Here is a 57671-nt window from a genome sequence, read left to right on the forward strand (position 1 = left end):
GCCTCGCGGGCGAGGCGCTCGACGAAGGCCTCGTCGTTCAGGTCTCCGGGAACGTAGAGGTCCGCGGGTTGCGCGCTGTCGATCTGCTCCTTGCGGCCGGTGAGCAGCAAGCGGGCTCCCTCGCTGCGGAACTGGGAACACACCGCCTGCCCGATTCCGCTGGTGGCACCGGTCACCAGGGCACTGACTTTCTCAAGCCTCATGTCAGACACTCCTTCATGGGGTACGTTAATTGGTTTGCGAGCTTCGGTGGGGAATTCCCGTGGCGGACCGGTCAGTTGAGGAATCCGCGGGCGTCCACCGGCCACCGCTCCAGGGACGTGCCCGTGCTGTCGGTGACGATGTACTCCTCGAAATTGACCACAACCGGGCAGACGTGGTTGGGGACCACCGGAAGTACGGTGCCGACAGCGGGCCGGAAGTCTCCGGCCGGCAGGGGGAGGAATCCGTGGTATTCGTTGAGCTTGGAGAGAATAGCCGACGTGCCGGGGACGGCCCCGTAGCCAATCTCCGGGCTGCCTTCCCGGCTTATTGCTTTGGTGCCTACATCGAGAATGACCTGGTCAGGAACCCAGTCGCTGACCACTGTGCCGGCGACGAACAGCGCGATTTGGTCCTCCGTGCAGGCACCAAGCCGGGTGTTGTTGAGGTCATTGAACACGTACTCACCGGGCCGAATCTCGGTGATCACGCTACTGGTGGAGAACTCCACTGTTGGCGTGGATCCAGCGCTGACTACCTCCGCTGTGATGCCTGCCGCGCTGAGGCTGCGCACAGCGGTGGTGAGCGCGGCGTCCTGGTCCTGCGCAGCCAGTTTGCGGGTCTCAGGACCGGCGCTGCCGTGACCTGGATAAGTAAAGACACCTACCGGCAGCAGACCGCGCTTGCGGGCGGCAAGTGCTAGGTCGCAAGCGGCTTCCGCCGGTGCACCGGAACGACGGGCACCGCAATCGACCTCGATTACGACCTGCAGCCGATCGGCGTCGTCCCCCATCGCATCGGCGAGAGCATTGATCGCGGCGAAGTTGTCGACGCCGACCCGCAGACGGGTGGTCTCGGCAAGCCTGCGGATCCGCGGCCCCTTCGTCCCAGAGGGCCAAATCGGGTAGGCGATGAAGATGTCCTCGAACCCGGCCGCGGCGAAGACCTCTGCCTCGCCCACATTGCCTGCGGTGATTCCGACCGCCCCCGCCTTGACCTGCCGGCGGCCGATCTCGACACATTTGTGCGTCTTGACATGCGGCCTGACGTCGAGGCCTTGCTGGGCCGCGAAGGCCTGCATGCGGTCGATGTTGTCCTGCATCACGTCGGCAAGGATGATCGGGGCCGGGGTGTCGACTCGCTCGACGAGAGCGTCCAGTGCTCGCTGAAGCCGGTTCACGCTGTACTCCTCATGATTCTGTGTATGAATGATCGAGGGTAGCGACGCTGGCTTCCTCGAAATGCTGATTGTTCGGGACCCGCATGCGCGGGTCCCGAACAATCTGCGGGTCCCTAGACGGCCGTGACGACCATCTGGATTTCTACCGGGGTGTTGAGGGGCAGTCCGGCGGCACCGATCGCGGTGCGGGCATGCCGTCCGTTTTCGCCCAGGACCTCGATGAGCAGTTCACTGGCCGCGTTGGCGACCTGAGACTGCAAAGCGAAGTCCGGCGGGCTGGCAACAAATACGAGCATCTGCACGATCCGGACCCGGTCCAGATCGCCCACAGCCTGTAGGCAGCGGCGAGGCAGTTGAGCGCGGCGTGGCGCGCGAGCTCCTTCGCCACTTCCAGCTCCACATCGTTGCCGACGATGCCCTGGCCCAGCAGCACGCCGTCCTTGAAAGGCAGTTGTCCCGAGATATAGATGCTCTCGCCCACTGCCCGGTGGTGAACAAAGTAGGCGTTGCCGTCGAGCTCGGGCAGTTCCAAGCCGAGGGCCTGGAGCCGTTCTGAAGCTGTATCGCCCTTTACGGTTTGAGGTAGTGGCAGGCTCACGATCTAATTGTCCGCTTAGGAGGCGTCAGGACGCGGCAGGCCGAAGAGGACCGGGAGGTCCGAGATGTCGGTGATGCGCTCGTAGCCGAGCCAGTATTCGTCGTGCTCGAAGCCGCGGTCGACGTAGACCTTGTTTTCGATGCCCATGATGGCTGCCGGGCGGTGGTCGTACATCGGGCTGGCAGAGACGTGCACGATCTCGTCCGGGGTCACGCCGAGCTTTTCGAACATGTACTCAAACGCTCCGAGGCGCGGCTTGTACATGCCCATCTGCTCGGCGGTGATCATGACCTCGAACGGGGCCTTAAGGTTCGCCGCAAGCTGCTCGGCAACCGCGGTGTCGCTGTTGGTGATGATGACCAGCGGGACGGCCTCCGCGAGGCGGTTCAGCGCCGCGGTGACTCCGGGGTAGGGGCCAAACGAGGGGATCCGGTCGTAGACCTCGCGTGCCTCGTCGGCGCGGAACTCGATGCCGACCTTGCGCGAAGCGCGCTCCATGGAGTCGTTGACGATCTGGTGGAAGGGCTTGTACGCGCCCGTGCACTCGTCGATCCGGTACGCCTTGCAGATCCGCAGGTACTCATCGGCGACCTCCGCGGGCAGGCGCTCGCCCAGGACGTCACGCATCAAGTCGTTGATCGCGAACTTGATGAGCGTTCCGTTCATGTCGAACGTGGCGAACTTCGGCTTGGTTTCGAATTCGAATGCCATTTGATCCTCCTAAGTTGACCTCTCGTCGATTGTCGACAAGATCGTGTTGATACTCGACGATACTTCTTCCGACCACAGAAAGTCAACGAAATGTTCTACAGTAGGACATGTCGGGCCTTAAGGCGCTGAACGCATTGAAGAGGGCGCTCAGCGCGTGAACCCTGGCCTGACCGGCGCGGCTTGATCCCATGGGGTGTCCGGGCTTGGTCAGCAGCGTCGGGTCGGCTTTGGACCGGCTGTAGTCGAAGGCCCGCTCCAGTGCCGGGAAGTATTCCAGCAGCCGGGCTTGCAAACGGTTGTTGTGAGAGCAGCCGCTTTCCGTCGGCGTCGATCACAACACAGCGATGATGGGCTTTGCCAGCGTCAATACCGGCCCATACGTGCACCAAGAACAGCCTCCAGTCTGCTGAATGGGTAGTGCCCAGCAGATAACCGCGCCGTCGTGTCCTTATCCGGCGATCATGTCGCGTCTCTCAATCAGCGGTCCGGTCATCGCGGGGTGACGAGCGGCCAATCCTACGAAGCCGTCACGAAACCGTCCGGCACAGCAACCAAAGCCATGCCCGCCTCCCCTGGGTAGCCACGACCCTGCAACGGCCGCGGAACTGAGCCCGGTAACAACATAAGGAACCATTCCTCAAGCGGCTGTGAATTGTGTCCAATCGGGGAAGGGGTCCACGGGCAGTGGGTCCGCACGCAGTGGAACACCAAGCAGTGGTGGGTCAAGGCCCTCGTTGTCCGGTTCCTCGAGACCGTCTGGCCAGTCGAGGTGGTCGAGTCTCTCAAGGTAGTTTGGCAAGTGGGGTGGCTCCCAGTCCTGTTGTTCGCTGGGATAGTGCCGCCCCGCCTGTGAAATCCAGCCGGGCGGGCTGTCACGCGTCGCGTTGACCGGCCTCCAGAGCGTCGTGTGTTTCAGGCGGTGGTGTTTCGGGCAGGGCTGACCCAGGTTGGCGATCCCGGTGCCGCCGCCTTCGGACCAGGCCAGCAGATGATCCGCTTCGTTATCCAGGGACTGATTGTTGCAGCCGGGAAAGGGACATTTCCCGTCTCTGAGCCGGAGCCATTGGCGCATCGGTTTCGTCAGCCGGTAACTGGTGCGTCCGATCTCCAGTGGTGCCCCGTCGCGGGGATCGGTCAGCACCCGCAGGAACGACGTCGCCCCATCTGCAACCAGCCTTCGGGCTATCGACGCCGGAACCGGGCCATACCCGTCCAGTACGGCCGGTTCCTCTCCGGCATCAAGCAGCGAGAACACCGGAACTGTGACCAGCACCTGCGCCGACGGCGACAGGATCCCTTCCGCCAACCCGCCGGCCACACTCTTCGCTTCACCGTATAACAGCCAGCCAGCGGCGACGTCCGCGCGCAGTTGCATCAAAGTCCGTGACTCCGCCGGGCCCTTCAGAGCACGGGCCGCATCTGTGCTGCGGTTCCAGATGCCCGCCGCGGTGTCCGCGGGCAGATACGCCGACAACCAGGCCATTCCGTCCCGGTCCGGGACATACTCGACCCGCCGGTCCTTCACGCTCCTGCGGTGCCTGGTTTCGATGCTCACCGGATGATGCCGTTCCCGCCAGGCACGCGCCCTGGCCCGGAACCTGCCCGGCACCAACTCCCCTGCCAGGCAGCCAGGCCCACGCCGGGCAGCGCCCAGCCTGACAGCGTCCACATCGGACCACTCCGGGTCGGACTGCTCCGGGACGCAGGCTTCCAGGAAGTGGGTTTCCAAGGCCGTTGCGGCCGCAGGTTCCAGGTTGGCTGTTTCATCACACAGGATCCGGGCGTGCTGCCAGGAAATGCTCCCGGAGCTCAATGTGGACAGCGTCAACGGCCGAGCGGTGGTCAGGGTTCGGGCGTCGCCCAGCAAGGCCGCGGCGCTGCGTTCACTCACCGTCAAAACGCAGGCGACCTCAGCGGTCACGGCGATCTCCTGGGCCGTGCGCTCCTGCGGGGAACTGGCCGGTCCCGCCAAGGCCTCGGCAGCGGCGGCGTACCCAGCCGCGAAATGAACCTTCAAGGCCGCCAGCTGGGCCTCCATCCTGCCCACCTCCGCCAAACCGTCCAAACACGCGTCCGCCGTACCCCGCAGAGGATCCTGGTGCAAAAGAGGAGCAGCAGTGGCCAAGGCCACGCCTCCGGTCACGTCCCCGTCCACCTCGCCGGTCCCGCGGCGGACAACAACAGCCAACGCAGCGACAGAGGCTTCGATGCCCTCCAACGACTCCACCACCGCCCTGTCATCCATACAGAGAGCATGACATCGGGCACCGACAAAAAAGCACGCAGTGAAAAAACGCTGCGACGAGGAGCGTCAACGTTCGGCAACGCCGACTCCTCCCGGGCATAGGTGGTTAGCGCCGCCGCGCCATAACCTAACGCCCCCGTAACCCAACTAAGCGAGGCGATAACTTGTTTGGCATGAGGACATAATCGCAGGTCAGGTACTACTTGGCGGCAGCCTTCACAGCGGCATTGAAGGATTTCAGGCGGCTGATTTCCACTTCCACCGGATCCACCACAAGGTTCCCGGCTACCTGCGTAACTGCCGCGTTGAGGCGCCTCCGCGCTGCGGCCATCCGGGCGTGCGCAACCCCCGCTGTGATGAACTTGGCGGTGACCGCAAGGAGTATGCCCAGCACTGCGCCTCCGGCAATCATGAGCGTGGGAACAGGCCAGCCCTCCACACGGGGCACCTCCGGGACCGGCAACTGCAGGTAACCGAGGACGGCGAGCAGACCCAGCCACCCCAGTCCGCCTGCGGCCGTCAGCAGCGACAGCCACTGGAGCACGTTGAAGACACCCCACCACCAGGACTTCCGTCCGGCTCTGAGGTCAGTCCCGGCGATGGCTTGGTCGAGGGCGTCCGGGAGCCGGTCCCTCCCCGTCCGGGCAGCATTCCGGATGGACGCCCGCCAAGGGCCTGGTGCGCCGTCGCTCGCGGCGTCGGCAAATTCACGGACCGCGGCGTCTGTCCTGGCCCGTTCAGGTGCGCCGGCCGCAGGCAGGGAGGTCCTGTTCACCTCGGGGTTGGCGGCGCGCCGCAGGTTCAGGCGCCGCAGCGGATCCGGCCTGAACCGGACGAGCCACCGCGTTACCGGCCAGCCGGTCCTCCGGATGGATTCCTGCCTGTAGGAGCGTCCCACAGCATCGACCACGAGCGGAACGTTGGCCGCGATGGCCAGCTCCTCCGCCAGCCGCGCCTTCGATCCGCTTTTCACGCCTGCTGCCTCTCCTGCCCCGGACGCCTCCGACAGCCGGGCCGAGGCCTTGGAGACATCGGCGGAGAGCCGCAGGGACAGGGCTGCCCTCCGGTCTACGACCTGGCGGATTGCTGCGCGGACGTTGTCCACTCCGGCGCCGGTCAGGGCTGAAGCGGCCACAACCTGCACTTTCCCGAGGCCGTCCCGGGCGAGGATTTCCTTGAGCGACTCAAGCACGAGCGGTAGGTCAGCTTCGGGAAGCCTGTCGATCTGGTTCAGCACTACGAGCGTGACGGCGCCGTGTGAAGCCAGCGGGGCCAGAAAATCATTATGAACGGCGGCGTCGGCGTACTTCTGCGGATCCAGCACCCAGACGAGGACGTCCACCATTCCCACGAGCCGCTGCACCGTATCGCGGTTTGCGGTCCTCGTCGAATCGAAGTCCGGCAGGTCGAGCAGGATGAGGCCGCTGGATTCGTCGGCGAAGCCCGGCACGGGCTGGCCATGATGGCGCTGGCGAACCTCCAGCCAGTCGAGCAGGGCTTCGCTGCCGTCCACTCCCCAGACACTCGCCAGCGGTTCCGATGTTGTGGGCCGGCGGGCCGCCGCCGTCGCGATCTCAGCCCCGTTGACGGCGTTGAACAGGGTCGACTTGCCGCTTCCGGTGGCCCCAAAGAAGCCCACCACGGTGTGGTCCGCCGAGAGGGACCGCCGCGAGCTCGCCCGTTCCAGCACGTGGAGGACTTCATCGAGCGCGTCGTCCGGAAGGACGCCCTCTGCCAGCTCACGGGCATTGTTCAGCGCCTCTAGACGACTCTGCAGCTGGGTCTCTTCCTTGACCAGGCCGTGGCGGCTCATGCGGCGTCCGCCAGCCGGGCCAGCAGCCGGGCATGGCCGGCAAGCACTTCGGCTGACGGTCCCTGATCAAACGCCAGCCGTTCCAGGAAGCGCTCCTGTTCACCCTGCAGCAGCCTCTGGCAGCGGGCATGGAGGTCTTCACGGGCAGTCCGGGCCAGCCGGCGCACGGCGTCCTCGCCGAAGAAGGCCTCAAGCAGTCTTTGGCCGACGACGGCCGTGCCGCCTGCGATGCCGACTTCCAGGCCCGTCAGGCCCGCAGTCATGGAGAACACCACCACCATCAGGGCAGCTCCGAGGCCGTTGATGCCAAAGGAGAGCCATCTCGCCTGCGTCCGCTTGCCTTGCCCCTCGGTCCGGATCAGTTCCATCAGGCTCCCCTGCCAGGCCCGGATTTCCGCGGCGACGTCGTCTCCAAACCCCGGCGTGGTTCCCGAGAGATCGTCCGTGCCGAGCAGCTGGCGGCCGGCCGGGTCCGAGCGCCAGCGCCGGTCCGCATCCTCGGCAGCGTTGGCCGCTTCATCGACGATGACCGCCTGCAGCCCCGTTTCGATCGCGGTTTCCACTTTGACCGCGGGGGCGGGTTCGCCGCGGAAGAACGCGCCCATACGGTCCCGGAACAGGCCGATGTTCTGTTCGACGCTTCTGAAGAACTCGCCCGTGCCCACAAAATCCTGCCAGCGGGCCAGTACCTCTCCGCGCAGCAGTGCTCCGTCCTGGGTGGCATTGAGGATCCGGTCCAGCGCGTCCCGGTACGCGCCACGGACGTCGTCGCCGAGGACTCCTGCCGCCCGCGCCTGTTCGCTTGCGGCCTCCGACGCCAGCTGTACCCGCTGGCCCAGTGCCCTCACGGTGCCATTGAGCGTGCGCCGGGCGATGTCTGCCCGGCCGGCGGCGTCCGCGGCTAGGCTCCCCAGCCAGGCCTTGAGCGGCTGGACGGCGGCGGCGGGAAGCATGCCGAGCTCGTTGAGGGAAACTTCCGGAACGATAAACAGTCCAGCCTCCCCGAGCCCCTCGCGCGCCAGCATGGCACGCAGGTCTTCGCTGACTTCGGCTTCCGCCGCCGGAGGGACCCGGTCGAGCACCACGGCGACCATGATGTCCCGGGACGCAGCGTTCAGCAGCAGCTTCCAGGGAACAGCATCCGCGTAGCGGTTGGCTGTGGTGACGAAAACCCACAGGTCGGCTGCCGCCAGCAGTTGGCCGGCCAGCTTGCGGTTGTCATCCGAAATGGAATCGACATCGGGGGCGTCAAGGAGGGCGACGCCCTGCGGCACGGCGGGGTCCGCTACCAGGACCAGCGAAGAGACGGCGGCTTCGTCCGGGGCGGGGCGGGCCTGGCTGGCCGGGACCTCGGCCGGTACGACGACACCCCGGATGCGGCTGAGGCTCGGCAGGACGCGCTGGTCCTCAAACCAGGCGGCGTCCGCCGGATGGTGCAGGAGTATCGGCTGTCGGGTGGTGGGGCGGATTGCTCCTGCCCGTGTCACCGGATGGCCTACGAGGGCGTTGACTAGCGTCGATTTGCCCGCCCCGGTGGAACCGCCGACGACGGCCAGCAGCGGGGCGTCCAGGCTGCGGTACCGCGGGAGGATGTAGTCATCGAGCTGGGACACAGAACTGCGGATCTCCAGCCTGGTTTGTTCCGCGCCGGGCAGGGCCAGCGGCAACGACACGGAAGCCAGATCGCGGTGCACGGCCTCAAGCAGCGCGACAGCCCCGGCCGACTGCTCGGGGGAGGACTGTTGCCGGCCGCTGGGCACTGTGTTGTCGGAAGACGGTGCCCGCTCATTGGATGAGGTCACAGCTTCATCATGCCAGTTCAGGCGATTCTGCGGGCCAGCCACTGCTGGGGAAGGCGCCCGGCGGATTAAACACAGCAGGCTCCGGGCATAAGCCCGGAGCCTGCTGTCTTGTGACCCCAGCGGGATTCGAACCCGCGTTACCGCCGTGAGAGGGCGGCGTACTAGGCCGCTATACGATGGGGCCGCGTACTTTTCCGATCAGCATCTCTGCCATTCGGGCTAAGTGATTGTTTCATACACTTAGCTGCTGTTCCAAATCGGTAATTCTCTTTGGAACTTCCGAAAATCTGCGGGAATTCCGCGGATAATTCAGAGCTGGGATACCAGGACTCGAACCTAGAATGACGGTACCAGAAACCGTAGTGTTGCCAATTACACCATATCCCAAAGGCACTTTCGGGCCGGTCTCACAGGATCAATCCTGCGCTCCGAGCGCCTCAGCACGAGTAATTACTTTACCCGAGAGGCTGGTCCTGCACAAATCGGCAGCGGCGTCATCGCGTGTTAGGTGCGTCACCCCTCGCACAGTGTCCTCGCCACGGGAAGAAATTCGTGTCAGGATGCGGCATGAGTACGGTGAGCGATATCGGCAGGATCATCGACACGGCCCGCGAAGAGATGATTTTCATCGGGCCCGATCACCCCTACTACCCTTTGCTGGCGGGTCTGGTCGCCGCTGTCCGGGATGCCTGGCAGCAGGGTTATGACCATTGCCGCAGCGGCGGGTCCGGCGCGAACCCCTATGGCTGGACCAACAGTCATTGACGGGGACACCAAGTGAGGGGCAGGGAGACGCAATGACAGTGGCGGGCACGCCCCGCTCATCCGGCCACGTGGTGCTGTTGGGCGATTCGATTTTCGACAACAAGGCGTACGTGGGCGAAGACCCGGACGTCATCACGCAACTCCGCCAGGAACTCCCGCCCGGGTGGCAGGCCACCCTGCTGGCTCTCGACGGCGACGTGATGGCCGATGTGGACCGGCAGCTGCGCCTCCTGCCAGAGGACGCTACGCATCTTGTGGTCAGCGTCGGCGGCAATGACGCCCTGGGTTTCGCCGACATCCTGCAAATGCCCGCCGGAGATGTCACAGCTGCGCTGAACATTCTCGCCGCTGTCCAGGATGACTTCGCTGCCGGCTATCAGGCCATGGCAAAGGCAGTTGCCTCGACCGGCCTGCCGTCCGCTGTGTGCACTATCTACGACACCCCATCCAACGGACCGGCCTACAGGACGATCAAAACAGCCCTTGCGATTTTCAATGACTGCATCACGCGGGCCGCTTTCTCCCTGGGCATCTCCCTGATCGACCTGCGCCTTCTGTGCAGCGAGGACAGCGACTATGCGAACCCCATCGAACCGTCTTCGCTGGGCGGGGCAAAAATCGCACGGGCCATCGCCCTCATGGCCATGCAAGGCCATCAGCCCGGCAGAACCACCGTCATCGCCGACCATACACAGCTGAAAGGCACATGATGTTCATCCTCTTCGGCCTCAGCACCAAAGTCAGGGAACTGCCCTCGCGGGCTGCGACCTGCCAACAGTGCGGGGCCTTCGCCCAGCACTATCTGGAGGAGCGTGCCACCAGATTCACGCTGTTCTTCATTCCCGTCTTTACAACGTCCCGGTCATATCAGATCACCTGCTCAAACTGCGGTCGCCGCTCCAAAATCAGCGGCCGGCAAAAGAACGCCCTGGTCCGCTAGGAACGCTACGGCCCGAGGCATCAAGGTTCCGCAGCCGCCGGGCCGGCCAGCGCCCGCTACGGCTGGACCAGCAGTTCGAGCAGCGTTCCGACCTCATGTCCCTTGTAGTCCGGAGCTGACTCCCCCGTCCGGTTCAGCCAGACGCCCACCAGGCCGGCCGCCGTCGAGCCTTCTGCGTCGAGCAGGAGGTTGTCGCCGATATAGAGGGTGCTGTCCGGGGAACTGCCCAGCAAGCGCACGCCTTCCAGGTAGATGGCAGGATCGGGCTTCGGCACTCCAACCGTGTCAGTGCCCACGAGCCTGCGGATCCGTTCCAGCCCGGCGCTGTCGAGCTTGGCACGCTGGTAATCATGCACGTTGTTGCTCACGGCGCCGTAGGGTATGCCGGCGTCATCCAAGGCATCCAGCAGCGGCAGAACGTCCTCGAACGCCCGGACGTAGCTCGGCTGCAGGCGGGCATAGGAAGTGAGCCAGCTGTGCGCTTCTTCGCCCTCGCCGAGGTCGACGCCGAAATGCCCCAGTGCCGCACGCCCCCGAAGCAGCCGCTGTTCGTTGAAGGTCAGTTCGCCCGCCAGGTAGCGGTCATAATAATGCGTGGTTTCGTGCGTGAAGATCCTGCCGAACCTCTCCCACCCGGCCTGGTCCAGGCCCGGCAGGAGATGTTCACTGACGTCGCGCAGGGCCGTGGTCATGGAGAAGGCCAGGTCGACCAGCGTGTCGTCAATATCGAAAAGGACCCCACCCACCGCGCCGAAGCGGCGGTCGAGAACGACGCCGGCTTCCACGCCCGCCTGCCCCTGCATCAGCCGCGGAAGGCGCGCAGCCGCGCCAGTGACGAGTCCTTGCCCAGGATCACCATGGATTCGAACAGCGGGGGCGAGATCCGGCGGCCGGAGACTGCGGTGCGGACTGGGCCGAACGCCAGCCTCGGCTTGATGCCAAGGTCTTCCACCAGGGCCTCCTTCAGGGCGGTCTGGATGTTCTCTGCGCTCCAGTCCTCGATGGGCTCGAGCGCGGCCAGCGCGGCGTCGAGCACCTCGTCCAGGTTCTGCGGAAGCCCCTTGCGTGCGTCGTCAGCGATGTCGATGGCGTCGTCGTTCTTGAACAGGAAGGCGAGCATTTCCGGTGCCTCACCCAGCAGGGAGATGCGCTCCTGGATCAGCGGGGCCGCCTCGGCGAGGATCTCCTCCTGGCGCGGGGTCAAGCTGTCCCCCACAAACCCTGCAGCCTGGAGGTACGGGACCAGCCGGCCACGGAAATCCTCCGGATCGAGCATGCGGATGTGGGTGCCGTTGATGGCTTCGGCCTTCTTGATGTCGAAGCGGGCCGGGTTAGCCAGGACGTCCTTGACGTCGAAGTTTTCAATCAGCTGGTCCACGGTGAAAATGTCTTCATCGGCGGAGAGGCTCCAGCCCAGCAGCGAGAGGTAGTTGAGCAGCCCCTCGCGGATGAAACCGCGGTCACGGAGCAGGAACAGGTTGGACTGCGGATCACGCTTGGACAGCTTCTTGTTGCCTTCGCCCATGACGTACGGAAGGTGGCCGAAAACGGGCATGTAGCTGGCCACGCCAATGTTCATCAGCGCACGGATCAGCACCACCTGCCGGGGCGTGGACGAGAGCAGGTCTTCGCCGCGCAGCACATGGGTGATGCCCATCAGGGCGTCGTCTACGGGGTTGACCAGCGTGTACAGCGGTGAGCCGTCCGCGCGGACGATGACGTAGTCCGGGATGCTGCCGGCCTTGAAAGTGATCTCGCCGCGCACCAGGTCGGTGAAGGTGACGTCCTCGTCGGGCATGCGAACGCGGAGCACGGGCTCGCGGCCTTCGGCCTTGAACGCCGCCACCTGCTCATCGGACAGGTCGCGGTCGAAGTTGTCATAGCCCAGCTTGGGGTCCCGACCGGCGGCCCGGTGGCGTGCCTCCACTTCCTCCGGCGAGGAGTAGCACTCGTAGGCGTAGCCGGCCTCGATGAGTTTGGTGACGACGTCCTTGTAGAGGTCCAGGCGCTGTGACTGGCGGTACGGCTCGTGCGGGCCGCCGACTTCCACGCCTTCTTCCCAGGTGATGCCGAGCCACTTCAGCGCCTCGAGCAGCTGCTGGTAGCTTTCTTCCGAGTCGCGCGCGGCGTCTGTGTCCTCAATGCGGAACACGAATGTGCCCTTGGTGTGCCGGGCGTGGGCCCAGTTGAAGAGGGCCGTGCGGATCAGGCCGACGTGCGGGGTGCCGGTGGGCGAAGGGCAGAACCGGACACGCACGGGAGTGTCGGCGGTGACTTCACGGAGGGCAGAGCTGGAGACGGCGTTCGACGCAGAAGGAGTAGTCATAGTGACTCCAACTTTACCGCCTGCATCACGGGGGAACTCGTCGGCAACTCCCCGGCTGGTTGCAGCGCCGAAAGCAGCGCAGCCGCCACGCCCAGGGCGTGGCGGCTGCCGGGAATGCCTGGCGAATCAGGCTAGCGGCGGACGATGGGGTTGGAAAGCCTGCCGATGCCCTCGATTTCGACTTCGAAGCGGTCCCCGGCCTGCACCAGATCAACGCCTGCCGGGGTGCCTGTCATGATGACGTCACCGGGCAGGAGGGTGAACGCGCTCGAGACGATGGAGACGAGTTCCCGGACGCCGCGGATCATTTGGTTGGTGCTGCCGTCCTGGCGGAGCTCGCCGTTGAGCCGGCCCTTGATGGACAGGTCCTCGGGGTCAAGCTCGGTCTCGATCCAGGGTCCGAGCGGCGCGGAGGTGTCGAACCCTTTGGCACGGGCCCACTGCAGATCGATTTTCTGGACGTCCCGGGCGGTGAGGTCGTTGCCGCACGTGTAACCGAAAATCACGTCGTCCGCGCGCTCCTCCGGAACGTCTTTGCAGATCCGCCCGATCACCACGCAGAGTTCAGCCTCGTAGGAGACTTCATCGGAGAACTCGGGAAGCACGACGGGATCGTTCGGACCCACCACGGAGGTGTTGGGCTTCAGGAACAGCAGGGGGTGCTGGGGCACTTCGTTGCCGAGTTCGCGGGCGTGTTCCGCGAAGTTGCGGCCCACGCCGATCACCTTGCTGCGGGGAATGATGGGTGCCAGCAGGCGGACGTCCTCCAGCTTGTGGCGGACGTGGGTGCGTTCCACACCGTTGAAGAAGGGGTCGCCGTTGATGACAGTGACTTCCTCACTGCCTGGCTCGCCTTCAACGACGCCGTAGAGGGGATCAGAATCAACTACAAACCGGGCAATACGCATGGCCCCAAGCCTACAGTCTCACCCGGGTGAGCCCGCCGCGCACCCAGGGGTTCCCGCGGTGGGTGCGCGTCAGAGCCGCTCGCGCAGGGAACGCAGGTACTCCAGCTGGGCTGCCACCGAATTCTCGGCCGCGCGCCGCACGGTCGGGTCGACGTCGGCATAGACGACATCGGTGACCTCCGCGATACCCGGTTCCCCGCCGAGCCCGGCGAGGGCAGCGCGGATCTGGGACAACCGGTCAAGCCGGTGGCTGCGGTAGGCCCGGACTACGGCGTCCAGAGCAGGCAGGACAGGCCCGTGGGCGGGAAGCACCGTGGCCGGCCCCAGCAGTTCCAGCCGGTCGAGGGAGGACAGGTAATCGTCGAGGCGGCCGTCCGGGTGGTCCAGCACCGTGGTTCCGCGGCCCAGGATGGTGTCGCCCGTGAGCACGGAACCGGCAGGGCCGTCGAGGGGCAGGTGGAAGCAGACCGAGTCGGAGGTGTGTCCCGGCGTGGCCAGGACCCGGATCTCGGTTCCGGCCACGGAGATGACCTCGCCGGGCTGCAGCGGCGCCCCTGCAGTGCAGTGAGCCGGGTCGGCGGCACGGACCGGGGCACCCGTCAGTTCGTGGAGGTGTGCCGCCCCTGCGGTGTGGTCACGATGGCGGTGGGTGATCAGGATCAGTTCCACGGTACGGGCTGCCAGCTCGTGCAGGTGCGCCTCGTCGAGCGGGCCAGGATCCACCACGGCAGCACCCGGATGGCCGGCCGCCGCTATGACGTACGAATTGGTGCCTTCCAGGCTCATCGGCCCGGGATTGGGCGCGAGGCGGAAGCGCGTCAGGGGGCTGCTGGCGGTCAATGCAGGGCTCGAGGGCTCAGACGTCACAAGTACATCTTTGCACCAGCGGCCGTTCAGACAAGCAGCAGGATGACGATGACCAGCGGCAGCGCGGCCTCGGCGACGCCATTGGCCCACAGCCGCCGTTCGGTGACCAGGAGCAGTAGGCCGAGGAAGACATGCCCGAGACAGGTGAAAAGGAGCAGCGCCCGGCCGGCGGCGCCGCTGCTCCCGAGCAAAAGGGCGCCTGTGATCGCTCCGACGCCCCACACCATGTTGTAGAACCCGAGGTTGAAGGTCCACAGCCTTACCGTCTGAACGTCCTCGGGAGCCACCAGGAACAAGTTAATGCCCGACGGCGGCCCCCACACAAAGTGGGGACCGCCGTCGTTCGCGTTGTTTGTCGGGCGGACGGACCGGCTCAGGCCAGCCTGGTGAGCCAGCCGTGTGTGTCCGGGACCGTGCCCGTCTGGATTCCCAGAAGGTGCTCACGGATGGCCATGGTGGTTTCGCCGGCTTTGGCATCCTCGGAGCCGATGAATTCAGTCTCGTCCTTGAGGACGCCGATGGGCGTGATCACGGCTGCAGTCCCGCAGGCGAAGACCTCGGTGATGTCTCCGGAGGCCACGCCGTCGCGCCATTCATCCAGCGTGATCTTGCGCTCGCTCACATCCCGGCCCATGTCCTTCGCCACCTGGATGACGGACATCCGGGTAACGCCTTCAAGGATGGTGCCCGTCAGCGCCGGGGTGACAAGCGAGCCGTCCTTCATCACGAAGAAGACGTTCATGCCGCCAAGTTCCTCAACCGCGTTGTCGTTGAACTGGTCCAGGAACAGCACCTGCTTGCAGCCGTTCGCCTCTGCCTCCTGCTGCGCGATCAGGGACGCCGCGTAGTTTCCGCCGCACTTTGCGGCACCTGTGCCGCCGCGGCCTGCCCGGGCGTACTGGCGCGAGATCCAGATGGAGACGGGCCTGAGCTCGCCGCCAAAGTAGTTGCCGGCCGGGGAGGCGATGACCCTGAAGGACACCTCCCGGGCTGCCCGAACGCCCAGGAACGCCTCGGTGGCAATCATGAACGGACGGAGGTAGAGGGCTTCGCCGTCGCCCGAGGGGACCCATTCCTTGTCCGCTGCCACGAGTTCGCGGACGGCACCGAGGAAGTACTCTGCGGGAAGCTCCGGCAGGGCAAGACGGCGGGCCGACTGGTTCAGGCGTGCCGCGTTGGCCTCCGGGCGGAAGGCCCAGATGGTGCCGTCGGCATGCCGGTATGCCTTCAACCCTTCGAAGATCTCCTGGCCGTAGTGCAGCACGGCTGCGGACGGGTCCAGGGTGATAGGCCCATAGGCCTCAATCCGGGCATCGTGCCAGCCGCCGTTTCCGTGTTCGTCGACCCTGTAGTCAACGATCGCAGTGTGGTCGGTGAAGTAGTTGCCAAATCCCGGGTTTGCCAGGATGGCTGCACGCTCTTCAGCAGACTTCGGGGTTGCCGAGGGATGCTGGGTGAATTCGACGCCATGGGCAGTCTGAGTCATGGTTCCTCCACGGTCGGCTGCCTGGCATGTGAACGTGGTTCAGCATCGGACCACGGCAGCATATTGGTGATTCAGGTCAAGCTTACGCCTGAAGGACGGGCCTAAACGGCAGCGGCGATGGCGTCCCCGATGGCGCTGGTGCTGCGCACTTCACCGTCGCGGCTCTCGACGTCGGCCACGACGGCGGCTTCGATCTTTCGTGCCGCGGCGGAATAGCCGAGATGCTCCAGCAGGAGAGCCGCCGACAGGATGGCCGCCGTGGGGTCCGCCTTCTGCTGCCCGGCGATGTCCGGTGCAGAACCGTGAACGGGCTCGAACATGGAGGGCGCCGTGCGATCCATGTTGATGTTGCCGGAGGCGGCGAGACCGATGCCGCCTGTGATGGCTGCGGCAAGGTCCGTGATGATGTCGCCGAAGAGGTTGTCGGTGACGATCACATCGAATCGCCCGGGGTCCGTGACCATGAAAATGGTGGCGGCGTCGATGTGCAGGTAGTCATGGCTGACCTCGGGAAATTCCTGGGCCACGGCCTCGACCGTGCGCTTCCACAGGTGACCCGCGTACACCAGGACGTTGTGCTTGTGGACCAGCGTCAGTTTCTTGCGCGGGCGCTCGTTGGCACGCCGGAAAGCGTCGCGAACGACCCGTTCCACGCCGTGGGCGGTGTTCAGCGAAACCTCCGTGGCCACTTCATGGGGTGTTCCGCCCCGCAGCGTGCCGCCGTTGCCCACATAGGGGCCTTCCGTACCTTCGCGGACAACGACGAAGTCGATGTTTCCCGGGTTGGACAACGGGCTGCCCACGCTGCCGTAAAGCCTGGAGGGCCGCAGGTTCACGAAGTGGTCCAGGCTGAAGCGCAGCTTGAGCAGCATCTCGCGTTCGATGATGCCCGACGGGATCCGGGTATCTCCGGGGGCTGCACCTACGGCTCCGAACAGGATGGCGTCGCGGGTCCGCAGATCCGCCAGCACCTCATCGGGGAGGGTCTCGCCCGTCTCGAGCCAGTGCTGCGCGCCCAGCTTGTAGTGGGTCTGTTCGAGAGTGACACCCTCGGCCGCGACCACCTTTTCGAGGACCTTGAGGGCTTCGGCGGTGACCTCGGGGCCAATGCCGTCGCCGGGGATGACAGCGAGATTGATCGTTGATGCGCTCATGGTTTTCAGAGTAGCCAAGCGATCCACATTCTGGTCAAACCGTCTCATTATTCAGACGGAGGAGATTGCGGCAGGCTTACTTGGACGGCACCGGTGACGCGACCACGGCCACGTTCTTGCCCCAGAGGTCTTGGGTAAAGCAACTGACCAGCACGAGGCGGTTAGGCACAACAGACCAGATGGGACTGTCCTTCAGGGAGGACTTCGTATAAGTCGTGACTGAGTCCACCTTGTAGCTGAGCTTTGCCTTGGCAGTGACGACGGTGAGTATATCCCCCGGGACTGCGGCTGAGCTGAGGTGGTTAAAGGGCGCGTCCTGGCCTTCCCAGCTGTGGCCGATGACGTAGGTCGTGTTTACGGAGCCGACGCCGGGCTGGCCGAACGGTGTGAGCCAGTACCCGTCCATGGTCTCCGGTGGCACGATGGACCTGCTGTCCATATCGCCGCTGCCCGGTTTCAGGGGGTGCACTGCTATGTCCATGCCGGCAGCAGGATAGATGATGCGCTGCGGAGGTGCGGCGGTAATAACCAGCGGCTTCGCGGCCGCAGACGGCCTCGGGGCCGCAGCTTTTGCAGGAGCAGCAGCCTTGCCCGCGGCGGGAGATGTTGCAGGGGCGGCAGGTACCTCGCCCGGCGCCCCCGTCTCCGGGAACTGCGTCGTGGGCGCGGCAGGTGAATACCTGGCGGCCGGCGGGTTCACAGCGGCAGCGGGTGACAGGCCGCTGCCGCCAACGCCATAGATGAGCCAGGCAGTCAGGATCCCCAGACAGCAAAATGACAACACAAGCAGGTCCACGTAGCTGAGCAGCAGCCTTCGGCTGCCCCCACGCTCCGCCTCCCTATTCTGTCGATGGCTGCCCATGGCTCCTCCTTATGGCGGGAATCGGAAAGGAGGGTGCCACGTCCCAGCCACGTGGCACCCTCAAACCGCTACCGTTCAGCTGCCAAGCTTCCTGGCCCGGGCCCCACCCCGCCCCAGGACTACGGCGGACAGGCCCGTAAAGAGGGCTGTCAGGGCGGCCAGCCAAGCAGGAATCCCGCTCTCGGTTCCCCCGCCGGCAGCCGTCTGCACGTTGTAGCCCGCATTGGTCGCAGGAGCTGCAACAGGTACCGCCGCAACCGGCGCCGCCGCTGCAGGAGCAGCCACTGCCGGCTTCGCCACCGGCTTTGCCGCAGGCTTGACCACCGGCTTCACTACAGGCTTGACCACTGGAGCCTCGGGTACCACAACCGCCGGCGGTGCAACCACCGGGGGTGCCACAACCGGGGGTGCCACAACAGGAGGTGCCACAACAGGGGGTGCCACAACAGGAGGCTGCTCCTCCGCGGGTGGCTCCTCGGCCGGCGGTTCCTCGGCGGGCGGCTCCTCGTACGGCGGTTCCTCCTCGTTGTCTGGGTAGCAGTCCCCCTGATGGCCGACGCCGTTGCCGTTGCCACCACCGTTACCGCCGCTGTTCCCGTTCCCGTTTCCGCCGTCGCCGCCGTTGCCGTTCTCGTGACCTTCCTCATTGACGTCGATCTCGATGATCGGGTTCGTCTCTGAGCCGGTGTGGTGGCAGACTTCGACCTGCCCGTCGCCCGGCGTGGCGATGGCCGGGAGTGTGGTGCCCAGGAGTCCAAGACCCACAAGCCCCACTGCCGCGATAGTTCGTCTCATTTCATGTCCCTCCATACCGTGATCAAACTGACCGGACCGTTCGCGGCATTTCCGTCTCACCCGAACCACTGTCTGAAGGTCAAACCGTGGAATAGAGATGCTGGATACTCCCAATGACGCCGTCAGTCTGCTTGCAATCTCAGGGTAGGATGCGGTGCCGCGGCAGTCCCGAGTAGCCAGTACGCCTTATTCGGGGGCCTTCTACTTGGTGGCGTCGGTCCTCGCGCCCGTTTGTACCTGCCACCACTTGGTTACGCGCGGCGCCGGTATGGGTACAAAGAAAAAGGCCCCCGCGCCCTGGATGAAACCGGGCGCGGGGGCGCCGGCAGCGACCGCCGCCGGAAAAACAGGGTCAGCCTTCGGCCGGCTCCTCATACTTCGGGAAGACCGGAGCCGGTGCGGGCAGGCTGGTGCCGGGCACGATCGGCACGGGGATCGCAGCGAACTGCCGTGCGCCGCCTTCCGGCTGGCCCAGTGCAGCGAGAAGCGTGGCCATGGCGCCCGGCATGACAGGCTGCGCCAGGATTGCCACGACCCGCAGCACTTCCAGCGTCACGTACAGTACCGTCTGCATGCGTTCGACGTCGGTCTTCCGCAGGACCCACGGGGCCTGTTCGGCAAAGTATGCGTTGGTGTCGCCCAGCACGCCCCAGATCGCTTCGAGGGCGCGGCTGAATTCCTGCTTGTCGAAGGCCGCACGGGCCTGGCCAAGCAGGGCGTTCGCCTGGGCGAGGATGGCCTGGTCGTCAGCGGTGAACGGGCCGGGCACCGGCACCTGCCCCCCGCAGTTCTTCGCCACCATGGACAGAGAGCGCTGGGCGAGGTTGCCGAAGTTGTTCGCCAGGTCGGAGTTCATCCTGCCCACGATTGCCTCGTGGTTGTAGCTGCCGTCGGCGCCAAAGGGAACTTCGCGGAGGAAGAAGAAGCGGACCTGGTCAAGGCCGTACTGCGCCACGAAGTCCTCAGGGGCCACAACGTTGCCCAGGGACTTGGACATCTTGACGCCGTTGTTGTTGAGGAAGCCGTGGATCATGATGCGCTTCGGCAACTCCAGGCCGGCGCTCATCAGGAAGGCCGGCCAGTAAATGGCATGGAAGCGCGAGATGTCCTTGCCGATGATGTGGACGTCCGCGGGCCAGTACTTCCTGAAGGACTCAGAATCCGTGTCCGGGTACCCGGCGCCCGTCAGGTAGTTCGTCAGGGCGTCGACCCAGACGTACATCACGTGCTTGTCGTTGCCCGGTACCGGGACACCCCAGTCGAAAGTGGTCCGGCTGATCGACAGGTCCTCCAAACCACGCTTCACGAAGCTGATCACTTCGTTGAAGCGGTATTGCGGAGCACCGAATTCCGGCTGCGCCTCGTAGAGCGCCAGCAGCTTGTCCTGGTAGTTGGAGAGGCGGAAGAAGTAGCTTTCCTCGGCTGTCCAGGTCACCGGGGTGTCGGTCTCCTTGGTGTACCGCGCGCCGTCCTCCTTGACCACGGTGTCGTCTTCCCCGTAGTAGGCCTCGTCGCGGACGGAGTACCAGCCCTCGTATTTGGACAGGTAGATGTCCCCGTTGGCTTCCATCTTCTTCCAGATGGCCTGGGAGGCGGTGTAGTGGTCGGCGTCTGTGGTGCGGATGAACCGGTCGTAGGAGATGCCCAGGGCAGCATGGGCCGCCTTGTAGATTTCCGCGTTCCGGTCTACGAGCTCCTTGGGGGTGATGCCTTCCTTTTCCGCGGTCTGGGCGATCTTCAGTCCGTGCTCGTCAGTGCCTGTCAGGAACATCACGTCGTAGCCGTCGAGCCGCTTGAAGCGGGCCATTGCGTCGGTGGCAATGTATTCGTACGCATGGCCGATGTGGGGCACACCGTTCGGGTACGTGATGGCCGTCGTGATGTAGAACGGGCTCTTGTCTGGGGAAGTCACGGGCGGAAAGTTACCTTTGGTGCGGAGGGATGGATCTAGATCAGTTCCGTCAGCGTATCGCTGAGCCGGACCAGTTCGTGATCATGTGAAGCAACGAGGACAGCAATGCCGTCAGACGTGGTGTCCTTCAGGATGCTGATGATGCGGTTGGCGGACGCCCGGTCCAGGCTTGCCGTGGGCTCATCGACCACGAGCACGCGGGTTCCCAGAATGAGCGCCCGGGCTATGGCCACGCGCTGGCGCTCACCGCCGGACAGCTGGGCGGGGCGGTGCCGCATCCTGCGACCCAGGCCCACCAGGTCCAGCAGGTCCTTGGCCATGTCCCGGCGCTGCTCCACTTCGCCGTCGGGAACAGCCGGCAACAAGACGTTCTCGAGGGCGCTCATCCCGTCAATCAGCGCCCCGCCCTGGTCGACGTAACCGATGAGGGCACGGCGGCGATCGGCGATCTCGTCGTCGCCCATGCTTTCAAGCGACTCGCCCTCCCACAGCACCCGGCCCGACGTCGGCAGTGTGAGACCGGCTCCCACCGTCAGGATGCTGGTCTTGCCGGAGCCGCTGCGGCCGGCGACGCAGTGCATCTCGCCGGCGTGCAGCGTCAGGTCGAATCCCTCCACCACGCTGACGGCGTCGGCTCCGCCCTTGCCCCCGCCGTAGCGGATGGTGATGTTGTTCAGTTCCAGCGGTGTACCGTGATCGGCGGCCTTGACGAGGGTGTTGGCGCGCGTCTGGAGCGGGCCTTCGCCGTCGTCGTTCCCGCGCGCCCGGCGAAGGTTAAGGTCGTTGGTCATTGGACTACTTTCGTTGCAATCGGAATCCAGCAAAGTACGGCCACGAGCCCGGCCACGGCGGCCCAGAGCGCGGCATAGGGAGCAAGGAGCAGCCCGACACCGAGGGCGCCCAGGACGCCGAGCGGCACCGCCACCGCGCCCACCAGGACATTCTCGAAGAACCGAACCTGCCCAAGCATGTCGGGGTTCCACCCCATCGCCTCAAGCGTGCCCAGGTACTGACGCTTGGCCTGCAGCTCGAAACGCCCGGTCACGAGGGTCAGCAGCAGTCCGACGGCAACACCGGCGATGCCCAGGATGATGCTCGGCAGGGCGACGCTGGCAGCGGCCATTCCGCTCAGTGCGCTGGCGCCGGCGGCGCGCGGGATGTCGATCAGCAGCGCGATCAGGCCACCGACTGCCGCGCCGAACACTCCGACGGCCACCGCGAGCGAGATGGCATTGAAGCGGTTGGTGGTGACTTGCCGGTTGGCGAACGTCAGGGGCGAGTCAACCGCGATGAGCCGCTCGTCGTGCTGCGGCTCCTGGTCCACCTCCTCGCGGTGCCGCAGCTGCTGCGCGGCGAAGAACGCCGCCGCCGCATACAGCACCAGCACGGATGCCGAGACGATCAGCGTGGCAAGGTTCCAGCTCAGCAGGCTCAGGATAATGCCGGCCACTGCCAGAAGACCGGCACCCACAGCGAATTCCTCCAGCACCCATGAGCGGATCTTCCGCTGGGTCCAGCCCATGGCGCGCAGCGTACCGGCCTCGCGGCGCCGCTGGCGGACGTAGCTCACGGTTGATGCACCTGTCAGCAGCGCTGCGCCGCACAGAGTAAGGAAGAGCAGCGTGATGTTCGTGGCGGTCAGCGAGCCGCTCACGGCGTCGGCGGCGTCCTGCCTGACCCATGACTGCTGGACGGTGCCCAGTGCAGACTCCTTGCCGGCGCCGTCCCTTGAGTAGCCGGGGACGAAGATGTTGGCGTCCTCGCGGGCGGAGCCTGCCACGACCGTGGCTTCCAGGCCCATGTCGCGGATCTCGTTGGCCAGCTTCTCCACTTCCGGCTGGACCTGCTTCCAGCTTCCGGGCGCTGCGGCACGCACACGCACGGCGTCGATGACCGAGGCGTTCTTCTCGTACCCGCGGGCGGCCGCCAGGCCGTAGTAGTCCGTGATGGCGCCCGCGGACTGGCTGACCAGCCCTGTTGCGCTGAGTGACGGTTTCAGCGTGGTGTTCTGGACGTCCTTGCCCTGGGCATCCTTGGTCAGGGTCAGCGGCGTGGGGTCGTAGCCTCCCAGAGGGAGCCTGTTGACATCGCCGGCCGCCTGTTGGACGGCGGCGGGATCGAAGGTCCCATAAACCATGGCGAGCGGAGATGCGAGCTTCTCCCCCGTCTCGAGATTCTCCCGGTAGGAGCGCTCATCAACGGGATTGCGCTGGGTCTGGTCTACGGGTTCGCCTGCCGCCGTCTTTTCCGGAAGGCGGTTAACGGTTACCCACTCGCCGGGCGTCGCTGTCTTGTCCACTGCGCCGTTGGAGGCGGTAGAGCCGTCTGTGTACTTGGGAGCCGAGGCGAAGTTCGTGCTCCACGTGGCAGGAGTGTAGAGGCCGCGTCCGAAGCTTTCCGGGTTCCCCAGCAACTTGGAGTGATCCGTGGACCCCGGCCAGGAGAGGGCGAAGGGCGACTTTGATACGAACGGCAGGTAGTCCTTGCCGAGGGACCGGTCAACCGTTCCGACGTCCTTGACCACATTTCCGGCGTCGTCGATTTCCTCGATCTTCACCGAGTACTTCAGGTCGAGAGCTGTGCCCGAGCGGACAATCAGCGGAATCGCCTGGGAATCCTCAGTCAGTTGGCCGCTGAGCTTTGCCTGCTGGTACTGGGTCATCAGCGGGGCCCAGTACTTGAGCTTTACCCCGAGGAAGTCCGGCCCCTCTTCCAGTTCCTTCATGCTGATGCCGCTGGTGAAGAGGCTTTCAAAGTGCTGTCCCACCGCAGCGGCGTTGCGGGCGTCGGCGGGCGGCGCCTTCTCCAGGGGGGCCAGGAAGTCTCCTGCGGTTCCGAGCAGTGCACGTTCGGCAACGGGGTCGACGGCGACCACGGACTCTGTGACCTCCGGTGCCATGGGCAGCGCAACGGTGAGGTTGAAAAGGCTGTGCTCGGACCCGCCTGCAGGAGCGGGGAACTTGATGCCCGTCTCCCCCTCGGGTCCGGCGATCCGCACGCTCCTGCCGCCGGCCGTCTCCTCTTCAACGAGGCGGCCCTTGCCGAGGGTCCCTTCGGCAGTGGACTTGAAGAGTGTCTTCTCGGATGAGCCGTCCGAACTCGTGGCACTGGCCGTCAGCCGGTACTTCTTGGGGGTGTCCTCCAGCACGGACTCCGCCGCAGGCCATTTGCTGGGATCGGTTGCGCTCGGGTCTCCGGCCGTGGCTGTGCCAACGAGGCCTGAGTTGAAGCCGAGGTAGTCCATCGCTTCAAGTCTCGGGGCCTCGAGGTTCTGGGTGACGCGGGACACTAGGCTGATGGGCGCCGCGACGGAGGTGCCCTGGAGGTCCCGGATGCCCTGCAGCTGGTCGAAGCTGATGCCGCCCTGGCCTGTGGCGATGTCCGGCTGCATCAGTGCGCCTCCGGTTCCGGCCTTGGCCTGGACCAGGATGTCGTATAGCCCGCGCGAGTTTTCGTCCACTGTCCGGTTCAGCGCGGCCTGCGACTGGGTTTGGACCAGGACGGACAGACACATGGCGGCGATCAAAATGGCAGCGGTCAGCAGCAGCACTTTGCTTCTGATGAACCTCTGGACGGCATTCATTGGGCTCCCTGAAACCTGGATGGCGTGCGCACGCCTCATCACCGCTAAAGGCGAAGGTTGTCCCTTGCGGGCGTACAAAAAGTATTGGCCGGCCTGCCGGCAAGATCCTTAATTCGGACCTAGCCATTGTACGCAGACCGGCCAGTCATACTTGGCAGGGTGACAGCCGCGGCGCGGAGTTCACCCTGTGTTCATCTTCTTAGTCTTCGAGATCCACTTCGCGAACCATCTCGGCACCGATGCCGGCCTTGATGGCGTCAAGGACCTGCTGCGGGACGGAGCTGTCGATCGTGAGCAGCGCCAGAACCTGGCCGCCCTCTGCGCTCCGGGCAACCTGCATGCCGCCGATGTTGATGTTGTTCATGCCCAGAATGTGGCCGATGGTGCCGATGACACCGGGACGGTCGGCGTAGGAAACCACAACGAGGTGTTCGCTGATGGGGATCTCGACGTCGTAGCCGTTGACGCCGACGAGCTTCTGCACCTGCTTGGGGCCGGTCAAGGTGCCGGCGACCGAGATCTGGCTGCCGTCGCTCAGGGCGCCGCGGAGGGTGAGGACGTTGCGGTAGTCCTCGGCATCCGGGGTGGTGATGAGGCGGACGTTGATGCCGCGCTGTTCGGCGATGACAGGGGCGTTGACGTAGGACACCTGCTCGGTGACAACGTCGGCGAAAATGCCCTTCAGTGCGGCGAGTTCCAGGACCTTGACGTCAAGGGCGGCGATCTCACCGGCAACCTCGACGTCGACCTGGGTCAGCGAGTCATGCGTCAGCGCCGTGAAGATACGGCCCAGCTTCTCGATGAGCGGGATGCCCGGGCGGACATCGGGGGCGATGACCCCGCCGGCGACGTTCACGGCGTCGGGCACGAGTTCACCGGCGAGGGCGAGTCGGACAGACTTCGCCACGGAAACACCGGCCTTTTCCTGGGCTTCGTCCGTGGAGGCACCCAGGTGCGGGGTCACCACCACGTTGTCCAGCTTGAAGAACGGCAGGTCCGTGCTGGGCTCCTGAACGAAGACGTCCACTCCCGCTCCGGCGATCTGGCCGTCCAGCAGTGCCGTGTAGAGGGCTTCCTCGTCCACGAGTCCGCCGCGGGCGACGTTAATGACGTAGGCCGTGGACTTCATCTTGGTAAATGCTTCCGCACCGAGCATGCCGACCGTCTCGGGGGTCTTGGGCATGTGGATCGTGATGAAGTCCGACTGTGCCAGCAGCTCGTCGAGGGTCACCAGCTTCACGCCGAGCTGGGCAGCGCGGGCCGAGGTGATGTAGGGATCGTAGGCGAGGATTTCTGTGTCAAAGCCCTGGAGTCGGGCCGCGACCAGGGCGCCGATGCGGCCCAGGCCGATGATGCCGATCTTCTTTTCGAAGAGTTCGATGCCGGTGTACTTGGAGCGCTTCCATTCGCCGTCCTTCAGGGCGGCACTGGCCTGCGGAATGTGGCGGGCCAGGCTCAGGATGTGGCCCACCGTGAGCTCAGCGGCGGAGACGATGTTGGACGTCGGGGCGTTCACCACCATCACGCCGGCCTGCGTGGCGGCCTTGATGTCGACATTGTCCAGGCCGACGCCGGCACGGGCGATGACCTTCAGGTTCTTCGCTGCGGCTATGGCCTCTGCGTCCACCTTGGTGGCGGACCGGACGAGGATGGCGTCGACGTCCTCGATGGCAGAGAGCAACTGGGAACGGTCGGCGCCGTCGGTCTGCCGGATCTCAAAGTCCGGGCCAAGGGCCTCGATGGTGGCGGGCGAAAGCTCTTCGGCGAGCAGTACTACGGGTTTTGACACGGCTGATCCTCTGCATAGCAGTCCTGGGGATAAATCAAGTCTAGGCTGACGGAAAGGCCGGGCTCACATTTGTTAAGTGTGAACCCGGCCTCACTGTTGCGCTCTGAACGGCGCCAGGCGTTACGCCTTAGCGGGCTGCGGAGCCTTCAACATAATCCTGGTCCTGCTGCTGCCAGGAGAACAGGGAGCGCAGCTCCCGGCCGACACTCTCGATCGGGTGCTGCTCCGCCTTGGCGCGCAGTTCCTTAAACTCGATGCCGCCGTTGTCCTGGTCTTCAATGAAGCGCTTGGCGAAGGCACCGGACTGGACGTCCGCGAGAACTGCCTTCATGTTTTCCTTCACCTCGGGGGTGATGACGCGCGGGCCGGAGACGTAGTCGCCGTACTCTGCGGTGTCGGAAACGCTCCAGCGCTGCTTGGCAATGCCACCTTCCCACATCAGGTCGACAATGAGCTTGAGCTCGTGAAGCACCTCGAAGTAGGCGATCTGCGGCTGGTAGCCGGCCTCGGTCAGGGTCTCGAAGCCGTACTGGACCAGCTGGGACACGCCGCCGCACAGGACAGCCTGCTCGCCGAAGAGGTCGGTTTCGGTTTCTTCGGTGAAGGTCGTCTTGATGACACCTGCGCGGGTGCCGCCGATGGCCTTGGCGTAGGACTTGGCCAGTTCCCAGGCGGAACCGGAAGCGTCCTGCTCGACGGCGATGATGTCCGGGATGCCGCGGCCGGCTTCGAATTCGCGGCGCACCGTGTGGCCGGGTGCCTTCGGGGCGACCAAGATGACGTCAACGCCCTCCGGTGCCTGGATGTATCCAAAGCGGATGTTGAAGCCGTGGGCGAAGGCCAGGGCCTTGCCGGGCGTCAGCTTGTCCTTGATGGAGTCGTTGAAGATTGCGCGCTGGTGCTGATCCGGTGCCAGGATCATGATGACGTCGGCCCATTCGGCGGCGTCGGCAACGTTCTTGACCGTGAAGCCTGCGTCCTGTGCCTTCGCGGTGGAGGGCGAGCCTTCCTTGAGGGCGATGACAACCTCGACGCCGGAATCACGCAGGTTCAGTGCGTGGGCGTGGCCCTGGGAGCCGTAGCCGACAATGGCCACCTTGCGACCCTGGATGATCGACAGGTCTGCGTCGTCGTCGTAGAACAATTCAGTCACTTGCGTAACTCCTCTTGAGTGGATTTGTTGTAGATAGGTGTGGTGGTGCGGTTACAGGCGGAGCGTGCCGCTGGGGCATTGCCTAAGCGGAGCGCAGCGCCCGGTCACTCATGGAGCGGGATCCCCGTCCAACGGCCAGGGTGCCGGACTGCACAATCTCGCGGATACCGAAAGGCTCCAGCACCGACAGCAGTGCCGTGAGCTTTTCGGGGTGGCCGGTTGCTTCAATGACCACGGAGTCTGTGGAGACGTCAACCACTGAAGCACGGAACAGGTCTGCAGCCTGGGTCACCTGCAGACGAGTTGCGGCATCCGCACGTACCTTGACCAGGATGTGGTCGCGCTGTACGGAAGATTCGGAAGTCAGTTCAACAATCTTGATCACGTTGATCAGCTTGTTCAACTGTTTGGTGACCTGCTCGATCAGGTCACCGTCGGCGTCGACCACAACGGTCATCCGGGACATGCCCGGAACTTCTGTGGGGCCGACGGCAAGTGAATTGATGTTGAAGGCACGGCGGGCGAAAAGGCTGGCCACGCGCGTCAGCACACCGGGCTTGTCTTCGACCAGAACGGACAGTGTATGGCGGCTCATGATCAGTCCTCCTCTTCCCATTCCGGGGTCATGTTGCGGGCTACCTGGATCTGGTCGTTGCTGACCCCGGCAGGCACCATCGGCCACACCATGGAGTCAGGGCTGACCACGAAGTCGATCACCACGGGCCGGTCGTTGATTTCCAGTGCCTTCTGGATGGTGGCGTCGATGTCCTCGGCACGGTCGCACCGGAAGGACGCGCAGCCATAGGCCTCGCCGAGCTTGACGAAGTCCGGGATCCGGATGGTTTCGTGGCCCGTATTGAGGTCCGTGTTGGAGTAGCGCCCCTCGTAGAACAGGGTTTGCCACTGCCGCACCATGCCCAGCGAGGAGTTGTTGATGACCGCGACCTTGATGGGAATCTTGTTGATGGCGCACGTGGCCAGTTCCTGGTTGGTCATCTGGAAGCAGCCGTCACCGTCGATGGCCCACACCACGCGGTCCGGCTCCCCCACCTTGGCGCCCATGGCGGCAGGCACCGCGTAGCCCATGGTCCCGGCACCGCCGGAGTTCAGCCAGGCGTGGGGACGCTCGTACTTGATGAACTGCGCGGCCCACATCTGGTGCTGGCCAACGCCGGCGACGTAGATCCCCTCGGGGCCCGTCAGTGCACCGATGCGTTCGATGACCCGCTGGGGCGCGGTGAGGCCGTCCTCGGGCTCGGTCCAGCCCAGCGGGTAGGTGTCCTTGAGGTTATTCAGGAAAGCCCACCAGCTCGTCAGGTCCGGGGTGCCGGAGGTGCCGAACTGGGTGCGGACTGCCTCCGTCAGTTCCGGAATGATTTCCTTCACCGAGCCGACGATCGGGACGTCCGCGGTGCGGTTCTTGGAAATCTCGGCGGGGTCGATGTCCGCGTGGATCACCTTGGCGTTGGGCGCAAACGTCTTCAGGACGCCGGTGACCCGGTCGTCGAAGCGCGCGCCCAAGGTGATCAGGAGGTCGGACTGCTGCAGGGCAGTCACGGCGGAGACGGTGCCATGCATACCCGGCATGCCGACGTGCTGGGGGTGTGAATCAGGGAAGACGCCGCGGGCCATGAGCGTGGTGACCACAGGAGCACCCGTCAGTTCCGCCAGTTCACGGAGCTCGGCCGAGGCATGGGCCTTGACCACGCCGCCGCCGACGTACAGCACGGGCTTGCTGGCCGCAGCGATCAGCTTCGCGGCCTCGCGGACCTGCTTGTTGTGTCCGCGGACCACGGGACGGTAGCCGGGAAGGTCGATTTTCGGCGGCCAGGAGAACGTCATCTGGCCCTGCTGGGCATCCTTGGCGACGTCAACAAGAACCGGTCCCGGACGTCCCGTCGAGGCGAGGTGGAATGCCTCGGCCATGACATGGGGGATGTCATTGGGGTCCGTCACCAGGAACGAGTGCTTGGTGATGGGCATCGTGATGCCCACAATGTCGGCTTCCTGGAAGGCGTCGGTGCCGATTACTCCGCTGGAGACCTGGCCGGTGATGGCCACGAGCGGAACCGAATCCATGTGCGCATCCATGATGGCGGTGACGAGGTTTGTGGCACCCGGGCCCGAGGTGGCGATGCAGACGCCCACCCGGCCGGTGACCATGGCGTAGCCTTGCGCGGCGTGGCCGGCTCCCTGTTCGTGACGGACCAGAACGTGATTCATTTTGGAGGCCATCAAGGGGTCATAGGTGGGCAGGATCGCGCCACCGGGCAAACCGAATATATCGTCGACGCCGAGTTCTTCGAGCGAGCGGACAATTGCTTCTGAGCCGGTCATCACCGTCGGGGGTACGACGTTGTTCGGCCCAAGGACAGGAGAGGCGGTTGCAGCAGTGTCGGCGCCGACGGCGGTTTCAGCCGTCCGGTCGGCGCGTTCCGGAGCCTTGGAGGCTCCAGCGGACTTAGTAGCCATCAGCGAGGGGCTGATCGGCGATCCTTTGCTCATCGGACTCTTCCTTAGTGGATCTTGGATTGGGTGGTGCTGTATGAAAGCTCAAACAGCTGCCACGCTGGGAAATAAAAAAACCCCTCAGCCTGGCGGCTCTTCGAGGGGTTTGCGCGTGACAGTTCGTTACCAGTCGGGCTATAGAGCCACGCGCTTGGTAAGGACGACAACTGCATCTGCAGCGGTGCGGCCGGTAACGAGTGCGATCATGCGTTCAGTTTTCCCTCTGGTGGGATGCGTGTCAACGACGGCGACGCGCATCTCACCATGTGGACATCATTGTCCAGTGGCCGAACGTGGAGCGCGGCCACTACTCCTAAAGGTATCCCCCTAACAGGCCCTTCCAAGGCGGCAGGGCTTAATAAGGGGGATTCCGAGGGCCCCTTGGTGCGCGGCGCCCGCGCCGCGCACCAAGGGAAGGAATCACCCGCAGTATGCGCCGGTGGAGGCGCTGTGGACCAGCTTGGCGTATTTGGCCAGGACGCCCTTCGTGAACTTGGCCGGGAGCGGCTCCCAGCCTTCCTTGCGGGACTCCAGCTCGGACTCGTCGACCAGCAGGTCGAACGTCCTGGCGGCGATGTCCACCCGGATCCGGTCGCCGTCCTTGACGAAGGCGATTGGGCCGCCGTCGACCGCTTCCGGTGCAACGTGGCCGATGCACAGGCCGGTGGTGCCGCCGGAGAACCGTCCATCGGTCAACAGCAGGACGTCCTTGCCCAGCCCCGCGCCCTTGATGGCGCCGGTAATGGCGAGCATCTCGCGCATGCCCGGGCCACCCTTGGGTCCTTCGTAGCGGATCACGACGACGTCGCCCTTCTGGATCTGCCCGTTGTCCAGTGCGTCCAGGGCGCCCTGCTCTCGTTCGAAGACGCGGGCGGTGCCCTCGAAGACGTCGGCGTCGAAGCCGGCGCTCTTGACCACGGCGCCTTCGGGGGCCAGCGAGCCGTGCAGGATGGTGATGCCGCCGGTCTTGTGGATCGGGTTGTCCAGCGCCCGCAGAATCTTGCCGTCGAGGTCCGGCGGGTTGATTGACGCGAGGTTTTCGGCGAGGGTCTTGCCGGTAACGGTGAGGCAGTCGCCATGCAGCAGTCCGGCGTCGAGCAGTGCCTTCATGATGACCGGCACGCCGCCGATCTTGTCGACGTCGGTCATGACGTAGCGGCCGAAGGGCTTCAGGTCGCCAAGGTGGGGGATCTTGTCGCCGATGCGGTTGAAGTCGTCGAGCGTCAGTTCGACTTCAGCTTCACGGGCGATGGCGAGCAGGTGCAGGACTGCGTTGGTGGAGCCGCCGAAAGCCATGGTCACGGCAATGGCGTTCTCGAAGGCCTTCTTGGTCATGATGTCGCGGGCGGTGATACCGAGGCGCAGCAGGTTGACCACCGCTTCACCGGACTTGCGGGCGAACTCATCACGACGGCGGTCCGCCGAGGGCGGGGCGGCGGAGCCCGGCAGGGACATGCCCAGGGCCTCGCCGATGCAGGCCATGGTGTTGGCCGTGTACATGCCGCCACAGGCACCTTCACCCGGGCAGATCGCCTTTTCGATGCGCTCCAGGTCCCCGCGGCTCATCTTGCCGGCGGCACACGCACCGACGGCCTCGAAGGCGTCGATCAGGGTGACTTCCTTTTCGGAGCCGTCCTCAAGCTTGACCCAACCCGGCATGATGGACCCGGCGTACAGGAAGACGCTCGCCAGATCCAGGCGGGCCGCGGCCATCAGCATGCCCGGCAGGGACTTGTCGCAGCCGGCGAGCAGCACAGAGCCGTCAATGCGCTCAGCCTGCATCACGGTTTCCACGGAGTCGGCGATGACCTCGCGGGAAACGAGCGAGAAGTGCATGCCCTCGTGGCCCATGGAAATGCCGTCGGAGACGGAGATCGTGCCGAACTGCATCGGGAAGCCACCGCCCGCATGAACGCCTTCCTTGGCGCCCTGCGCGAGCCGGTTCAGCGAAAGGTTACACGGGGTGATTTCGTTCCATGAGCTCGCGACGCCGATCTGGGGCTTGGCGAAGTCGTCATCACCCATCCCCACAGCACGGAACATGCCACGCGCGGGGGCCGCGTGAATGCCGTCGGTGACGACCCGGCTCCGGGGCTTAATGTCAGGCTTGTTGTCGGTTTCGATCAGGGTGTCCTCACTCATGGGTCAAAGTCTATGACTCCGATCGGCTGCCCCACGACCCGAACCGGCGCGGCAGGGGAATTTTCGGGAAATTTCGATCAAATCGTGGACTCGCGTCTCAAATAATGAGAACGCGGGCAGCGCTCCAAAAGCGTCGGCCGTGGCACTCGCCGACCCGCGGTCCCCCAGTTCACGCAGTATCCGGAGCCGCTTGAAGTCATGAAGCGGGATACGTCAACGCCGCTGAACCGGTGAACCCGGCTAAGTGGCCCAGCCCGGGGCTAGACGGGGATTGACAAACCTAGACAGCCATGTTGGCAGCGACGTACCGTCAAGCAACGGCAACCTCGTGTTATCGACAGAAGGGCTTTGCTATGGAGTGGATCATCTGGGTCATCGTCATCGTGTTGATCATTGCAATCGTCTGGTGGCTGCTGAACCGCAATTCGGGCAACGCCGCCGGAACCCGCGACGCAGCCGGGACCGGCAAGGTAGCTTCCTCCCCGCTCACGGGATCCAACGCCCCGGAGGCAAGTGCCACATCTGGCGCCACTGAATCGGGACCAGAACGCCGGGACACCACAGCCGGGAGCACGGCAGCCGAGGGTGCTGCGGGCCTCGTCCCGGCCGGGGGCGCAGGGGGCGCAGGAATGGCCGGCGCCACACAGGTGGGACAGGCAGCGAATGCATCCCCGTCACCCGAGCCGGCACCCGTCCGGCAGGAATCGCCCGGCGCAAACCAGACAAACCCCGAGGACGTGGAGCCGGACATCGAATCCTGGGACGCCGCGACCCCCCGCACGGCTGCCGGAACCCCCACTTCCGCGGGCGGCGACGTCGATGACTGGGCGGACGACGAGGACAAGGCTGAGTGGGACACCCAGTGGTCCGAAACCGGCGCCCGGACCGAATCAACACCGGCAACGCACGCGCCGGCCGGAGGGCCTGCAGCAGCTGCTCCGTCCACGCCCATTCATCACCCTGAATACACCGAATCGCACGCCCCCACCCTGCCCGGAGCCGAATCGGCGGCTGCCGAGGCCTGGGATGCTGACGCTGAGACCCGGCAAAGGATTGATTCGTCAGCAGCCACCGAGGCAGGAGCCAGCCACTCTGCCGAGCCTTCCGGCCACCCCGAAGCCGCGGGCATGACGACGGTTCCGGTCAGTGCGGAGCTGGCCGGGGCAGATGCTGCCGGTCAGCCCTATGGTGAGGGCTCGGCGGCCTCCGCGGCGGACGGCAGCGGTCCGGAGGGCTACACGGTGAAGGCCGATACGGCGTCGATGACCTACTACGACGAAGACAGTTCCGGTTATGACGAGGCGCACGCGGATGCGTGGTTCCTCTCCCCTGCGCACGCCGAGGCCGCAGGGTTCCGGGCACCGCGCCGGACAAGGCGCTGACAGCATGGCTCGCGGCGGGCCGCTGATCTTTGGACGCTGCACCTTAGACGCTGATTCTCAAACAACAGGCAAACCCCGGGGCGGGCAGGACGATGATGACGAACAGGGCGCGCAGCATCAGGGCCGGTGCGGCGCTGGTTGGCGCAGGCAGGGAAACGCCGGCCCGAGTGGGCGCGGCCGCAGTGGCTGTGGTTCTCGCGCTTGCGGGCTGTACGGGAGCCGGTGCCGGGGCTGCGGGCGGAAACGGCCCATCGCCCTCCACGGCAACAGAGCCGGGCGGCACGGTCACTCCGGCGAGTCCTGGGTCAGGCACTGTAACCACCCCCGGGACGCCCCGGGTCCGCACCACCATTGAGGGACTGCAGTTGCCTTGGTCCACGGTGTTCCTGCCGGACGGTACGGCGGTGATATCCGAGCGTGATTCCGCACTCCTGAAGTCCGTGCGGAACGGCACGATCAGTAGCATCGGCGAAGTGCCCGGCGTGGTTCCCGGCGGCGAGGGCGGGCTCATGGGCCTGGCCCTGTCCCCCGGCTTTGCCTCCGACCGGTTCCTCTATGTCTACTTCACGGCGGCCGAGGACAACCGGATCGCCCGGCTGCGCATCGAGGACGCCGGGACAGGCGGCGGTCTCCGGCTGGGCGACCCGCAGGTAATTTTCTCTGGCATTTCCAAAGCGTCCACGCATAACGGCGGCAGGATCCGGTTTGGTCCTGACGGCTACCTCTATGTGGGAACCGGTGACTCGCAGCGCCGCGAACAGCCGCAGGACCGGAACGCCCTGGGCGGGAAGATCCTCCGGCTGACCAGGGACGGGAAGCCGGCGCCCGGGAATCCGTTCCCCAACAACCCCGTCTACAGCCTGGGGCACCGGAATGTCCAAGGCCTCGCCTGGGACAGCGAAGGCCGCCTCTGGGCCAGCGAGTTCGGCCCGGAGGTCAACGACGAACTGAACCTTATCCAGGCAGGTGGAAACTACGGCTGGCCCGACGTTACCGGCGCGCCGGGCCGCGAGGGGTTCATTGACGCCAAAGTCGTCTGGCCCTCCACAGCCGAGTCGTCCCCGAGCGGGCTGGAGATCGTAGGCAACATGGCGTTCCTGGGCGCCCTCCGCGGGCAGCGCATCTGGAGCGTTCCGCTTGAGGGCGAAAACGCCGGAACTCCTGTGGCCCATTTCACACGGCAATACGGCCGCATCCGGAATGTTTTATTGGCCCCGAACGGGGAATTGTGGGCGCTGACCAACAACCAAAACCCTGATTCTGTGCTGATTTTGAGCCTGTCCGGCTAGCCGGCGGGGCCGTCCGGGACTCGATTTCACATGGGCCAAAAGTTCGTGTAGAGTTACATGTCGTTGCGGAGGTCAGCGAGGGAAACAAAGCCCCACGGTTGAACGAAACAGCAGCTGCACCTCTAGCTCAATTGGCAGAGCAATTGACTCTTAATCAATGGGTTCCGGGTTCAAGTCCCGGGGGGTGCACAGATGAGAAACCCCGTCTTCAAGGCCACCGCCTTGAAGGCGGGGTTTCGTTTTGCCCAATTATTTGGCTGCCCAAGCCGCGCCAGCATCCTCTGACGGGATTCCGGCCGCGGCTTCGCCCGCCTGGGTACTTGCTTTCTTGCACCGACAAAACAGGTACCGACTGCCGGTGATGGGAAAAAGCAGGTACAAACTACTCGTGCGGAAGTCCGCATGCCGCGTTCTTAATGGAACGTATGCTTGCCGACCTATACCGCGGGCCCAAGGCTCCGGTGCCTTCACTCGAGTGTCCCCGGAGAACCGTGATGAAATCCAAAACGCAGCGATTCCTGAGTAAGCTCCTGGCCTTCTCCCTGGCCATCGCGGGAACGGTGGTGGTTTCTTCAGGCCCTGCCGGGGCGGCAACCACTTATGGCTCTGCCAGCATCAGCTATGCAGGCGTCGCCAATCCCCCGACGTCAGACAAGCCACAGAGCAAGTTGTGGTGGAATGACGGCTCCTGGTGGGCGGACATGTGGAAGTCGGGCAGCGGCTGGCACATTTACAGGCTGGACCGAAGCTCCCGCATCTGGGTCGACACGGGGATATTGAACGACAGTCGCAGCAACACATTGGCCGACACGCTCTGGGATGGCTCACACCTGTACATTGCATCCCATGTAGTGACCGTGACGGGGGACGGGACCCCGAAGCCGTCGGTCTCCGGCCAGCCGGCAAAGCTGTACCGCTACAGCTATTCGGACGGCAGGTACACCCTGAACGCCGGCTTCCCGACCACAATTACCAACAACAGCAGCGAATCCATGACCATCGACAAGGATTCCACCGGGGCGATCTGGGCCACATGGACCCAGGTGGCGGGTAATTCGACATCGGGCTACACGAGCAGTGTCTACGTCAACAATTCGGCTCCCGGCGGGACCAGCTGGTCAACACCGTTCGTGCTGCCTGTATCCGACGCGCACCCGGCACCAGATGACATCTCGGCCGTCGTCGCCTTCGGCAGTAACAAGATCGGCGTCATGTGGAGTGACCACCCTGCGGGCACTGTGTACTGGGCTACGCGGACCGACGGCACATCCGCAACAGCGGCCTCATCGTGGAAACTCCAGCCCGCGATCCAGGGAAAGGGGCAGGCCGATGACCATCTCAATCTCAAAGCGCTGGTGTCCGACACCTCTGGCCGGGTTTTCGCTGCGGTAAAGACCAGATTGAATGAAACGTCCTCGGACCCCACGCTGCCGCAGCTGCTTCTGCTGGTCTTCAAACCGGGAACGGGCTCGTTCACCAAGTCGACCATCGCCACCGTCGGTGATTGTGTTTCGAGGCCCCAAATCCTGTTGGACACAAAGAACAACCTCGTTCACGCATTCCACACGGCGCCCTCCGTCAGCGGCTGCGCGTTCTCAGGTGCCGCCGGCAGCATCTATGAGAAGACTGCTTCCATGGACAATCCTGTCTTCGGGTCTGGCCGAGGCACTCCTGTGATCCAAGATGCCACGTCTCCCAACATCAATGACGTCACCACCACGAAGCAGAGTGTAAACAGCACCACCGGCATCGTCGTGATGGCAAGCGACAACGTAGCCCGGCGCTACTGGTACTCCGACAGGGGCGTAGGTACGGCTCCAACTCCGGCCGCCCCCGTCGCCTCCTTCACCGCCTCGCCCAGGACCGGAAAGGCGCCGCTGCCGGTGAGCTTCACCGATACGTCCACCGGGAACCCAACGTCGTGGTCATGGACCTTCGGAGACGGCGGGACGTCCACATCGCGGAACCCCTCGCACACCTATTCCACGCCCGGCGTCTACACCGTGAGGTTGACTGCCAGGAACAGCACCGGCTCATCCTCCAGCACCACCACGATAACTGTGAAGAAACACCCAGGGCGGGGGCGCTGACTTCCGGGCCCCTGCTGGACCGGCGCAACGACGAGTTCCGGGCTGACGCATCACCGGACCCAAACGAACGACGGCGGGAAACGTCCCGCCGTCGTTCGTTTTCTTTCTGTTGTTGACCTGCAGCGCCTAGATGGTCCGCGTTGCCAGGGCCAGGTTCTCCTTGAGCTCGGCGGCGTTCTGGCGGATGACGTAGGCAGGGCGGTCGCGTTCAACACGCCAGCTCTCGGACAGCGGGCCGATGTTGACGGTGTCAAAGCCGAACTCGTCATACAGCTCGGTCACCAGATCGCTGGCCTCGAGGTAGTCACTGGCCGTGGCGAGCGCGCGGCGGTTCTCAGTGCCGGCGGGAGCGCCGTCCGTGGTGATTTCCCTGGCCATGATGTGGTTGAAGCCCTTGGCGACCTTGGAAGTGGGCAGAAGCTTCTGCAGCAGCCCCGACGTGGTTTCTTCACCGTTGTCGAGTGCCGGGAAACGGCCGTCGCGTTCCCAGTAATAATTGTTGGTGTCGATCACGATCTTTCCCGCCAGAGGCTCGACCGGAATGTCGCCGATGCTCTTGAGGGGAACGGTGACGACGGCGAAATCACCTGCCGCTGCCGCCTCGGCCGGCGTCGCGGCCCGTGCCCGGGGTCCCAGCTCCGCAACGAGGCCTGACAAAGTTTCCGGTTCCCGTGAATTACTGATCACTACGTCATAGCCGAGGTTCACTGCCTTGCGGGCAATCTGGCTTCCGATATGTCCTGCACCGATGATTCCGATTGTTGTCATGTCCGGGCCAACAGCAACCCGGCAGGAGTTATTTCGAACATTACGCAATACTGCGGGGGGCTGGGTTAGCGTGGGTGCCATGACCTTTGCGAATGTGGGAAGCCTTGGGACGAAACCCGGCCAGCGTGACGCCGTAGTGGCCATCCTGCTCCGGCCCATGCCTGAGCTGCGTGATGCCGGATGCCTGCTCTATGAAGTCGGGATCAATGATGACCAGCCTGACAACGTGTTTGTCTGCGAGCTTTGGGAATCCCCCGAGGCTCACCAGGCCTCCCTGAAGTTGCCCGGTGTCCTGGGCGCCATTCAAGAAGCGAGCCCCCTTCTGTCCGGCGAGATGGGCGGCAGTCAGTTCAGGGTTCTTGGCTCTCCGATTGCCGGGCCGCGAGCCCGACACAGTCGCGTGGATGAGGCTTAGAAACGTGGATGCAGCCTAGCAAGCAGCCCTAACCGAAGCTGCGGGCGGCCCCGGAGCGTGTCCTTCCCCGCTGGCTTGGCCGGTCTCGCATATCTTCTTGGTATGGATGAGGAGCACCCCGGGGAGCTGACCGGGCAGATATCGATCAATGAGTTGCTCATTGCCATGGGCGAGGAGCCAGTGGTCAGCATGCTGGACCTGACCGTTCCGGACGACGCGTCGTCCCTGGCTGATGGTCAGCCAACCCTGCCGGGCCTCTGAGCTGCAAGCTTCTGAGCTGCAAGCTTCGTTGAGGAAGGCGGGGGCAGCCATGAGGCGTGCCCACTGATTTAGCGGGGGGCCTCCACGGCGAGGCCCGAGTCAACATTCGAGACAATTGCAGCGGTTTCAGGCGATGCAAACCTCGTGGCCAGTTCCCGCACCACGGCCTTCAGCTCCTGGCGGAGGACATCCGGATCGATGGACGCTGCTGCAAGGACCGACCGCTCCATGTCCGCCGCGGCCGTAACGGCTTCGATCCCGCGCTCGGTGAGTGAGACGACGTGGCTGCGCCGGTCCGAGGTGCTGCGTTGGCGCACAATGTGGCCGTGAGCTTCAAGCCGACTGAGCGTCTTCCCCATGGTTTGTGCCTGGACACGGACCAACTGCGCGAGCTGTGCCTGCGTCATGGGGCCGTTGTTATAGAGAACTTCAATGGCAATGACCCCAGCATGGGTAAGGCCAATGGCCCCCAGCTTTTCATTCCAGGAGTGTTCAACAAGGCGTGCCGCTGTGGACAAGAGGCGCCCGGTGGGCCAGCGATCCATATCAGGCATACCAACAAGTATAGCCAAGTGTGGATTCGTCCCGGCGCAGGAGCCTTACTAAGCTGAAATGTCCCGCATGAAAACAAGGAGAACATTTTGGCTGAACGACTCAATCCCGGCGACGTCGCCCCGGATTTCACACTGAAAAATTCCGAGGGAGCAGACGTCAGCCTCAGCAGTTACAGGGGCCGCCACACTATCGTCTACTTCTATCCGGCCGCCGCCACGCCCGGCTGCACGAAGCAGGCGTGCGACTTCCGGGACAGCCTGGCATCCCTGCAGTCTGCCGGCTACGAAGTCCTGGGAATCTCTCCAGACCCCGTCAGCAAGCTTGCTGCCTTCGCCGAAAAGGAAGGCCTGACCTTCCCCCTGCTGTCGGACGATAGCCACGCGGTCGCGGAGGCCTACGCAGCCTGGGGTGAAAAGAAGAACTACGGCCGGACCTATGAGGGCCTGATCCGCTCCACCGTCGTCGTGGATCCGGACGGCAAGGTGGCATTGGCGCAGTACAACGTGCGGGCCACCGGCCATGTGGCCAAGCTGCGCCGGGATCTGAAGCTGGAGGAAAGCGGCACCTGACCCACAATTGACAGAAGCGGCAGCTCCGCACGGCGCGGCCGGGCCCGCCCGCCGACCTCGGGCCCGCCCGCCGGACCTGGGGTCCGCCCGCTGACGGTACAATGGAGCCTGGCGATCGCCGTCGGACGTTTTCTGTTGTTCAGAAGGCCGAACGCGGAGCCGCGCGCGAGTGGTGAAATTGGCAGACACGCAGGATTTAGGTTCCTGTGCCTTCGGGCGTGGGGGTTCAAGTCCCCCCTTGCGCACAAGAGAACAGCACGTGAAAAACGGGAGGAGCCCCGGACCAACTGGTCCGGGGCTCCACCCGTTTAAAAGTTTCTGACGGTTCACCCATCCGCCGCCTCCCATCGGACGAATACCCAGTGAGACACCAGCCAAGGGTCGGTGTCCACACAGTCGCAATAGGGCCACATGCGGGGATCGCAATCGATTCCCGCCGGCAATGATCGGCACAACCAAGGAGAATCACAATGCAGTCCTTCAAGCGCACCACTTTCACCGCCGCAGGCGTTGCAGCTGCAGCCATGCTGAGCCTCACCGCGTGCGGCGGTTCCGCGTCGACGGCACCCAGCTCATCGCCGGCGGAGGCCGAGCCGTCCGCTTCCAGCATGGCACCCTCCCCGGCGGAGACCAGCTCTGCTGCGGCAATGGATCCGGCAGCGAACCTCGCCGGTCCCGGCTGCGCCGCGTACGCCGAGCAGGTCCCCAGCGGCGCGGGATCGGTCACGGGCATGGCACTTGACCCGGTCGCTGTCGCCGCCTCGAACAACCCGCTCCTGAAAACCCTCACGGCCGCGGTGTCCGGCAAGCTGAATCCGAAGGTCAACCTGGTGGACACCCTGAACGGCAGCGAGTTCACGGTCTTCGCGCCCGTCGACGACGCGTTCGCGAAGATTGACGCCGCCACGATTGAGACCCTCAAGAAGGACGACGCGCTCCTGAGCAAGATCCTGACCTACCACGTTGTTCCGGGCCAAGTCACTCCGGACAAGATCGTCGGCACCCACAAGACGGTCCAGGGCGGATCCGTCAATGTGACCGGCACTAAGGACGCGCTGAAGGTCGACGGAGCCAACGTGATCTGCGGCGGAGTCCAGACCGCCAACGCCACCGTGTACCTGGTGGACTCGGTGCTGATGCCCAAGTAGCCGCCGCTGAGGCTTCTGCTGAAGCCTCTGCTGAAGCCTCCGGCGGGGATCTGGGATTCCGCCGGGGACGGGAAGCCGTGGTCCGCATCCTCGGGTGCGGGCCACGGCTTTGCCGCGCTCCGGCAACCCCCGTCCGTCATTTAGACTGGACTCCGGGCCAGCAGACCGCAGCCGCCCATGCCGCAGCCCGGCAGTCCAGCAGCCCAGAGGTGATAATCCAGTGCCCAGCAGTATCACGCGACGCACGGCCATCAAGACCGGCGCCGTTCTCTTGGGCATGTCGCTCACGTCCTGCACGGGAGAAGCGGCGGCGCCGCCGCCGTCCACGGCTCCGGCCGCGACGCCCACGGCCAGCAGTCCAACAGCCACCTTCAACTTCGGCACGGCCGCGCCGCCCCTGGGCCTTGACCCGGCACTCGCCAACGACATCGAATCCCAGCGCGTAACACGCCAGATCCTCGAAGGACTCGTCGGCGTCAACCAGACCACCGGGGAACCGACCCCGCTGCTCGCCACTGAATGGACAGCGTCTCCGGACGGCCGCTCCTACACCTTCACCCTCCGCTCCGGGGTGAAGTTCCACGACGGCTCTCCCTTCAACGCAGCAGCCGTCTGCAGCAACTTCGAGCGCTGGTTCAACTTCCCGGCGGCGCTCCGGCAGCAGGCGCCGGGCAGCAGCTTCAAGGAAGTGTTCAAGGAACACTCGGACGAGGCGGGCCTTTCCGTTTTCAAGGCCTGCACGGCGCTGTCGTCGCTCCTGGTCAGGATTGACCTCACGGAGCGCTTTACCGGCTTCCTCCAGGCCCTGACCCTGCCGGCGTTCGCTATCTCGTCCCCCAAGGCGCTCGCCGCCGGGCGGGCCGATGTGCTCAGCGAGAAACGCGGCAGCCAGGCGCTCTCCGCGTACGCCACCCATCCCGTCGGCACCGGACCGTACCGCTTCGCGTCCTGGGACAGCACCGGCGTCACGCTGCTCAGCAACAAGGACTATTGGGGTGACCGCGGCCAGATCGGCACCATCAACTTCATCACGTACAACCATCCGCAAACCCGGCTCCAGGCCCTGATCGACGGCAAGATCGACGGCTACGATGCCGTGACGGTGGGTAACTTCGACGAACTCGTGAAGCGGGGAATGCAAATCATCCAGCGTGATCCGTTCTCGGTGATGTACCTGGGCATGAACCAGGCCGTCCCCGTGCTGGAGGACCTCAAGGTCCGGCAGGCGGTCGAACTGGCCATCGACAAGGACACCCTGATCCGCCGGTTCTTCATCGACAACACGGCGCAGGCTTCCCAGTTCGTACCGCCCAAGCTCAGCGGATTCAACAACAACGCCCCGGCCTTGGGGTACGACCCCGCCAAGGCCGAGGAACTGCTCGCCGAGGCAGGCTACAAGGGCCAACCGCTCAAGTTTTACTATCCAACGAATGTCACCCGGCCATACCTCCCCACCCCGGAGAAGGTCTATGCCGAGATCAGCCGGCAGCTCACAGCCGTGGGCTTCAACATCAGGCCGGTTCCCGTGGACTGGGCGGACGGCTACCTGCAGAAGGTCCAGTCCCCGGGGGACCATGCCTTCCACCTGCTCGGCTGGAACGGGTTTTACTCCGACGCGGACAATTTCCTGGGTCCGCTGTTCGGCGAGAAAAACGGCGAATTCGGGTACCAGGACCCCCAGGTCTTCTCCAAGATCGACCGTGCCCGCAGCCTGCCCGACGGCAAGGAGCGGACGGAGCAGTACCAGACCATCAACGCCCAGATCGCCGAAACGGTGCCGGCGGTGCCTATCGCGTTTCCCATTTCGGCGCTGGCGCTCTCCGACCGCGTCGTCAGCTACCCCGTGTCGCCGGTCTTAAATGAAGTTTTCACCAAGGTCCAACTAAAGCCTTGACGGACGGGGACAATTTCAGTTAGTAACCGGTGCGGGATATTCTGTGACAGCCAGAGCCGCTGCTATCGGAGACTGATTGTGACCTTCATTTCCAAGACCCAACATGCCGACGTCGTACTGATTGGCGGCGGCATCATGAGCGCCACCCTGGGTGCGTTCATCAAGCAGCTCGAACCTAACTGGACCATCTCCCTGTTCGAGCGCCTCGACGAAGTAGGCCTTGAGAGCTCGGGACCCTGGAACAACGCCGGCACCGGACACGCCGCCCTGTGCGAACTCAACTATTCGCCCGCAGCCAAAGACGGCTCGGTCAACCCCGCCAAGGCACTGCACATCAACGAGCAGTTCCAGCTGTCCCGCCAGTTCTGGTCCCACCTCGTGACCAACTCCCTGATCGGGTCCCCCAAGGGCTTCATCAACACCGTCCCGCACATGAGCTTCGTAATCGGCGAGGACAACTGCAGCTTCCTCAAGACCCGCTATGACGCGCTGAAGCAGCACCCGCTGTTCCGCAGCATGGAGTACTCGGAGGACTACGCCCAGATCGGCAAGTGGGCACCACTTATCGTCAAGGGCCGCGACCGTAATGCGCGCATCGCCGCCACCCGCGCCGCCGAGGGCACCGACGTCGACTTCGGGGCACTGACCCGCGAGCTGACCACGTACCTGGGGAACAACGGCGTCGAGATCAATTACGGCCACGATGTTTCAGACATCAAAAAAGCGTCCGACGGCGGCTGGGACCTTTCGCTCAAGCACCCGGCTTCCGGGGAACGCGGCAGGATCCACGCCAAGTTCGTTTTCGTCGGCGCCGGAGGCGGCGCCCTGCACCTGCTCCAGGCGTCCGGGATCCCGGAGAGCAAGGGCTACGGCGGATTCCCCGTTTCGGGCCAATTCTTCCGCTGCACGGACCAGTCCCTCGCTTCCCAGCACAACGCGAAGGTCTACGGCCAGGCCTCCGTCGGTGCCCCGCCCATGTCCGTTCCGCACCTGGACACCCGCTACGTGGGCGGCAAACGTTCCCTTCTGTTCGGCCCGTACGCCGGATTCTCCACGAACTTCCTGAAAAACAGCAGCTGGCTGGACCTCCCGTTGTCCATCCGTCCCAGCAACATCGTCCCGATGCTTGCCGTGGCCAAGGACAACATGGACCTGACGGCCTACCTGGTCAAGGAGGTTGCCAAGCGCCACGGAGCCAAGGTCGAGGCGCTCCGCGAGTACTACCCCGAAGCCAAGGACGGCGATTGGGAGCTCATCACGGCTGGCCAGCGTGTGCAGATCATCAAGAAGGATCCCAAGAAGGGCGGCATCCTGCAGTTCGGCACCGAGGTGATCGCCGCACGGGACGGCTCCATCGGTGCCCTGCTCGGTGCGTCGCCGGGCGCCTCCACCGCCGTGCCCATCATGATCGAGCTGCTGCAGAAGTCCTTCCCGAAGAACTTCAAGGGCTGGCAGTCCAAGCTCAAGGAGATGATGCCGGGCTACGGCGTCAAGCTCAATGACAACCCGGAGCTGGCCGCGGAGCTTGAAAAGTCCACTGCCAAGGCACTCCAGCTTGACGTGGCGCCTGCCGTGCAGCGCTAGGACCCTGTCCGGGTTGCGGCAGGCTCCACCACAGGCAACAGTCCGTCAACCCTTCCAGGAGATCAAGCGATGTTCCGGCTGGCCAGTCTTTCCCTCGGCAACCGTGCGCTGATCGCGCTCATCACCGTCTTTGCCTCGGTGTTCGGCGTGATCACCATGTCCTCCCTCAAGCAGGAGCTCATCCCCTCCGTTGAGTTCCCGCGGATCACGGTGATCACGTCGATGCCGGGGGCATCGCCGGAAGTCGTGGACAAGCAGGTCAGCCGGCCCCTGGAAACCGCGCTGAACAGTGTCGAGGGTCTCGAGTCGACCTCCTCCACCTCGAGGAACGGCACGTCGCAGATCAGCATGGTGTTCGAGTACGGTTCCGACCTTGACCGTGCGCGCAACCAGATTGACCGTGCCATTTCGAATGCCAAGCGCACGCTCCCGGAGGATGTGCAGCCGCAGGCCATCGCGGGCAGCATCAGCGACTTCCCCATCGTGTTTCTGGCCGTCTCCTCCGACAAGCCGCTCGGCGAACTGAACACCGACCTTCAGCGGCTGACGGTCCCAAAGCTTCAAAAGATCGACGGCGTCCGTGGCGCCGAGGTGACCGGCGGCGCCAGCCAGCACATCCTCGTCCTGCCGCGACCGGCCAGCATGGCCGCAAGCGGGGCAACCATCCAGTCCATCCGCGACGCGCTGACCAACAACGGCGACCTCATCCCGGCAGGAACCGTTGAGGAAAAGGGCCAGAGCCTATCCCTGCAGGTCGGGAGCCCCGTGGACTCCGTCACCGCCGTGAAGGCCCTGCCGCTGGCCGGCGTGAAGGGCGGCGCCACCATCGGTTCGGTGGCGGATGTCAGCATCAGGGACGATGCGCGGACCTCCATCACCCGGACCAACGGCAAGGAAACGCTTGCCGTCTCAGTCACCAAAAAGCCCGAGGGCGATACCGTGGCGATTTCCCACGCGGTCAAGGACTCCCTGCCGCAGCTGGAGGCGGAGCTCGGTTCCAGCGCCAAATTCACGCCGGTCTTCGACCAGGCACCCTTCATCGAGAAGTCCATCAAGGACCTCACCACGGAAGGCCTGCTGGGGCTTGGCTTCGCCGTGGCCGTCATCCTCGTGTTCCTGATGTCGGTCCGCTCCACGCTGGTTACGGCAGTGTCCATTCCGTTGTCCCTGCTGATCACGTTCATCGGGCTCTCGGCCACCGGCTATTCGCTGAACATCCTCACCCTGGGTGCACTCACCATCGCCATCGGCCGGGTGGTGGATGACTCCATCGTGGTGATCGAAAACATCAAGCGGCACCTCAGCTACGGCGAGCGCAAGCTCACGGCCATTCTCACCTCCATCCGGGAAGTGGCGGGGGCGATCACCGCATCGACGCTGACCACGGTGGCAGTGTTCCTGCCCATCGCCTTCGTGGCCGGCCTTGCTGGCGAGCTCTTCCGTCCGTTCGCGCTGACCGTCACCATCGCGCTGCTGTCATCGCTGCTCGTGTCGCTGACGATCGTTCCAGTCCTCGCCTACTGGTTCCTTAAGGCCCCGGCCGAAGCACGCGGCCCGGGGACGGTCCCGCAGCCGGCCCGCGAGATAGAGGCCAAGGCCCATGAGGCGGAGCAGCGCAGCCTCCTGCAGCGCGGGTACCTGCCGGTGCTGACCAAGACCCAGAAGCACCCGGTGGTGACGCTGCTCGCGGCCGTCCTGGTGCTGGGCGGAACCGCCGCCATGACTCCCCTGCTGGCCACGGACCTCCTGGGCCGCTCCGGCGAGAACAGCATGACGGTGAAGCAGGAGCTTCCCGCCGGCACCAGCCTCGAAGACACCAGTGCGGCGGCGCAGAAACTCGAAGGAGTACTGCTCGGAATCGATGGCATCAAGGACGTCCAGGTGACCTCCGGCAATGCACAGGCCGGCTTTACGGCTCTCACCTCCTCCGGCGCATCGAACTCCACCTTCACGGTGGTCACTGACGAGGCGGCCAAGCAGGCTGAACTGCAGGAGACCGTCCGGACGGAGCTGGCAAAGGTCAGCGGAGCGGGCAAGGTTTCCGTGGGAGCCCAGCAGGGCGGCTTCGGCACATCATCGACCGTGGACATCACGCTGAAGGCCGCGACCTCGGCTGACCTCAGGAAAGCCAGCGACGCCATGGTTGCCGCCATGACCGGCGTTCCCGGCAGCACGGAGGTGACCACCAACCTGGCGGCCAGCCAGCCCGTGGTCCAGGTGAAGGTGGACCGGGCCAAGGCAGTGGCTGCGGGCCTGAATGAGGAACAGGTGGCCGGGGTTCTGGCATCCACCATCAGCCCTGTCCCGGCGGGCACCGTGCGCATCGAAGCGGACGACTTCCCCGTCCGCATCGGCGAGGGCACCCGCTTCACGAGCATCGCGGCGGTCCGTGCCATCCCCCTCCCCGCTGCCGGCGGCCCGGTGCCGCTGGGCAGCGTCGCTGCCGTCGAGCAGGTGGACGTGCCGGTCTCCATTACCTCAAGCAACGGCCAGCGCACAGCGAAAGTCTCCATCACGCCGTCGGGCGCCAACCTGGGTGCGGTGAGCACCGAGGTCCAGGACCGGCTGAAGACCGTGGAGCTTCCGGCAGGGGTCACCGCGGAAATCGGCGGCGCCACCACCCAGCAGGCAGAATCCTTCCGGCAGCTCGGGCTCGCCCTGCTTGCCGCCATCGCCATCGTGTACGTGATCATGGTGGCCGCGTTCAAGTCGCTCGTCCAGCCGCTGATCCTCCTGGTCTCGGTTCCGTTTGCAGGCACCGGCGCCGTTGCACTGCTCCTCGCTTCCGGCGTTCCGCTGGGACTGCCGGCACTCATCGGGATGCTGATGCTGGTGGGCATTGTGGTGACCAACGCGATCGTCCTTATCGACCTGATCAACCAGTACCGGCAACCGCGGGCGGGCAGGCCGGGCATGGGCGTGGCCGATGCCATCACCCACGGAGCCCGGCAGCGCCTTCGCCCGATCCTCATGACTGCCCTGGCCACCGTGTTTGCGCTGACGCCCATGGCGCTTGGATTCACCGGCGGCGGCGGGTTCATCTCGCAGCCGCTGGCCATTGTGGTCATCGGCGGCCTCGTGTCCTCCACGGCACTGACGCTCGTGCTCGTCCCCGTGCTGTACCGGCTGGTGGAGGGGCGCCGCGAGAAAAGGACGCTGCTGCGCGAGCTGAAGGAGCGCCCGGGCTTCGCTCCCGCCGATGACGTCGATGCCGAATTCGCCGACTGGACCACGGGCACCACTCCCAAGGTCAGCGGGCGCCGCGCTGCTTCAGGTTCCCACGAGTAGATTTCGGGACGTGATAGGGGAAGCCTTTGCGGGCGACTTTGTTGAGGTCACCGTTGCCCCTCCCCCACCGATCCTCCACGTGACGGGGCGTTCTAATGTTCGGCACGCTGAGCCGCGATCGCGTGGACTACCTGCGAGCCAGTCGCGCACCGGTGAGTTTCCCGCGCCGCGCCCGGTCTATACAGTGGAGACCACTGACGGAAGACTGGCGCCGTGCGGAAACTTATCTACGGTATGAACCTGACCCTGGACGGCTACATCGCCGCGGCCGGCGACGACATCGGCTGGAGCGGGCCGCCGAGCGACGAACTCTTTCAGTGGTGGCTCGATCAGGAGCGGGCCATCGGCCTGTTGCTGTATGGACGCAAGCTGTGGGAGACCATGAGTTCCTACTGGCCGACCGGCGACCAGCAGCCCAATGCCACCGCGGCGAAAATCGAGTTCGCGCGGAACTGGCGGGCCACGCCCAAGGTGGTGTTCTCCTCGACGATTAAGAAGGTCGACTGGAACACCCGCCTGGTCACCGGCGACGCGGTCGCGGAGATCACCCGCCTCAAAGCCGAGGACGGCGAGCCGATGAGGGTTGGTGGTGCAACGCTCGCCGGGGCGGCCATGCGGGCCGGGCTGGTCGATGAGTACACGATCGTGACCCATCCGGTCCTGGTGGGCGGCGGCACTCCGTTCTTCACCGCGCTGGATAGCTGGGTGAACCTGAACTTGGTGGAGACGCGGACCTTTCCCGGCGGGGTGGTTCTGACCAGGTACGAGACGAGGCGCTGAGCGCCAACTCCAGCCGGGACTCGCAGCTCACCAGATCCCCACTTAGCGTGGCGTCGATCTCCACGAAGCCGCCCATTACGCCTTGGTCGCGTCCAGGGGGCTCCAGAATTACAGTTGGGTTGACCTTGACCTGGGTGTCGCCGGCGATGAGAATCCTGAGAATGATGACGGTGGCCGTCGGCATCGACGTTGGGCTCCTCGACGGCAAGGGGCTCGACCTTGTTGCCTTGGACGCCTCCCGCCGGATCCGCCACGCCGTCCAGCACCTTCGCGATCTCGACGAACTCACACGGATCGTGAAGACGCTCGCGCCTGATGTCGTCTGTATCGATTCGCCCTCACAATGGGCGGAGCCGGGCACCCGTCGCCCCGCCGAGCTGGACTTGGCCCGACGAGGGATCAACCTCTACGCCACTCCATCGGCAGACCGCGCCCGTCCGTTCCACCGTTGGATGCAGGACGGGTTCAGGGTCTATGCAGCCCTCGCCCACATGTACCCTCGATATACCGGCGGCGACGTTCGCGGGAAAGCGGCCGGGTACTTCCCCCATGCCTCTGCGGTTGCGCTGAACGGACGGATCGGGGAGTTTGCCGAGAAGGTCCCAATCCGCCGGCAGCTGTTAGCGGAGCAAGGAGTCGATGAGCGGGTGCTGATCGGCGCTGACCAGGTAGACGCGGCGCTGGGAGCGGTTACGGGACTCATCGCCCTGGTAGGGCGGCATTCTTGGGTGGGCGAAGGGACTGATGCGATGCTTCTTCCCGTGCAGGAGCTGCGTGCACGTTACCTACGTACTCCTGCAGCTCCGGCCGTTCGGAGCGTGAGCCGTGCTGCGCGCCCCCCGTTTCCAGCCGACGAGAAGCGTGCACCCTGTCTCTGCGGATGCGGCGGAACGCCAGCAGGACGGCGATCACAATTCATGCCTGGCCCTGATCACCGGATAAACCCCGCGACGGGCCGAAGATGGAACGGATTGCCGTAACCGCACGCAACCCCCGTGAAACGCAACCCAGCCTGGCCCCAATCTCGGCTACTTCTTTCAGCCGAGCGGGGCGCTTTCGCCGCGCCCTCTCCCCTAATGAAGCTGGCAATCGGAGCTACGCCAGCCAGCTCACCCCGCATCCGTACATAGCGACCCGGCCCATCGACATAGTGACTCGTTGCTAAAGGTGGTCGTTCTATGGCCGACAGGCAGGCAGGGCGCGCCCGGCCTTTTTGAGGCGGCCGAGGTTCCGGGCGAGGGTCATGCTTTGCCGGGTTGAAACATCCGGGAGGTAGGCGCGCGCCAACGCGACCCCGACGGTCGGCAGGGCCGCGATATCCGGGAGGGCCATGAACAGGGTGCTGTACTCCGGGTGGAACTTGGCCTTGAAACGGAACAGGGAACCAAAGCCGTAGGCGGGCTCGAGGGTCCTCGAAAGCCAGGCGAGGAAGGCCGCGATTCCAGTAGCGCGCCCTTCTGTACTGCCGGCACCGGATCCCGGCTTAGTAGCCAGCGGCGCGCCGGACAGGCTCAGGAACCGCACGCCCTCCTGCTGCAGATGCAGCGCCGTCGAGGCGATGAGGAACTCCATCACCCCATTGTCCGAGCCAGGAGCGCGGCGCATGAAGTCCAGGGTCCAGGCGACCACTGCCCCGTCCTCGTGGACTGGCATCCAGGACGTCACGGCTTCGATGCTTCCGTCATGGGCGACTGCGAGCATCAGGCGGACGTCCGGATCTTTGAGTTCGTCCAGGCCGCCAAGCGTGAACCCCATTTCCGGCAGCTTGTTTTCGGCGGCCCAGGATTCGGAGATCGCCGTGATCTCAGCGGTTGCGGCGAACGGCAGTTCGGCCCAGGAGGTCCATACCGCGGTGCGGCCCTCCCGGGCAGCCTTGTTCAGGGCGGTCCGGACGTTCTGCCACTGTCTTCCCTTCATGGTGAATCCCGCTGTGTGGATGACCGTTTCCTCCCCCACCGGCAGGTAGCGCCAGCCGAGTTCATTGAAGATAGGCAGCAAAGCGGAATGGAAAGAGTAGAAGACCGGAGACCAGTTGTGTTTGTCGCAGAAAACCAGGAATTCCCGGATGGTCCGGCCCGCCCGGTGGCGGGCGCAGATGGGATCGCCGAGTACAATCGCCTGCCCGTTGACCACCCGGTACGCCAGGGCCCCGGAGCCGTCATACGTGAACCACGGCGTATTGCCCTCCCAGGTGGTCATATGCCCCAGCGAGCCGCCGCCGTGGCGGCGAAGCAGCGTACGGAACTTCCCGACGTCGTGCACTGACGCGACGCGGGGTGAGCGCGAAAGCAACCAAAGGGCGGCGAGGAGGAAAACCGTCCAGAACGCTGGTCCGGCCCACTGATAAGCCCAGCTCACCGCCGTGTGCCGCGGCAGGAGCAGGTGCCCGGTGCCGCCCAGGAAATGCGGCGGAACGAAGCGGCGCGGCGCCTCGAGGAACACCCGGGCGGCAGCAACCCGCGGGGCGATGGACTTCAGGGCCCGAAGTGCGGTGACGGTGCAGGCAGCCGCCAGGACCAGGAAGGCGGACACCACCACCAGGACGAAGCGGCGGAGGTCGGGCTGGGGGACGCGGATCCCGAAGTGCCTGCGCTGGAGCAGGAGCATGATCACGGAGCCGGCAGGAACCAGGGCGGCCGTGATCATCCAGATGAGCAGTTCCTGGCTGTTGAACGGGCGGTGTACAGCGGATCCCGCCTGCACGCTGAGCCGCATCACCCCGAAGGATCCGGGCGTCGCCAACAGGATCACCGTATTGACGCCCACGGCCAGCCACCAGCCAAAGCGCCTGCCCCGGTACAGCCCCCACGCCGCCACGCCCAGCAGCACCACGGGCACGAACGCGAGCAGCATTGTTCCGGGCCCCTGCGAACCGATCCGGGCCAGTTGGTGGATGCACAGCCTGGACATCGGGAGCCCGCCCCGGCAGGCCGCGGCAAGCGTTCCCGAGTCCACGGGATCATCCATGAACAAGTAGGAGCCGAACGCGAAGGGCGTCAGATCGGTGCTGCCCAGGAAGGCCACCAGCGGACCCACTGCCGTGACCAGTACGACGGCGGCCACCAGAGTGCGCGTCTCCCGGTGCGAACTCAGGGGTGCTTTGAGCGGACGCTTCCTGGCCCGCAGCAGTGCGCCGAGGGGGAACCCTGCCAACACCGCCAGGAGCCGGTAGAAATCCTCGGGGTCGCCCGAATAGAGGACGAAGATCAGCACGAACGTCAGCAGGACCACCCTGAGCCTGCGCCGCCAAAGCAGGCCCATGCTGCCGGTGGCCGTTGAAATGGCCCCCAGGACGCCGGTGAGCGGATCCACCGTGGCGGCCGAGGAAGCGGCCGTGGACCACCATTCCCAGGCGAGCGTCCCCAGCCATTGCAGCAGGATGCCCAGGAAGCCGCCAACAAGCCCGGTGGCCAGGAAGGCGAGACCCGCCTTCCGCGTTCCGAGGACCCGTTCCGCCAGGCCGAGGAGGAGGATTGCCCCGGCCACCGCCAGCAGGGTTGCCGTGGCATCCTGCGGCACCACGAGCGCCGTGAACAGTGTCCACCACCGGCCTCCCAGGAAGGTGGCATCCACGCCCTGGCCCCACAGCCGGCCGGCATCCGCGCCGGATGCAGAGTTGCTGGACACAGGGTGGCCGGCCAGTGTTCCGGAAAGTGTTCCGCTGAAGACGGCCGCTGCGAGGAAAACGGCCGCCATGAGGAACGCAAAGGGGATGCGCCTGAAGAACCCGGTCAGGCGTTCCTTGGTGTTTCGCAGTTTTCCGCTCATGAAGGAGACAAGCCCCAGCGCGGATACAGGAGACGGAAGGCTTCGGCCGCCCCGCCATAGAATGCCTCGCCTACATGGCCGGCCCCGGGAACGCTGTAGAGGCTGGTCCGGATGCCTACCTGCGCCGCCGTTGCCGCGGAGCGTTTGGCGGCCGCGGTGTACCCGGGGTCGCGGCTGCCCGCCGTGTACACCGCGTCCGTGTCCATGTAATGCCCATGTGCCAGCATGATGTTCCCGGGCTTGACGGCGTTGTAGGCTTTCGCGTCTCCGTTGAAGAACCCAGCCAGGGTCAGCGCGGCCTTATCCGCCCCTTGGAATTCTTCCCCGGAGATGGAAATGAAGTTTCCGAAGTCCTGGGGATATTTGGCGGCGAAGTAGCTGGCGCACGTCCCGCCGTTTGAGTAGCCAAGGAAGGTCCAATGCCTGCGGTCCTGCATGATCGGCAGGTTTTTCCGGGCCCAGGGCAGGACGTCCTGGGTGACGTAGCTTTCCACTTTGCCCTTCGGCCCGTCCAGGCACAGCGGATCCTGGGTGGGGTCGCCGAGCTGGTCCACAACCAGGACTATCGGAGCGAGGCCATGGTTCTTCCGGGCCATGGCGTCAGCCACGGTGCCGATGCCAATGGGGGTGGGACTTCCTGGCTGGCCCATCATCATGATCACGAAAGGCAGGAGCGGCGGATGTTTCACCAGGGCCGCCGGCGGCAGGTAGAGGCCGGACCAGCGCGCCTGGAACCCGGAGTGCGTGGCCGGGATCGGCACGGGCGTCTTGCCCCTGAGCCCTGTTTGGGGCATGTCGGCCGGAGCCGTCCAGGTCCGGTAGAGCGGTTCTGCCGAAGCTTTCTGCCAGGTGGAGCGGAGCGGGATCCGGACCGTATTCGCTGTGTTGATGTCCAGTAAGGAACCAAGGCTCGGGTTCAGCCCGTAGGCCGCATTGACCTGGAAGACGGCCGTTGCCAGGAATACCGGTATCGACAGGCCCGCGAGCAGGCTCCGCCACCAGCGTCCGCCGCGGAGGTTTGCGATGGCCAGGGCTGTCCCGGCGAACGCCGCGGGGGCCCAGAACCAGACCTCGGGCACCAGCGGTCCGCCAAAGGTGTTGTCGACGAACACGCAGTACCACAGCACGCCGAGCCCTGCTGAGGTTCCGGCCGCCAAAGCGGTTGCGGCCGCTGCGAACCAGCGCGCCCGCCGTCGTTTGAGCAGGAGGTAGGCAAGCAGGACCGAGCTCACGATGGTCCACGCAAGCAGGAAGCGCGGGCCGGTCACCCCCATATCCAGGACGGGTTTCCAGAATCCCACGGCAGCTCCTCATTTCCCGACGACGTTCCCCATGCAAGCCTGGACCGAAAGCCGGTTCGTGCTGGCGTGCGCTTCTCTGCGACCTTTGTAGCGAAGCAGGCTGGTGAATGCCTACCAGAATGCTGGGAGCCGACAGGGAGCTGCAGTCCGTAACGTCCGGAGTGCCGCGGCAGAGGTGCGGCCCCTCGGCACGTATGCAACCTTCCGATCTGGGCAAGACCCGACCCGGCAGGAAAGCATCACATCAAGAACGCAAGTAAGGTAACGGCGAAGGAGTCCGTAGCAGCTGATCTTGCCCTCCTGGCAAACCTCTATTCAGGGGCGGACGGCAATCGCCTGACAGCCGCCACAGATCCGGTCAGACCAGCCAGCGCCACCAGCGTGACCGCTCCGGTTCCGGCGCTGGTTCCGGCTCCGGCTCCTCGCCCAAGGCCAGCGCGGCCTTGACGATGTCGTCCGCGGTCAGCGTCATGACGGCCTCACGATCGAGCGCGTCGAGACTTTGTTCCTCGTCGAGCGACAGCCGCAGCGCCTGGCGGTTGAGCGCCTGCTCGAACAGCGTGCGGGCGAACCGTGCGTTGCCGGAGTCCTCGCCGGCGTGGAGCCCGGTGAGGATGCGGCGCAGCATCTGGTCCGCACCCGGCTCCAGCGTGTACTCGTGCTGGGCCAGCATCTGGTGGAAGATCGTCTGGAGTGCGTCCACGGAGTAGTCGGGGAACGTGATCTCGCGGGCGAACCGGGAGCGCAGTCCGGGGTTCGAGAGCAAGAAGGACTCCATCAGCCGCGGGTACCCGGCCACGATCACGACCAGGCGGTGGCGGTGGTCCTCCATCCGCTTGAGCAGGACCTCGATCGCCTCGGGGCCGAAGTCCATCCGGCCGTCCTCCGGGGCCAGCGCGTACGCCTCGTCGATGAACAGGACGCCGTCCAGCGCACGCCGGATCACCCTGTCCGTCTTGATGGCGGTCTGGCCGACGTACTGCCCCACCAGGCCCGAACGGTCGACCTCGACCAGGTGGCCTTTCTGCAGCAGTCCGACCGCGCGGTACATCTCGGCCAGGAGCCGCGCCACGGTGGTCTTGCCCGTGCCCGGGTTCCCGAGGAACACCAGATGCTGTGATGTGGCCACCTCCGGCAGGCCGTGCGCCTTACGGCGGGCCTGAACCTGGAGCAGTGCGACGAGCGCCCGCACCTGTTCCTTCACGGTCTCCAGTCCGACCAGCGCGTCGAGCTCGGCCTGCACCTCGGACAGCGGTCGGGTCGGCCCGGGCCTCGCACCGATGAGATCGCCGACCAGGTCGTCGACGCGCTCCGAACCGTGCAGCTTGAGCTGATCGGTCAGATGGCCGATTGTTTCGCGCAGGTCGTCGAGCGGATTGCGGCTGGCAGCCATGCATCCACTGTAGTACTCGATTCCCGACCGGGATGGGGTTGGCGTCACCAGTATCAACTCCCTCTTGGTCGTAGTAGCAGCCGGAACCCCAAGCGGGACGATGGAACGCCGTGATGGCGAGTCGAGGGGCAGTAGGCCGCTGGAAGTTCCCAGAGCGGCCAATCACTGACACACTCGGTAAATGCTCACTCAGGACGTGCTAGATGCTGCCTTAGAACGAGCCGACGCCCTAAAGCGGCGTGACGGTGAATCTTTGGGTCGCTTACTACATCCGAAGTTCTGCTGGATCTCACACAAGGGAGACCAGTTCGACCGCGATGCCTACCTTCGATCCAACCTAGAGGGCCAGAGCACCTGGCATGGTCAAACTCTCGAACAGCCCAGTATCACGATGTTTGGTGCCACCGCCGTTCTTACCTGCATCGTTACAGACGACGTATCAACGATGGCCGGCAGGAGCCGCTACCGTATGCCCATGACTCAGGTCTGGGTCCATGAAGGTGGCAGATGGCTACTCGCTGCCGGACATGCAGGTCCGCGCCTCTAGCTTCCCGGGGCGTGCGGGTCGGGTTGCGCGGTTGCGTTTGGGGAAACCTCTGCCGGGACGGCAGCCCCGCCGCATGCTCTAGCTGGATGAATCGGCTGCACCTCGTCCGCCCTGGGCCTGGTTTAAAGCGCTCAGCAGGCCGTGGGCGTCTGGGACGTCAAAAAAAGCTACATTCTGTCCCATGCCCAGGCTGAAGAAGTCCAACCCCGTGTTCTGATACATGCCGAACATGCCCATGGCGCCCGGATACCCGAAAGTCACACTCACATGTTGGCCATCCTTAGACCTGTCCACCTTGGTAGGGATAGCCCTGACGGGGGTATCAGCAACTGACCTGTTCCCTGCGCAAACGATCGCCCGACTGTCTGTGAGCCCATAGGCTGTGGTGACCTTTCGCCGTTTTTTGACAATGAAACGGCCGAAAATAAGGTAGAGGCCCAACAGTACGAATGGAATTCCCCAAATAACGAACAACGGCGACTCGGATCTAGTGATGGCCATAATTTCCCATACGACCGCAAATCCACCCCAGAGGATGCTGAAAGGGACGAGAAACGCATCAGCTCCTGTAAAGCGAACTCTGGGGTCGGGTTGACCAACCCATAGGAGCCGTTCGCCCTGGCGAAGAAGTGGCAGAATCCGGCTTCTTGGATCGTTCATGCTGAAGTGTTACACAGTCAGTTCGTGCCTGAACAGGGCAAACCTCGGCGAGTAAGTGCCGGAGGCGCCTCAGAAAGGTGCAGCCTTTGGAGACAGGCCGAAGACGCCGGACAAGCAGAGCCGTTTTGGGGGGACTCGTGTGACTGTCATTTCAGAATGGTGGTTTTCACCGTTCAGTTTGACGGCTTCGGTTGTTGTAAAAGAGCAACCCTCAACGCACGCGTTTCTTTTCCCCGAATATGCTGATTCCTGTTCCTGAGTGCTCTAGCGTGAGTTGAAGAATACGGCACTGGCTAGGACAAGTATTTTAACGAGCCCGCTCCTTCTGGGATCCTCTGGTTTTCTTGGCTCGAGCATAGTTTTGAAAAGCATCCCGGTCGACTGCTAACCCAAATCAACTTCAAACGGGGGCCCGCCGACGACCAAGTGGCAGTAGCTGATGGAGTCATAGCGTTGACCGCGGCCCTCCCAAAGTTCCGGTTCGGAACGGTCGATCGTCCCGAAAGAGGGCAGCCCGCATAAAGCCCCGCAAGCCGGTGGCTGACCCTTCGCTTCTTTCGTCCATACGCGGAACCCTCTACGGCACGGTTTTTGGTGTGCGGAGATCCGCAAACTCACCTGACACGTACCGGCTGGAGCAGAGTCCAGCCGCGAATGGACGGTGGCGGTCCTCACGGCAGCGGCAGCGGATCAGTCGACTCCCCGTTCGTCGGTCTACGTGGCGATGGCCGTTATTCGGCTGGCGCGGTCGATCTTGAGAGTCGCCATCGCGTCGTCGAGGTAGCTCCCGAACGCTTCGCTGCGGTCAGAGGCGAACCACGCATGGCGGGCCGCCTGCATGCAGGCGAAGGCCGCGCCCACAATGGCGGCCGGTCTGGGGTCCGATGGGTCGTGTTCGTCGTCATTGAGGCGCACGGCGATGCGCCCGATGAGGAGCTCCTGCACGCGTTGCATCTTCTCCAGGTAGCGGGCATAGAGCTGGGGTGTGCTCCTGACGATCTCATCCATCGCCTCGCTCCGGGCGCGCTGATGCTCGTCCTGAACGTAGTCGAGGGTGATGTCGAACATGCGGCGCAGAGATTCCCAGACTGGCTCGTTCTTGGGGCGGGCATCGAGAGCTTCTGCCATGCGGTCTGCGAAGAGATCGTACTTGCCGATGACGAGGTCGTCTTTGGAAGGGAAGTAACGGAAGAAGGTGCGTTTGGACATTCCCGCGGCCGCGGCGATCTGGTCGACGGTGGTGTTGTCGTAGCCCTGCGCGGCGAACAGGTCCTGCGCCACAGCCGTCAGTTCGGTCTGTGCGAGACGGCGTGTGCGCTCTCTGATAGGAACCGGGTTCGTATCGCTCATCCACCCATCGTATCCCAAGACGCGGTATTGACACCGAGTGTCAAGGAGGGCATATAGTTGCTTTATCGCGTCAGAGGGGCGTCTGGTTCTGAAGGAGCATCATGAGCAAGGTTTGGTTCGTCACCTCAGCAGAAGGCCGTTCGCGTCGTCATGGCTGAACAGACATCGCTCTCAACGCCTGGGCCCCGTTCGCTCCGGGCGGGCGAGCTATGGGCAGGCGCTCTGCGAACCGTTCGCCACACACCGGAGACCGCCGCGCTGCTGTAGTAGCCCCGGATTCCCCCCTTTGCTCTGACCAAGACATTTCGCCTCATTCCTAGAAGGAGACACATCATGCGGAACAAAGTCGTCGTGCTGACCGGTGCCAGCGATGGAATCGGTGCTGCAGCGGCCCGAGAGCTCGCCGCTCATGGCCACACGGTCGTGCTCGTCGGCCGCTCACCCGAAAAGACTGCCGCTCTCGCGCGCGAGCTCAAGACAGATCACTTCCTGGCGGACTTCGCCAAGCTCGGACGTGCGCGCTCTCGCGATAGCACTGACCGACGCGTACCCCCGAATCGATGTCCTGGCGAACAATGCCGGAGGCATCTTCGGTGATCCCTCTCGGACTGAAGACGGCTTCGAGAAGACACTCCAGATCAACCACCTCGCCCCCTTCCTACTCACCAATCTCCTCATGGATACCTTGGTCGCCAGCCGGGCGTCGATCGTGAACACATCAAGTGTGGGTGCCCGTGTGTTCGGGAACATCGACCTGAACGACCTCAACAACGAGAAGAAGTTCTCGCCGAACAAGGCCTACGGCGACGCGAAACTGGCCAACATCCTTTTCGCGAAGGAGCTGAACAACCGCTACGCCCGTGCAGGTGTTTCAGCTGCCGCGTTCCAC

The 57671-nt window shown here is 64.6% G+C and carries 48 protein-coding genes, 4 tRNA genes and 1 pseudogene (1 of these 53 running past the window's edge); 20 read left to right on the plus strand and 33 right to left on the minus strand.

Features of this window, described 5'->3' with window-relative positions; translation table 11 throughout:
* The 3 genes from ACIP90_RS19995 to ACIP90_RS20005 all read right to left on the minus strand — a co-directional run.
* On the minus strand, positions 1-203 hold a 203-nt coding region (locus ACIP90_RS19995), incomplete at its 3' end, for an SDR family NAD(P)-dependent oxidoreductase (protein ID WP_400581457.1).
* A gap of 71 nt (positions 204-274) precedes the next feature.
* Positions 275-1381 (minus strand): alanine racemase, encoded by a 1107-nt coding sequence (locus tag ACIP90_RS20000; protein ID WP_400581458.1) that lies wholly within the window; start codon positions 1379-1381, stop codon positions 275-277.
* A 113-nt stretch (positions 1382-1494) separates the two neighbouring features.
* Positions 1495-1710 carry a RidA family protein gene (locus ACIP90_RS20005; RefSeq protein ID WP_400581459.1) on the minus strand — a complete coding sequence of 72 codons (216 nt, stop codon included), beginning with the start codon at positions 1708-1710 and terminating at the stop codon, positions 1495-1497.
* A gap of 35 nt (positions 1711-1745) precedes the next feature.
* On the opposite strand from ACIP90_RS20005, the gene ACIP90_RS20010 reads away from it, so the two are divergent.
* The gene (locus tag ACIP90_RS20010; RefSeq protein WP_400581460.1) at positions 1746-1937 is read left to right on the plus strand and encodes a hypothetical protein; all 192 of its coding nucleotides are present in this window, start codon (positions 1746-1748) and stop codon (positions 1935-1937) included.
* Positions 1938-1994: 57 nt separating this feature from the next.
* Here ACIP90_RS20010 and ACIP90_RS20015 read toward each other — a convergent pair whose 3' ends face one another.
* From ACIP90_RS20015 to ACIP90_RS20040, 6 genes are all read right to left on the minus strand, one after another.
* Positions 1995-2690, minus strand: coding sequence for a haloacid dehalogenase type II (locus ACIP90_RS20015; protein WP_400581461.1), 696 nt, complete (start codon positions 2688-2690; stop codon positions 1995-1997).
* 637 nt (positions 2691-3327) lie between these two features.
* A complete protein-coding gene (locus ACIP90_RS20020; RefSeq protein WP_400581462.1) occupies positions 3328-4935 on the minus strand; it encodes a DUF222 domain-containing protein in 1608 nt (535 codons plus the stop codon).
* 199 nt (positions 4936-5134) lie between these two features.
* Positions 5135-6748, minus strand: a complete 1614-nt coding sequence (locus ACIP90_RS20025) for a GTPase (RefSeq protein WP_400581464.1) — start codon at positions 6746-6748, stop codon at positions 5135-5137.
* A complete protein-coding gene (locus ACIP90_RS20030; RefSeq protein ID WP_400581519.1) occupies positions 6745-8508 on the minus strand; it encodes a dynamin family protein in 1764 nt (587 codons plus the stop codon). Before ACIP90_RS20030 ends, ACIP90_RS20025 begins: the two co-directional genes overlap by 4 nt.
* 153 nt (positions 8509-8661) lie before the next feature.
* Positions 8662-8734, minus strand: a tRNA-Glu gene (locus ACIP90_RS20035).
* A gap of 131 nt (positions 8735-8865) precedes the next feature.
* Positions 8866-8937: transfer RNA gene (locus ACIP90_RS20040), tRNA-Gln, on the minus strand.
* 180 nt (positions 8938-9117) lie between these two features.
* Here ACIP90_RS20040 and ACIP90_RS20045 point away from each other — a divergent pair.
* From ACIP90_RS20045 to ACIP90_RS20055, 3 genes are read left to right on the plus strand one after another with little or no spacing between them, the layout of a single operon-like run.
* Complete coding sequence (locus ACIP90_RS20045) at positions 9118-9315, plus strand: hypothetical protein (protein ID WP_400581465.1); 198 nt, start codon at positions 9118-9120, stop codon at positions 9313-9315.
* Positions 9316-9347: 32 nt separating this feature from the next.
* Complete coding sequence (locus ACIP90_RS20050) at positions 9348-10025, plus strand: GDSL-type esterase/lipase family protein (protein ID WP_400581466.1); 678 nt, start codon at positions 9348-9350, stop codon at positions 10023-10025.
* The gene (locus ACIP90_RS20055) at positions 10022-10255 is read left to right on the plus strand and encodes a zinc-ribbon domain-containing protein (protein ID WP_400581467.1); all 234 of its coding nucleotides are present in this window, start codon (positions 10022-10024) and stop codon (positions 10253-10255) included. Before ACIP90_RS20050 ends, ACIP90_RS20055 begins: the two co-directional genes overlap by 4 nt.
* A 56-nt stretch (positions 10256-10311) precedes the next feature.
* Here the strand turns inward: ACIP90_RS20055 and ACIP90_RS20060 are convergent, their stop codons facing one another.
* The 17 genes from ACIP90_RS20060 to ilvD form a co-directional block, all read right to left on the minus strand.
* Entirely contained in the window at positions 10312-11058 is a 747-nt protein-coding gene (locus ACIP90_RS20060; RefSeq protein ID WP_400581468.1) for an HAD family hydrolase, read from the minus strand.
* Complete coding sequence (gene gltX, locus ACIP90_RS20065; protein WP_400581469.1) at positions 11058-12581, minus strand: glutamate--tRNA ligase; 1524 nt, start codon at positions 12579-12581, stop codon at positions 11058-11060. Before gltX ends, ACIP90_RS20060 begins: the two co-directional genes overlap by 1 nt.
* Before the next feature lie 131 nt (positions 12582-12712).
* A complete protein-coding gene (locus tag ACIP90_RS20070; RefSeq protein WP_400581470.1) occupies positions 12713-13489 on the minus strand; it encodes a fumarylacetoacetate hydrolase family protein in 777 nt (258 codons plus the stop codon).
* A 69-nt stretch (positions 13490-13558) separates the two neighbouring features.
* Complete coding sequence (locus ACIP90_RS20075) at positions 13559-14356, minus strand: MBL fold metallo-hydrolase (RefSeq protein ID WP_400581471.1); 798 nt, start codon at positions 14354-14356, stop codon at positions 13559-13561.
* Between the two features lie 26 nt (positions 14357-14382).
* The gene (locus ACIP90_RS20080) at positions 14383-14679 is read right to left on the minus strand and encodes a DUF1304 family protein (RefSeq protein ID WP_400581472.1); all 297 of its coding nucleotides are present in this window, start codon (positions 14677-14679) and stop codon (positions 14383-14385) included.
* Positions 14680-14729: 50 nt separating this feature from the next.
* On the minus strand, positions 14730-15842 hold the full coding sequence (locus ACIP90_RS20085) for a branched-chain amino acid aminotransferase (protein WP_400581473.1): 1113 nt from the start codon (positions 15840-15842) through the stop codon (positions 14730-14732).
* Positions 15843-15943: 101 nt separating this feature from the next.
* On the minus strand, positions 15944-16996 hold the full coding sequence (locus tag ACIP90_RS20090; RefSeq protein WP_400581474.1) for a 3-isopropylmalate dehydrogenase: 1053 nt from the start codon (positions 16994-16996) through the stop codon (positions 15944-15946).
* A gap of 76 nt (positions 16997-17072) precedes the next feature.
* Positions 17073-17858 carry a class F sortase gene (locus ACIP90_RS20095; protein WP_400581476.1) on the minus strand — a complete coding sequence of 262 codons (786 nt, stop codon included), beginning with the start codon at positions 17856-17858 and terminating at the stop codon, positions 17073-17075.
* A 75-nt stretch (positions 17859-17933) separates the two neighbouring features.
* A complete protein-coding gene (locus ACIP90_RS20100; RefSeq protein ID WP_400581477.1) occupies positions 17934-18653 on the minus strand; it encodes a hypothetical protein in 720 nt (239 codons plus the stop codon).
* A 352-nt stretch (positions 18654-19005) separates the two neighbouring features.
* Positions 19006-20565, minus strand: coding sequence for a methionine--tRNA ligase (metG, locus tag ACIP90_RS20105; protein WP_400581478.1), 1560 nt, complete (start codon positions 20563-20565; stop codon positions 19006-19008).
* Positions 20566-20600: 35 nt separating this feature from the next.
* On the minus strand, positions 20601-21356 hold the full coding sequence (locus tag ACIP90_RS20110) for an ABC transporter ATP-binding protein (RefSeq protein WP_400581479.1): 756 nt from the start codon (positions 21354-21356) through the stop codon (positions 20601-20603).
* On the minus strand, positions 21353-24148 hold the full coding sequence (locus tag ACIP90_RS20115) for an FtsX-like permease family protein (RefSeq protein ID WP_400581480.1): 2796 nt from the start codon (positions 24146-24148) through the stop codon (positions 21353-21355). The genes ACIP90_RS20110 and ACIP90_RS20115 overlap by 4 nt, the downstream gene beginning before the upstream one ends.
* 199 nt (positions 24149-24347) lie before the next feature.
* Positions 24348-25937, minus strand: coding sequence for a phosphoglycerate dehydrogenase (serA, locus tag ACIP90_RS20120; protein WP_400581481.1), 1590 nt, complete (start codon positions 25935-25937; stop codon positions 24348-24350).
* A gap of 127 nt (positions 25938-26064) precedes the next feature.
* Complete coding sequence (gene ilvC, locus ACIP90_RS20125; protein WP_400581482.1) at positions 26065-27090, minus strand: ketol-acid reductoisomerase; 1026 nt, start codon at positions 27088-27090, stop codon at positions 26065-26067.
* Positions 27091-27172: 82 nt separating this feature from the next.
* Positions 27173-27685 (minus strand): acetolactate synthase small subunit, encoded by a 513-nt coding sequence (ilvN, locus tag ACIP90_RS20130; RefSeq protein WP_108600449.1) that lies wholly within the window; start codon positions 27683-27685, stop codon positions 27173-27175.
* Between the two features lie 2 nt (positions 27686-27687).
* A complete protein-coding gene (locus ACIP90_RS20135; RefSeq protein ID WP_400581484.1) occupies positions 27688-29595 on the minus strand; it encodes an acetolactate synthase large subunit in 1908 nt (635 codons plus the stop codon).
* 423 nt (positions 29596-30018) lie between these two features.
* Positions 30019-31740: a dihydroxy-acid dehydratase gene (gene ilvD / locus ACIP90_RS20140; RefSeq protein WP_400581485.1), complete on the minus strand. Its 1722-nt coding sequence runs from the start codon at positions 31738-31740 to the stop codon at positions 30019-30021.
* A gap of 353 nt (positions 31741-32093) precedes the next feature.
* On the opposite strand from ilvD, the gene ACIP90_RS20145 reads away from it, so the two are divergent.
* From ACIP90_RS20145 to ACIP90_RS20160, 4 genes are all read left to right on the plus strand, one after another.
* Positions 32094-33122, plus strand: a complete 1029-nt coding sequence (locus ACIP90_RS20145; RefSeq protein ID WP_400581486.1) for a hypothetical protein — start codon at positions 32094-32096, stop codon at positions 33120-33122.
* A gap of 92 nt (positions 33123-33214) precedes the next feature.
* Positions 33215-34411 (plus strand): PQQ-dependent sugar dehydrogenase, encoded by a 1197-nt coding sequence (locus tag ACIP90_RS20150; RefSeq protein ID WP_400581487.1) that lies wholly within the window; start codon positions 33215-33217, stop codon positions 34409-34411.
* 116 nt (positions 34412-34527) lie between these two features.
* A tRNA-Lys gene (locus ACIP90_RS20155) sits at positions 34528-34600 on the plus strand.
* Between the two features lie 305 nt (positions 34601-34905).
* On the plus strand, positions 34906-36501 hold the full coding sequence (locus tag ACIP90_RS20160) for a PKD domain-containing protein (protein WP_400581488.1): 1596 nt from the start codon (positions 34906-34908) through the stop codon (positions 36499-36501).
* Positions 36502-36627: 126 nt separating this feature from the next.
* Here the strand turns inward: ACIP90_RS20160 and ACIP90_RS20165 are convergent, their stop codons facing one another.
* Positions 36628-37269, minus strand: a complete 642-nt coding sequence (locus ACIP90_RS20165; RefSeq protein ID WP_400581489.1) for an NADPH-dependent F420 reductase — start codon at positions 37267-37269, stop codon at positions 36628-36630.
* Between the two features lie 79 nt (positions 37270-37348).
* Between ACIP90_RS20165 and ACIP90_RS20170 the strand changes: the two genes are divergently transcribed.
* Both ACIP90_RS20170 and ACIP90_RS20175 read left to right on the plus strand, forming a co-directional pair.
* The gene (locus ACIP90_RS20170) at positions 37349-37684 is read left to right on the plus strand and encodes a putative quinol monooxygenase (protein WP_400581490.1); all 336 of its coding nucleotides are present in this window, start codon (positions 37349-37351) and stop codon (positions 37682-37684) included.
* A gap of 102 nt (positions 37685-37786) precedes the next feature.
* Complete coding sequence (locus tag ACIP90_RS20175) at positions 37787-37945, plus strand: hypothetical protein (protein WP_400581492.1); 159 nt, start codon at positions 37787-37789, stop codon at positions 37943-37945.
* Positions 37946-38013: 68 nt separating this feature from the next.
* Here ACIP90_RS20175 and ACIP90_RS20180 read toward each other — a convergent pair whose 3' ends face one another.
* On the minus strand, positions 38014-38490 hold the full coding sequence (locus tag ACIP90_RS20180) for a MarR family winged helix-turn-helix transcriptional regulator (protein ID WP_400581520.1): 477 nt from the start codon (positions 38488-38490) through the stop codon (positions 38014-38016).
* A 96-nt stretch (positions 38491-38586) separates the two neighbouring features.
* On the opposite strand from ACIP90_RS20180, the gene bcp reads away from it, so the two are divergent.
* The 8 genes from bcp to ACIP90_RS20220 all read left to right on the plus strand — a co-directional run bounded on the left by bcp (position 38587) and on the right by ACIP90_RS20220 (position 48743).
* Entirely contained in the window at positions 38587-39069 is a 483-nt protein-coding gene (bcp, locus tag ACIP90_RS20185; RefSeq protein WP_400581493.1) for a thioredoxin-dependent thiol peroxidase, read from the plus strand.
* 163 nt (positions 39070-39232) lie between these two features.
* Positions 39233-39314 (plus strand) — tRNA-Leu (locus ACIP90_RS20190).
* A gap of 225 nt (positions 39315-39539) precedes the next feature.
* Positions 39540-40217: a fasciclin domain-containing protein gene (locus ACIP90_RS20195; RefSeq protein ID WP_400581494.1), complete on the plus strand. Its 678-nt coding sequence runs from the start codon at positions 39540-39542 to the stop codon at positions 40215-40217.
* Between the two features lie 220 nt (positions 40218-40437).
* On the plus strand, positions 40438-42111 hold the full coding sequence (locus ACIP90_RS20200; protein ID WP_400581495.1) for an ABC transporter substrate-binding protein: 1674 nt from the start codon (positions 40438-40440) through the stop codon (positions 42109-42111).
* 78 nt (positions 42112-42189) lie between these two features.
* Positions 42190-43695 carry a malate:quinone oxidoreductase gene (locus ACIP90_RS20205; RefSeq protein ID WP_400581496.1) on the plus strand — a complete coding sequence of 502 codons (1506 nt, stop codon included), beginning with the start codon at positions 42190-42192 and terminating at the stop codon, positions 43693-43695.
* Between the two features lie 69 nt (positions 43696-43764).
* Positions 43765-46983: an efflux RND transporter permease subunit gene (locus tag ACIP90_RS20210; RefSeq protein ID WP_400581497.1), complete on the plus strand. Its 3219-nt coding sequence runs from the start codon at positions 43765-43767 to the stop codon at positions 46981-46983.
* A 213-nt stretch (positions 46984-47196) separates the two neighbouring features.
* Entirely contained in the window at positions 47197-47763 is a 567-nt protein-coding gene (locus tag ACIP90_RS20215) for a dihydrofolate reductase family protein (protein WP_400581498.1), read from the plus strand.
* A 161-nt stretch (positions 47764-47924) separates the two neighbouring features.
* Positions 47925-48743 (plus strand): DUF429 domain-containing protein, encoded by an 819-nt coding sequence (locus ACIP90_RS20220; protein ID WP_400581499.1) that lies wholly within the window; start codon positions 47925-47927, stop codon positions 48741-48743.
* 196 nt (positions 48744-48939) lie between these two features.
* Here ACIP90_RS20220 and ACIP90_RS20225 read toward each other — a convergent pair whose 3' ends face one another.
* From ACIP90_RS20225 to ACIP90_RS20235, 3 genes are all read right to left on the minus strand, one after another.
* Positions 48940-51531 (minus strand): phosphatidylglycerol lysyltransferase domain-containing protein, encoded by a 2592-nt coding sequence (locus tag ACIP90_RS20225; protein ID WP_400581501.1) that lies wholly within the window; start codon positions 51529-51531, stop codon positions 48940-48942.
* Positions 51528-52832, minus strand: coding sequence for an alpha/beta hydrolase-fold protein (locus tag ACIP90_RS20230; protein WP_400581502.1), 1305 nt, complete (start codon positions 52830-52832; stop codon positions 51528-51530). The genes ACIP90_RS20225 and ACIP90_RS20230 overlap by 4 nt, the downstream gene beginning before the upstream one ends.
* Before the next feature lie 358 nt (positions 52833-53190).
* Positions 53191-54225, minus strand: coding sequence for an AAA family ATPase (locus ACIP90_RS20235; RefSeq protein ID WP_400581503.1), 1035 nt, complete (start codon positions 54223-54225; stop codon positions 53191-53193).
* A 181-nt stretch (positions 54226-54406) separates the two neighbouring features.
* On the opposite strand from ACIP90_RS20235, the gene ACIP90_RS20240 reads away from it, so the two are divergent.
* Complete coding sequence (locus ACIP90_RS20240) at positions 54407-54772, plus strand: nuclear transport factor 2 family protein (protein ID WP_400581504.1); 366 nt, start codon at positions 54407-54409, stop codon at positions 54770-54772.
* 78 nt (positions 54773-54850) lie between these two features.
* Here ACIP90_RS20240 and ACIP90_RS20245 read toward each other — a convergent pair whose 3' ends face one another.
* The gene (locus ACIP90_RS20245; RefSeq protein ID WP_400581505.1) at positions 54851-55432 is read right to left on the minus strand and encodes a hypothetical protein; all 582 of its coding nucleotides are present in this window, start codon (positions 55430-55432) and stop codon (positions 54851-54853) included.
* Positions 55433-56146: 714 nt separating this feature from the next.
* The gene (locus ACIP90_RS20250; RefSeq protein ID WP_400581507.1) at positions 56147-56782 is read right to left on the minus strand and encodes a TetR family transcriptional regulator; all 636 of its coding nucleotides are present in this window, start codon (positions 56780-56782) and stop codon (positions 56147-56149) included.
* A 333-nt stretch (positions 56783-57115) separates the two neighbouring features.
* Between ACIP90_RS20250 and ACIP90_RS20255 the strand changes: the two are divergent.
* Positions 57116-57671, plus strand: a pseudogene (locus ACIP90_RS20255) (SDR family NAD(P)-dependent oxidoreductase); it runs 285 nt beyond the window's last position.

Source organism: Arthrobacter sp. NPDC093139 (assembly GCF_044754165.1).
GTDB lineage: Bacteria > Actinomycetota > Actinomycetes > Actinomycetales > Micrococcaceae > Arthrobacter.

Excerpts from the sequence above, each read along its gene's own strand:
- ACIP90_RS20015 (WP_400581461.1), bottom strand. The coding sequence starts at position 2,690 with ATGGCATTCGAATTCGAAACCAAGCCGAAGTTCGCCACGTTCGACATG.
- ACIP90_RS20020 (WP_400581462.1), bottom strand. The coding sequence starts at position 4,935 with ATGGATGACAGGGCGGTGGTGGAGTCGTTGGAGGGCATCGAAGCCTCT.
- ACIP90_RS20025 (WP_400581464.1), bottom strand. The coding sequence starts at position 6,748 with ATGAGCCGCCACGGCCTGGTCAAGGAAGAGACCCAGCTGCAGAGTCGT.
- ACIP90_RS20045 (WP_400581465.1), top strand. The coding sequence starts at position 9,118 with ATGAGTACGGTGAGCGATATCGGCAGGATCATCGACACGGCCCGCGAA.
- ACIP90_RS20050 (WP_400581466.1), top strand. The coding sequence starts at position 9,348 with ATGACAGTGGCGGGCACGCCCCGCTCATCCGGCCACGTGGTGCTGTTG.
- ACIP90_RS20055 (WP_400581467.1), top strand. The coding sequence starts at position 10,022 with ATGATGTTCATCCTCTTCGGCCTCAGCACCAAAGTCAGGGAACTGCCC.
- ACIP90_RS20060 (WP_400581468.1), bottom strand. The coding sequence starts at position 11,058 with ATGCAGGGGCAGGCGGGCGTGGAAGCCGGCGTCGTTCTCGACCGCCGC.
- gltX (WP_400581469.1), bottom strand. The coding sequence starts at position 12,581 with ATGACTACTCCTTCTGCGTCGAACGCCGTCTCCAGCTCTGCCCTCCGT.
- ACIP90_RS20070 (WP_400581470.1), bottom strand. The coding sequence starts at position 13,489 with ATGCGTATTGCCCGGTTTGTAGTTGATTCTGATCCCCTCTACGGCGTC.
- ACIP90_RS20085 (WP_400581473.1), bottom strand. The coding sequence starts at position 15,842 with ATGACTCAGACTGCCCATGGCGTCGAATTCACCCAGCATCCCTCGGCA.
- ACIP90_RS20090 (WP_400581474.1), bottom strand. The coding sequence starts at position 16,996 with ATGAGCGCATCAACGATCAATCTCGCTGTCATCCCCGGCGACGGCATT.
- ACIP90_RS20095 (WP_400581476.1), bottom strand. The coding sequence starts at position 17,858 with ATGGGCAGCCATCGACAGAATAGGGAGGCGGAGCGTGGGGGCAGCCGA.
- ACIP90_RS20100 (WP_400581477.1), bottom strand. The coding sequence starts at position 18,653 with ATGAGACGAACTATCGCGGCAGTGGGGCTTGTGGGTCTTGGACTCCTG.
- ACIP90_RS20110 (WP_400581479.1), bottom strand. The coding sequence starts at position 21,356 with ATGACCAACGACCTTAACCTTCGCCGGGCGCGCGGGAACGACGACGGC.
- ACIP90_RS20115 (WP_400581480.1), bottom strand. The coding sequence starts at position 24,148 with ATGAATGCCGTCCAGAGGTTCATCAGAAGCAAAGTGCTGCTGCTGACC.
- ilvN (WP_108600449.1), bottom strand. The coding sequence starts at position 27,685 with ATGAGCCGCCATACACTGTCCGTTCTGGTCGAAGACAAGCCCGGTGTG.
- ACIP90_RS20135 (WP_400581484.1), bottom strand. The coding sequence starts at position 29,595 with ATGAGCAAAGGATCGCCGATCAGCCCCTCGCTGATGGCTACTAAGTCC.
- ilvD (WP_400581485.1), bottom strand. The coding sequence starts at position 31,740 with ATGAGTGAGGACACCCTGATCGAAACCGACAACAAGCCTGACATTAAG.
- ACIP90_RS20145 (WP_400581486.1), top strand. The coding sequence starts at position 32,094 with ATGGAGTGGATCATCTGGGTCATCGTCATCGTGTTGATCATTGCAATC.
- ACIP90_RS20150 (WP_400581487.1), top strand. The coding sequence starts at position 33,215 with ATGATGACGAACAGGGCGCGCAGCATCAGGGCCGGTGCGGCGCTGGTT.
- ACIP90_RS20160 (WP_400581488.1), top strand. The coding sequence starts at position 34,906 with ATGAAATCCAAAACGCAGCGATTCCTGAGTAAGCTCCTGGCCTTCTCC.
- ACIP90_RS20165 (WP_400581489.1), bottom strand. The coding sequence starts at position 37,269 with ATGACAACAATCGGAATCATCGGTGCAGGACATATCGGAAGCCAGATT.
- ACIP90_RS20170 (WP_400581490.1), top strand. The coding sequence starts at position 37,349 with ATGACCTTTGCGAATGTGGGAAGCCTTGGGACGAAACCCGGCCAGCGT.
- ACIP90_RS20175 (WP_400581492.1), top strand. The coding sequence starts at position 37,787 with ATGGATGAGGAGCACCCCGGGGAGCTGACCGGGCAGATATCGATCAAT.
- ACIP90_RS20180 (WP_400581520.1), bottom strand. The coding sequence starts at position 38,490 with ATGGATCGCTGGCCCACCGGGCGCCTCTTGTCCACAGCGGCACGCCTT.
- ACIP90_RS20195 (WP_400581494.1), top strand. The coding sequence starts at position 39,540 with ATGCAGTCCTTCAAGCGCACCACTTTCACCGCCGCAGGCGTTGCAGCT.
- ACIP90_RS20210 (WP_400581497.1), top strand. The coding sequence starts at position 43,765 with ATGTTCCGGCTGGCCAGTCTTTCCCTCGGCAACCGTGCGCTGATCGCG.
- ACIP90_RS20220 (WP_400581499.1), top strand. The coding sequence starts at position 47,925 with ATGATGACGGTGGCCGTCGGCATCGACGTTGGGCTCCTCGACGGCAAG.
- ACIP90_RS20225 (WP_400581501.1), bottom strand. The coding sequence starts at position 51,531 with ATGAGCGGAAAACTGCGAAACACCAAGGAACGCCTGACCGGGTTCTTC.
- ACIP90_RS20235 (WP_400581503.1), bottom strand. The coding sequence starts at position 54,225 with ATGGCTGCCAGCCGCAATCCGCTCGACGACCTGCGCGAAACAATCGGC.
- ACIP90_RS20240 (WP_400581504.1), top strand. The coding sequence starts at position 54,407 with ATGCTCACTCAGGACGTGCTAGATGCTGCCTTAGAACGAGCCGACGCC.
- ACIP90_RS20245 (WP_400581505.1), bottom strand. The coding sequence starts at position 55,432 with ATGAACGATCCAAGAAGCCGGATTCTGCCACTTCTTCGCCAGGGCGAA.
- ACIP90_RS20250 (WP_400581507.1), bottom strand. The coding sequence starts at position 56,782 with ATGAGCGATACGAACCCGGTTCCTATCAGAGAGCGCACACGCCGTCTC.